The organism is Rhizorhabdus dicambivorans, from assembly GCF_002355275.1.
In the GTDB taxonomy this organism is placed as follows: Bacteria; Pseudomonadota; Alphaproteobacteria; order Sphingomonadales; family Sphingomonadaceae; genus Rhizorhabdus; species Rhizorhabdus dicambivorans.
Genome location: NZ_CP023449.1, coordinates 3,289,412 through 3,347,082 on the forward strand (window position 1 = coordinate 3,289,412; position 57,671 = coordinate 3,347,082).

46 protein-coding genes, 1 tRNA gene and 1 pseudogene (2 of these 48 running past the window's edge) are annotated in these 57,671 nt (G+C 65.3%); 16 read left to right on the top strand and 32 right to left on the bottom strand.

Annotation, left to right across the window (positions count from 1 at the left end):
• Nucleotides 1-158, bottom strand: partial view of a DUF5985 family protein gene (locus CMV14_RS15565; protein WP_066968364.1) — the 5' portion only. The gene continues 118 nt to the left of window position 1, outside the view; the window shows 158 of its 276 coding nt (coding positions 1-158); it begins with the start codon at nucleotides 156-158; its stop codon lies beyond the left edge, outside the window.
• A complete protein-coding gene (locus CMV14_RS15570) occupies nucleotides 158-529 on the bottom strand; it encodes a hypothetical protein (protein WP_066968366.1) in 372 nt (123 codons plus the stop codon). The genes CMV14_RS15565 and CMV14_RS15570 overlap by 1 nt, the downstream gene beginning before the upstream one ends.
• A gap of 322 nt (nucleotides 530-851) precedes the next feature.
• Between CMV14_RS15570 and CMV14_RS15575 the strand changes: the two genes are divergently transcribed.
• From CMV14_RS15575 to CMV14_RS15600, 6 genes are all read left to right on the top strand, one after another.
• Nucleotides 852-6,230 (top strand): HAMP domain-containing protein, encoded by a 5,379-nt coding sequence (locus tag CMV14_RS15575; RefSeq protein ID WP_066968368.1) that lies wholly within the window; start codon nucleotides 852-854, stop codon nucleotides 6,228-6,230.
• Nucleotides 6,227-8,296 carry a response regulator gene (locus CMV14_RS15580; RefSeq protein ID WP_066968430.1) on the top strand — a complete coding sequence of 690 codons (2,070 nt, stop codon included), beginning with the start codon at nucleotides 6,227-6,229 and terminating at the stop codon, nucleotides 8,294-8,296. The genes CMV14_RS15575 and CMV14_RS15580 overlap by 4 nt, the downstream gene beginning before the upstream one ends.
• Nucleotides 8,297-8,323: 27 nt before the next feature.
• A complete protein-coding gene (locus CMV14_RS15585) occupies nucleotides 8,324-9,013 on the top strand; it encodes an aspartate/glutamate racemase family protein (protein WP_066968370.1) in 690 nt (229 codons plus the stop codon).
• Nucleotides 9,014-9,094: 81 nt separating this feature from the next.
• Entirely contained in the window at nucleotides 9,095-11,221 is a 2,127-nt protein-coding gene (ligA, locus tag CMV14_RS15590) for an NAD-dependent DNA ligase LigA (protein ID WP_066968371.1), read from the top strand.
• Nucleotides 11,222-11,320: 99 nt separating this feature from the next.
• Nucleotides 11,321-11,953 carry a DedA family protein gene (locus CMV14_RS15595; RefSeq protein ID WP_066968373.1) on the top strand — a complete coding sequence of 211 codons (633 nt, stop codon included), beginning with the start codon at nucleotides 11,321-11,323 and terminating at the stop codon, nucleotides 11,951-11,953.
• Complete coding sequence (locus CMV14_RS15600) at nucleotides 11,950-13,107, top strand: aminotransferase (protein WP_066968375.1); 1,158 nt, start codon at nucleotides 11,950-11,952, stop codon at nucleotides 13,105-13,107. The genes CMV14_RS15595 and CMV14_RS15600 overlap by 4 nt, the downstream gene beginning before the upstream one ends.
• Before the next feature lie 163 nt (nucleotides 13,108-13,270).
• Here CMV14_RS15600 and CMV14_RS15605 read toward each other — a convergent pair whose 3' ends face one another.
• Entirely contained in the window at nucleotides 13,271-14,614 is a 1,344-nt protein-coding gene (locus CMV14_RS15605) for a DEAD/DEAH box helicase (protein WP_066968377.1), read from the bottom strand.
• A gap of 236 nt (nucleotides 14,615-14,850) precedes the next feature.
• Between CMV14_RS15605 and CMV14_RS15610 the strand changes: the two genes are divergently transcribed.
• Both CMV14_RS15610 and CMV14_RS15615 read left to right on the top strand, forming a co-directional pair.
• Nucleotides 14,851-16,191 carry a M20/M25/M40 family metallo-hydrolase gene (locus CMV14_RS15610; protein WP_066968378.1) on the top strand — a complete coding sequence of 447 codons (1,341 nt, stop codon included), beginning with the start codon at nucleotides 14,851-14,853 and terminating at the stop codon, nucleotides 16,189-16,191.
• Nucleotides 16,192-16,288: 97 nt separating this feature from the next.
• Entirely contained in the window at nucleotides 16,289-18,472 is a 2,184-nt protein-coding gene (locus CMV14_RS15615; RefSeq protein WP_083216077.1) for a tetratricopeptide repeat protein, read from the top strand.
• Nucleotides 18,473-18,523: 51 nt separating this feature from the next.
• Here CMV14_RS15615 and CMV14_RS15620 read toward each other — a convergent pair whose 3' ends face one another.
• The 6 genes and pseudogenes from CMV14_RS15620 to CMV14_RS15645 all read right to left on the bottom strand — a co-directional run bounded on the left by CMV14_RS15620 (nucleotide 18,524) and on the right by CMV14_RS15645 (nucleotide 27,803).
• On the bottom strand, nucleotides 18,524-19,195 hold the full coding sequence (locus CMV14_RS15620) for a glutathione S-transferase family protein (RefSeq protein WP_066968380.1): 672 nt from the start codon (nucleotides 19,193-19,195) through the stop codon (nucleotides 18,524-18,526).
• Nucleotides 19,196-19,356: 161 nt separating this feature from the next.
• A complete protein-coding gene (gene gltB / locus CMV14_RS15625) occupies nucleotides 19,357-23,886 on the bottom strand; it encodes a glutamate synthase large subunit (protein ID WP_096367762.1) in 4,530 nt (1,509 codons plus the stop codon).
• Nucleotides 23,887-23,898: 12 nt separating this feature from the next.
• The gene (locus tag CMV14_RS15630) at nucleotides 23,899-24,456 is read right to left on the bottom strand and encodes a DUF2059 domain-containing protein (RefSeq protein WP_066968382.1); all 558 of its coding nucleotides are present in this window, start codon (nucleotides 24,454-24,456) and stop codon (nucleotides 23,899-23,901) included.
• Entirely contained in the window at nucleotides 24,453-25,895 is a 1,443-nt protein-coding gene (locus CMV14_RS15635) for an NAD(P)-dependent oxidoreductase (protein WP_066968384.1), read from the bottom strand. Before CMV14_RS15635 ends, CMV14_RS15630 begins: the two co-directional genes overlap by 4 nt.
• A 162-nt stretch (nucleotides 25,896-26,057) precedes the next feature.
• Entirely contained in the window at nucleotides 26,058-26,858 is an 801-nt protein-coding gene (locus CMV14_RS15640; protein WP_066968386.1) for an undecaprenyl-diphosphate phosphatase, read from the bottom strand.
• 7 nt (nucleotides 26,859-26,865) lie between these two features.
• A pseudogene (locus tag CMV14_RS15645) lies at nucleotides 26,866-27,803 on the bottom strand (complex I NDUFA9 subunit family protein).
• Between the two features lie 103 nt (nucleotides 27,804-27,906).
• On the opposite strand from CMV14_RS15645, the gene CMV14_RS15650 reads away from it, so the two are divergent.
• The 3 genes from CMV14_RS15650 (at nucleotide 27,907) to CMV14_RS15660 (ending at nucleotide 29,789) form a co-directional block, all read left to right on the top strand.
• Nucleotides 27,907-27,993, top strand: a tRNA-Leu gene (locus tag CMV14_RS15650).
• 173 nt (nucleotides 27,994-28,166) lie between these two features.
• The gene (locus CMV14_RS15655) at nucleotides 28,167-29,390 is read left to right on the top strand and encodes a tyrosine-type recombinase/integrase (RefSeq protein WP_066968389.1); all 1,224 of its coding nucleotides are present in this window, start codon (nucleotides 28,167-28,169) and stop codon (nucleotides 29,388-29,390) included.
• Between the two features lie 33 nt (nucleotides 29,391-29,423).
• Nucleotides 29,424-29,789 (top strand): hypothetical protein, encoded by a 366-nt coding sequence (locus tag CMV14_RS15660; protein WP_066968391.1) that lies wholly within the window; start codon nucleotides 29,424-29,426, stop codon nucleotides 29,787-29,789.
• On the opposite strand, the gene CMV14_RS15665 is transcribed toward CMV14_RS15660, so the two are convergent.
• The 13 genes from CMV14_RS15665 to CMV14_RS15725 form a co-directional block, all read right to left on the bottom strand.
• Nucleotides 29,767-29,967, bottom strand: coding sequence for a helix-turn-helix domain-containing protein (locus tag CMV14_RS15665; RefSeq protein ID WP_066968393.1), 201 nt, complete (start codon nucleotides 29,965-29,967; stop codon nucleotides 29,767-29,769). The genes CMV14_RS15660 and CMV14_RS15665 overlap by 23 nt on opposite strands.
• Nucleotides 29,968-29,970: 3 nt before the next feature.
• Nucleotides 29,971-30,186 carry a DUF2274 domain-containing protein gene (locus CMV14_RS15670; RefSeq protein ID WP_066968395.1) on the bottom strand — a complete coding sequence of 72 codons (216 nt, stop codon included), beginning with the start codon at nucleotides 30,184-30,186 and terminating at the stop codon, nucleotides 29,971-29,973.
• 1 nt (nucleotide 30,187) lies between these two features.
• Entirely contained in the window at nucleotides 30,188-31,390 is a 1,203-nt protein-coding gene (locus tag CMV14_RS15675; protein WP_066968397.1) for a TraB/TrbI/VirB10 family type IV secretion system protein, read from the bottom strand.
• The gene (gene trbG / locus CMV14_RS15680) at nucleotides 31,387-32,310 is read right to left on the bottom strand and encodes a P-type conjugative transfer protein TrbG (protein WP_066968436.1); all 924 of its coding nucleotides are present in this window, start codon (nucleotides 32,308-32,310) and stop codon (nucleotides 31,387-31,389) included. The genes CMV14_RS15675 and trbG overlap by 4 nt, the downstream gene beginning before the upstream one ends.
• Before the next feature lie 2 nt (nucleotides 32,311-32,312).
• Complete coding sequence (trbF, locus tag CMV14_RS15685; protein WP_066968399.1) at nucleotides 32,313-33,122, bottom strand: conjugal transfer protein TrbF; 810 nt, start codon at nucleotides 33,120-33,122, stop codon at nucleotides 32,313-32,315.
• Complete coding sequence (trbL, locus tag CMV14_RS15690) at nucleotides 33,119-34,423, bottom strand: P-type conjugative transfer protein TrbL (protein WP_066968439.1); 1,305 nt, start codon at nucleotides 34,421-34,423, stop codon at nucleotides 33,119-33,121. Before trbL ends, trbF begins: the two co-directional genes overlap by 4 nt.
• Nucleotides 34,424-34,537: 114 nt before the next feature.
• The gene (gene trbJ, locus CMV14_RS15695) at nucleotides 34,538-35,284 is read right to left on the bottom strand and encodes a P-type conjugative transfer protein TrbJ (protein WP_066968401.1); all 747 of its coding nucleotides are present in this window, start codon (nucleotides 35,282-35,284) and stop codon (nucleotides 34,538-34,540) included.
• 11 nt (nucleotides 35,285-35,295) lie between these two features.
• On the bottom strand, nucleotides 35,296-37,728 hold the full coding sequence (gene trbE, locus CMV14_RS15700) for a conjugal transfer protein TrbE (RefSeq protein ID WP_066968403.1): 2,433 nt from the start codon (nucleotides 37,726-37,728) through the stop codon (nucleotides 35,296-35,298).
• Nucleotides 37,722-37,994, bottom strand: a complete 273-nt coding sequence (locus tag CMV14_RS15705; RefSeq protein WP_083216078.1) for a VirB3 family type IV secretion system protein — start codon at nucleotides 37,992-37,994, stop codon at nucleotides 37,722-37,724. Before CMV14_RS15705 ends, trbE begins: the two co-directional genes overlap by 7 nt.
• Nucleotides 37,991-38,326: a TrbC/VirB2 family type IV secretion system protein gene (locus CMV14_RS15710; RefSeq protein WP_066968404.1), complete on the bottom strand. Its 336-nt coding sequence runs from the start codon at nucleotides 38,324-38,326 to the stop codon at nucleotides 37,991-37,993. The genes CMV14_RS15705 and CMV14_RS15710 overlap by 4 nt, the downstream gene beginning before the upstream one ends.
• A gap of 2 nt (nucleotides 38,327-38,328) precedes the next feature.
• The gene (trbB, locus tag CMV14_RS15715) at nucleotides 38,329-39,318 is read right to left on the bottom strand and encodes a P-type conjugative transfer ATPase TrbB (protein ID WP_066968406.1); all 990 of its coding nucleotides are present in this window, start codon (nucleotides 39,316-39,318) and stop codon (nucleotides 38,329-38,331) included.
• Entirely contained in the window at nucleotides 39,315-39,731 is a 417-nt protein-coding gene (locus CMV14_RS15720) for a YlcI/YnfO family protein (protein WP_066968408.1), read from the bottom strand. Before CMV14_RS15720 ends, trbB begins: the two co-directional genes overlap by 4 nt.
• 2 nt (nucleotides 39,732-39,733) lie before the next feature.
• Nucleotides 39,734-41,770, bottom strand: a complete 2,037-nt coding sequence (locus CMV14_RS15725) for a conjugal transfer protein TraG (protein ID WP_066968410.1) — start codon at nucleotides 41,768-41,770, stop codon at nucleotides 39,734-39,736.
• A 301-nt stretch (nucleotides 41,771-42,071) separates the two neighbouring features.
• Between CMV14_RS15725 and dndB the strand changes: the two genes are divergently transcribed.
• Genes dndB through CMV14_RS15750 form a run of 5 tightly spaced genes read left to right on the top strand, consistent with a single transcriptional unit; the run spans nucleotide 42,072 to nucleotide 48,214 of the window.
• Complete coding sequence (gene dndB / locus CMV14_RS15730; RefSeq protein ID WP_066968412.1) at nucleotides 42,072-43,184, top strand: DNA sulfur modification protein DndB; 1,113 nt, start codon at nucleotides 42,072-42,074, stop codon at nucleotides 43,182-43,184.
• Nucleotides 43,184-44,668: a DNA phosphorothioation system sulfurtransferase DndC gene (dndC, locus tag CMV14_RS15735; RefSeq protein WP_066968414.1), complete on the top strand. Its 1,485-nt coding sequence runs from the start codon at nucleotides 43,184-43,186 to the stop codon at nucleotides 44,666-44,668. Before dndB ends, dndC begins: the two co-directional genes overlap by 1 nt.
• Nucleotides 44,665-46,677, top strand: coding sequence for a DNA sulfur modification protein DndD (gene dndD, locus CMV14_RS15740; protein WP_066968416.1), 2,013 nt, complete (start codon nucleotides 44,665-44,667; stop codon nucleotides 46,675-46,677). The genes dndC and dndD overlap by 4 nt, the downstream gene beginning before the upstream one ends.
• Nucleotides 46,658-47,032, top strand: coding sequence for a DNA sulfur modification protein DndE (gene dndE, locus CMV14_RS15745; protein ID WP_066968442.1), 375 nt, complete (start codon nucleotides 46,658-46,660; stop codon nucleotides 47,030-47,032). The genes dndD and dndE overlap by 20 nt, the downstream gene beginning before the upstream one ends.
• A 6-nt stretch (nucleotides 47,033-47,038) precedes the next feature.
• Entirely contained in the window at nucleotides 47,039-48,214 is a 1,176-nt protein-coding gene (locus CMV14_RS15750; RefSeq protein ID WP_066968418.1) for a cysteine desulfurase family protein, read from the top strand.
• Here the strand turns inward: CMV14_RS15750 and CMV14_RS15755 are convergent.
• From CMV14_RS15755 to CMV14_RS15795, 10 genes are all read right to left on the bottom strand, one after another.
• A complete protein-coding gene (locus CMV14_RS15755; protein ID WP_066968420.1) occupies nucleotides 48,204-50,054 on the bottom strand; it encodes a DUF262 domain-containing protein in 1,851 nt (616 codons plus the stop codon). The genes CMV14_RS15750 and CMV14_RS15755 overlap by 11 nt on opposite strands.
• Nucleotides 50,051-50,536: a hypothetical protein gene (locus CMV14_RS15760; protein ID WP_066968422.1), complete on the bottom strand. Its 486-nt coding sequence runs from the start codon at nucleotides 50,534-50,536 to the stop codon at nucleotides 50,051-50,053. Before CMV14_RS15760 ends, CMV14_RS15755 begins: the two co-directional genes overlap by 4 nt.
• 3 nt (nucleotides 50,537-50,539) lie before the next feature.
• On the bottom strand, nucleotides 50,540-52,477 hold the full coding sequence (locus CMV14_RS15765; protein ID WP_066968424.1) for an ATP-binding protein: 1,938 nt from the start codon (nucleotides 52,475-52,477) through the stop codon (nucleotides 50,540-50,542).
• Nucleotides 52,477-52,662 (bottom strand): hypothetical protein, encoded by a 186-nt coding sequence (locus CMV14_RS26500; protein WP_139114776.1) that lies wholly within the window; start codon nucleotides 52,660-52,662, stop codon nucleotides 52,477-52,479. Before CMV14_RS26500 ends, CMV14_RS15765 begins: the two co-directional genes overlap by 1 nt.
• Nucleotides 52,653-54,608 carry a DEAD/DEAH box helicase family protein gene (locus CMV14_RS15770; protein ID WP_066968426.1) on the bottom strand — a complete coding sequence of 652 codons (1,956 nt, stop codon included), beginning with the start codon at nucleotides 54,606-54,608 and terminating at the stop codon, nucleotides 52,653-52,655. The genes CMV14_RS26500 and CMV14_RS15770 overlap by 10 nt, the downstream gene beginning before the upstream one ends.
• Nucleotides 54,609-54,766: 158 nt before the next feature.
• Nucleotides 54,767-55,060, bottom strand: coding sequence for a DUF3363 domain-containing protein (locus tag CMV14_RS15775; protein ID WP_066968428.1), 294 nt, complete (start codon nucleotides 55,058-55,060; stop codon nucleotides 54,767-54,769).
• 348 nt (nucleotides 55,061-55,408) lie between these two features.
• A complete protein-coding gene (gene arsB / locus CMV14_RS15780; RefSeq protein ID WP_066970392.1) occupies nucleotides 55,409-56,473 on the bottom strand; it encodes an ACR3 family arsenite efflux transporter in 1,065 nt (354 codons plus the stop codon).
• Nucleotides 56,470-56,997, bottom strand: coding sequence for an arsenate reductase ArsC (locus CMV14_RS15785; RefSeq protein ID WP_096367739.1), 528 nt, complete (start codon nucleotides 56,995-56,997; stop codon nucleotides 56,470-56,472). The genes arsB and CMV14_RS15785 overlap by 4 nt, the downstream gene beginning before the upstream one ends.
• A complete protein-coding gene (locus tag CMV14_RS15790) occupies nucleotides 56,994-57,350 on the bottom strand; it encodes an ArsR/SmtB family transcription factor (protein ID WP_066970295.1) in 357 nt (118 codons plus the stop codon). Before CMV14_RS15790 ends, CMV14_RS15785 begins: the two co-directional genes overlap by 4 nt.
• Nucleotides 57,350-57,671, bottom strand: the 3' portion of a protein-coding gene (locus tag CMV14_RS15795) for an ArsI/CadI family heavy metal resistance metalloenzyme (RefSeq protein WP_066970291.1). 131 nt of this gene lie beyond the right edge of the window; only the last 322 of its 453 coding nucleotides appear in the window; its start codon lies off the right edge, out of view; the stop codon is at nucleotides 57,350-57,352. The genes CMV14_RS15790 and CMV14_RS15795 overlap by 1 nt, the downstream gene beginning before the upstream one ends.

Sequence of the window (57,671 nt, forward strand, 5' to 3'; positions counted from 1 at the left end):
AGCACCAGATTGTTGATCGCCAGAAGCGAGAAACAGGCGGCGCTCCAGAAGAGCAGCGGCGCGCGCGAGGACCGGTAGCTGCGTCCCAGCATGCCGGCGCAGACCACGCTGGCCGCGAAGCTGAGCAGATAGACGACCGTTGGAAAATGGGCGACCATCAGTCCTTCCTTATCCTGAACGCGTCGGCAAAGGCCGTCAGCCCCGTCGTCGCGCCCGTGATGATGATTCGGCGCACCTTGTCGGGGGACCGCACGTAGAAAGCCGTGGATGCGTCGACCAGCGCTTTCAGGTCGGCCGAGGCGGGGCGGAGGCAGGCCTGTCCCGCACCGTCGAGCAGCAGGACGCCGGCGATGGTGAGTTCATCGATCGCCCGGTCGACGATCAGATCGCTGGCGCGCAGCGCGGCGACCAGTTCGGCACGTTCCCAGCCACGATCGCCCTCGCGTGCCATCAGCGAGACAAGTTCCAGCGACCACACCGACCGGAAGGTCGAGCGGATGAACGCGGCAAGGTCTTGATCTGAAGGCATTATAAGGGTGAGCTTCTGTTGATCCCGATCCGGCTCCCCACAGCCCTGCGCCAGGGTGGCCCCTGCGCAACGCCCTGACAAGCCGGAATCTTCGCCTTCGTGCGGGACGGACCGAAATGGATTCGAGGCGGGGCACCGCCATGGCGTGCCAATCGCGGGGAGAGGTTCAGGCTGGAGGCTCTATATCGGCGCCGCAAAGCGGAGAAAAGCCTGTGAAAATTTCGCGAGACACTCTCGGTTTACCGTTGCTATACAACGCTTCGCGGGCCGGGGGGCCGAGCGAGTGCAACTCTAAACGGGGGGGAGAACAGGGAACCCCAGAGTGAACGCCCATACCCCCCATGACGGCCTCGACCGCCGTCAATTGGTGTCCGCCCTCCGCAGCCTTCGGCGCGGTGATTTTTCGGTGCGCCTGCCTGATGATTTCGCCGGTACCGATGGCGAGATCGCGCAGCTGTTCAACGAAGTCGTCGATATCAACCGCCAGATTACCGATGAGCTGGGGCGGCTCTCGATCGTGGTCGGCAAGGAAGGCAAGATCACCCAGCGTGCGCGGGTCAAATCGGCGACCGGCGGCTGGGAAAGCGCGATCCGTTCGATCAACGAGCTGATCGAGGACATGGTGCAGCCGACCGCCGAGGTGGCCCGCGTCATCGGCGCGGTGGCCAAGGGCGATCTTTCCCAGGCGATGGCGGTCGAGATCGACGGGCGCGCGCTGCGCGGCGAATTCCTGCGCATCGGCAAGGTGGTGAACACCATGGTCGAGCAGCTCGCCTCCTTCGCCTCCGAAGTGACGCGCGTGGCGCGCGAAGTGGGCACCGAGGGCAAGCTGGGCGGTCAGGCGGTGGTGAAGGGTGTCGCCGGCACCTGGAAGGACCTGACCGACAACGTCAACCTGATGGCCGCCAACCTGACCGGCCAGGTCCGCAACATCGCCGAGGTGACCACCGCCGTGGCCTCGGGCGACCTTTCCAAGAAGATCACCGTGGAGGTGAAGGGCGAGATCCTGGAGCTGAAGAACACCATCAACGTGATGGTCGACCAGCTCAATTCATTCGCGTCGGAAGTGACCCGCGTCGCCCGCGAGGTCGGCACCGAGGGCAAGCTGGGCGGACAGGCGCGGGTGGAAGGCGTCGCCGGCACCTGGAAGGACCTGACCGACAACGTCAACCTGATGGCGGACAACCTGACCGGTCAGGTCCGCAACATCGCCGAAGTGACGACGGCGGTGGCCTCGGGCGATCTTTCCAAGAAGATCACCGTCGACGTGAAGGGCGAGATCCTCGAGCTGAAGAACACCATCAACGTGATGGTCGACCAGCTCAACGGCTTCGCCTCCGAAGTGACCCGCGTCGCCCGCGAGGTGGGCACCGAGGGCAAGCTGGGCGGACAGGCGCAGGTGCGCGGCGTCGCCGGCACCTGGAAGGACCTGACCGACAACGTCAATCTGATGGCCGACAACCTCACTGGCCAGGTCCGCAACATCGCCGACGTCACCACCGCCGTGGCGCGCGGCGACCTTTCCAAGAAGATCACCGTCGATGTGAAGGGCGAGATCCTGGAGCTCAAGAACACCATCAACACGATGGTCGACCAGCTCAACGGCTTCGCCTCGGAAGTGACGCGCGTGGCGCGCGAGGTGGGTACCGAGGGCAAGCTGGGCGGACAGGCACAGGTGCCCGGCGTCGACGGCACCTGGAAGGACCTGACCGACAACGTCAACCTGATGGCCGACAACCTGACCGGCCAGGTCCGCAACATCGCCGAGGTGACCACCGCCGTGGCGCGCGGCGATCTTTCCAAGAAGATCACCGTCGACGTGAAGGGCGAAATCCTGGAGCTGAAGAACACCATCAACGTGATGGTCGACCAGCTCAACTCGTTCGCCTCCGAAGTGACGCGCGTCGCCCGCGAAGTCGGCTCGGAAGGCAAGCTGGGGGGGCAGGCGCAGGTGGAAGGCGTCGGCGGCACCTGGAAGGATCTGACCGACAACGTCAACCTGATGGCCGGCAACCTCACCGGCCAGGTCCGCAACATCGCCGAGGTGACCACCGCCGTGGCGCGCGGCGACCTTTCCAAGAAGATCACCGTCGACGTGAAGGGCGAAATCCTGGAGCTGAAGAACACCATCAACGTCATGGTCGACCAGCTCAATTCATTCGCGTCGGAAGTGACCCGCGTCGCCCGCGAAGTCGGCTCGGAAGGCAAGCTGGGTGGGCAGGCGCAGGTGGAAGGCGTCGGCGGCACCTGGAAGGACCTGACCGACAATGTGAACGCGATGGCGGCCAACCTGACCGGCCAGGTCCGCAACATTGCCGAGGTGACGACGGCCGTGGCGCTGGGCGACCTTTCCAAGAAGATCACCGTCGACGTGAAGGGCGAGATCCTCGAGCTGAAGAACACCATCAACACGATGGTCGACCAGCTCAACAGCTTCGCCTCCGAAGTGACCCGCGTCGCCCGCGAGGTCGGCACCGAGGGCAAGCTGGGCGGACAGGCGCAGGTGCGCGGCGTCGCCGGCACCTGGAAGGACCTGACCGACAACGTCAATCTGATGGCAGACAACCTCACTGGCCAGGTCCGCAACATCGCCGACGTCACCACCGCCGTGGCGCGCGGCGACCTTTCCAAGAAGATCACCGTCGACGTGAAGGGCGAGATCCTCGCCCTCAAGGACACGATCAACGTGATGGTCGACCAGCTCAACGGCTTCGCCTCGGAAGTGACCCGCGTCGCCCGCGAAGTGGGTACCGAGGGCAAGCTGGGCGGGCAGGCGCAGGTGCCCGGCGTGGGCGGCACCTGGAAGGACCTCACCGACAACGTCAACCTGATGGCGACCAACCTGACCAATCAGGTGCGCGGTATCGCCGACGTGGTGACCGCGGTGGCGCAGGGCAACCTCAAGCGCAAGCTGACCGTGGACGCCAAGGGCGAGATCGCGGCGCTGGCCGAGACGATCAACTTCATGATCGACACCCTCTCCACCTTCGGCGACCAGGTGACCAACATGGCCCGCGAGGTGGGCATCGAAGGCAAGCTGGGCGGCCAGGCGCGCGTGCCCGGCGCCGCCGGCCTGTGGCGCGACCTGACCGACAACGTCAACGCGATGGCGACCAACCTGACCAACCAAGTGCGATCGATCGCCGATGTGGCGACAGCGGTGACCAAGGGCGACCTTACCCGATCGGTCGCGGTGGAAGCGTCGGGCGAGATGGCCGCGCTGAAGGACAACATCAACGAGATGATCCGCAACCTCAAGGAACAGACCTTGAAGAACGCGGAACAGGATTGGCTCAAGACCAACTTGGCCCGCTTCTCGCGCATGCTGCAGGGCGAACGCGACCTGACCACCGTGTCCAATCTGATCATGTCGGAACTCGCGCCGCTGGTGAATGCGCAATATGGCGTCTTCTATGTCGCCAAGCGCGAGGCTGACGAAACCGTCCTGGAACTGGCGGCGAGCTATGGCGCGGAAAACCGCGAGGAGCTGAAGCGCGAATTCCAGCTGCGCGAAGGGCTGGTCGGCCAGGCCGCGGCCGACAAGCGGCCGATCCTGCTCAAGAACGCGCCTTCGGATTTCATCCGGATCGGATCGGGCCTGGGCCATGCCGCGCCGTCCAACGTCAACATCCTGCCCGCCCTGTTCGAGGATGACGTCAAGGCGGTGATCGAGCTGGCGTCGTTCAGCGATTTCAACGAGACCCACCAGACCTTCCTCGACCAGCTGATGGAGTCGGTCGGCATCGTGCTCAACACGATCGCCGCGACGATGCGCACCGAGGGCCTGCTCAAGCAGTCGCAGCTGCTGACACAGGAACTCCAGGCCCGCCAGACCGAATTGACCACCAAGCAGGAGGAACTGCACGCCACCAACGAGGAGCTGCAGGAGAAGGCGCAGCTGCTGGAAAATGAGAAGAAGCAGGTCGAGGCCAAGAATCTCGAGATCGACATGGCCCGCCGGGCGATCGAGGAGAAGGCCGAGCAGCTGGCCCTCACCTCCAAGTACAAGTCCGAATTCCTCGCCAACATGTCGCACGAGCTGCGCACGCCGCTCAACTCGCTGTTGATCCTGTCGAAGCTGCTGGCCGACAACCCGCAGGGCAACCTCAACGAGAAGCAGACCGAGTTCGCCCGCACCATCCACTCGGCCGGATCGGACCTGCTGAGCCTGATCAACGACATCCTCGACCTGTCGAAGATCGAATCGGGCACCGTCTCGATCGAGATCGGCGACATGCCGATGGGCAGCCTGAAGCTGCACATGGAGCGGACCTTCCGCCAGCTCGCAGCCGACAAGAATCTCGACTTCCGGGTCGAGTTCGACCAGGCCCTGCCCGCGTCGATCCGCACCGACGAGAAGCGGCTCCAGCAGATCGTGCTCAACCTGCTGTCCAACGCCTTCAAGTTCACCGCCCATGGCAGCGTCACCCTGGCGGTGCGCAACGCCAAGGCGGGCTGGAGCAGCAGCAACCCCGTTCTGCGCAACGCCGACGGGGTGATCGAGATCGCCGTGACCGATACCGGCATCGGCATCCCGAAGGACAAGCAGAAGCTGATCTTCGAGGCGTTCCAGCAGGCCGACGGCACCACCAGCCGCAAATATGGGGGCACCGGCCTGGGCCTGTCGATCAGCCGCGAGATCGCCCGGCTGCTGGGTGGCGAGCTGCAGGTCCGCTCAAACCCCGGCGAGGGATCGACCTTCACCCTGTTCGTGCCGACCCATACCGTTGCCCCGGCCACCACCGGAGAGGGCACGCCCGCCCGCTACGACAATAGCGGCGCCAATGTGCCCAGCGCGCTCCCCGCGCCGATGGAGGTGACCGACGATCGCGAGGCACTGGGCGACGCGCCGTTCGTCCTGATCGTGGAGGACGATCCGACCTTCGCCTCGATCCTGCTCGATGTCGCGCATGAGGCGGGGCTTAAGGGCGTTGTCTCGACCGCGGGCGCCGGCACGCTTGCCACCGCGCGCAAGATGCAGCCGCACGCGATCACCCTCGACCTCGGCCTCTCTGACATCGACGGCTTCGTCCTGCTCGATCTGCTCAAGCATGATCCGCAGACGATGGACATCCCGATCCACGTCATATCGGGTGCCGACCGGCTGGCATCCGCCCATTCGCTGGGCGCGGCGGGCGTGACTGAGAAGCCCGCCTCCCCCGACGCCCTGAAATCGGTGTTCGAAGGGCTGCTGGCCCGGATCGACAGCGAGCCGGCACGGCCGCCGCTGACCTTGATCGAGGGCAGCGATCCTGCCCCGACCCTGCGGCCGGTGCCAGAACTGGCTGGTGCCAGGATCCTGATCGTCGACGACGATATCCGCAACATCTACTCGCTGACCAGCGTGCTGGAGAGCTACGACGTCCAGGTGCTCCACGCCGAGCGCGGCGCCGACGGCATCCTGATCCTCGAACAGACCCCCGGCATCGATATCGCCCTGATCGACATCATGATGCCGGAGATGGACGGCTATGAGACGATGCAGCAGATCCGCGAGCGACCGCAGCTCGCCGAACTGCCGCTGATCGCGGTGACGGCCAAGGCGATGAAGGGCGACCGGCAGAAATGCCTCGATGCCGGCGCGTCGGACTATATCGCCAAGCCGGTGGACATCGAGCTGATGCTGGCACTGCTCCGGGTATGGATCGCGAGATCCCGGGCCTCGTCCGCCGGCGCGCTCGAACATTCGGCGGCCGAATGAGCCCGGCCCGCAACGACCGGCCCGTGCCGAAACTGCCCGGCCTCACCCCCGCCCCGGCCGACGAGCGCGCCCGCATCCTGATCGTCGATGACGACGAGCGGAACCTGCTGGCCCTGCGCACGGTGCTGGAGGAGGTCGCCGACGTCGTCCTTGCCAGATCGGGCGAGGAGGCGCTGCGCCACCTGCTCAAGGGCGAGTTCGCGGTGATCCTGCTGGACGTCTTCATGCCCCAGATGGACGGCTATGAGGCCGCCCAGATCATCCGCCAGCGCGAGCAGACCAAGCGCATCCCGATCATCTTCCTGTCGGCGGTGAACAAGGAGACCGAGCATCTGATCCGCGGCTATTCGATGGGCGCGGTCGACTATGTGTTCAAGCCGGTGGAACCGATCGTGCTGCGATCGAAGGTCGGCGTGTTCGTCGATCTCTACCAGATGCGTCGCGAGATCCAGCGCAAGGCGGCGGCCGAGCAACAGTTGCTGGATGAGAATCTGCGCGCCAATGCCGAACTGCTGCGCACCGAGCAGGAGCTCCGGCTGGCCGAACAGCGCCAGCTGGCCATCATCGAATCGCTGCCGATCATCCTCTATCTGGAAGCCCCCGACGCCGCGCCGCGCATTCCCAAATTCGTCAGCGGCAATTTTCAGCATGTGACCGGCTATGATGTGGAGGAACTGCGCCGCCAGCCGACCCTGTGGCAGGACCGGCTCCATCCCGACGATCGCGAGCGGGTCGACCAGGCCTATCGCGACCGGGCGAGCGACGGCAGCTTCGCGGTCGAATATCGCTGGCGCGCCGCCAATGGCGAATATCGCCACTTCCTGGATCAGGCGGTGCTGCTGCGCGATGCCGATGGCGCGCCGGTGGAGTTCGCAGGAACATTGCTGGACGTCACCGACCGCAAGGAGCTGGAACTGCAACTGCTGCAAAGCCGGAAGATGGATGCGATCGGCAAGCTCACCGGCGGCATCGCGCATGATTTCAACAACCTGCTCGCCGCCATATTGGGTGGGCTGCGGCTGATCGAGCGGCGCATCTCGCTGGACGAGGACCAGAGCAGGATCATCGGCATGACCAAGCATGCCGCCGAACAGGGCGCCGAACTGGTCGCGCGGCTGCTGTCCTTCGCGCGGCGGCAGAAGCTGGAACCCGCGCCGATCCAGGCCGACGTGCTCGCCGCGTCGGTCCGCGATCTGCTCGCCCATACGCTGGGCGGCATCGTCGAACTCAAATGGAACAGCGCCAAGGCGGTCTGGTCTGCCTTCGCCGACCAGACCCAGCTGGAGCTGGCGCTGATGAACCTGATCATCAATGCCCGCGACGCGATGCCGCAGGGCGGCACGATCAGCGTCAGCGCCCGCAACGACCGGATCATCCACGATCCGGGCGGGATCGCGCCGGGCGACTATGTGGTGTTCGAGGTCGCCGACGAGGGCGGCGGCATCTCGCCCGAACTGCTTGAACGGGTGATGGAGCCTTTCTTCACCACCAAGCCGGTCGGCAAGGGCACCGGCCTCGGCCTGTCGATGGTCTATGGCTTCGCGCAGCAATCGGGCGGCACCATCCGCATCGACAGCCGGGTGGGCGAAGGCACCCGAGTACAGATTTGGCTGCCCCGCGCCCGCGCCGCCGCGCGCGCCGCCGCGCCCAAGACCGACGCCACGACCGCAGCCATGGCTCCGGGAGAGCGCTTTTCGATCCTGCTCGTCGACGACCATGAGGGCGTGCGCGCGACCACGGCGGCGATGCTGAGCGACGCAGGCCATGCGGTGACCACGGCCGGAGACGGCCGCGAGGCGCTCGATCTGCTCGACGGCGAACTGGCGATCGACCTGTTGCTGACCGACTATGCTATGCCGCAGGTCTCCGGCAGCGAACTGGTCCGCCGTGCGCGGGGTGGCCGGCCCGACCTGCCGGCGGTCATGATCACGGGCAATGCGGAAGCGGTGGACAGCGCCGATCTCGCCTTCGGCGTCCTGACCCTGGCCAAGCCGTTCACCCCAGACCAGCTCGATCAGGCGATCCGCGCCGCGGTGGCGCGGCCGGCGGAAACACGGGTGGCCTGAACGCGATCACCGGGGCATCATGCCGGCATGAGGACCATCGGCCTGATCGGCGGTATGAGCTGGGAAAGCTCGGCCGAATATTATCGGATCATCAACCGCGAGGCGCAGCGGCGGCTGGGCGGCGTCCATTCGGCGCGCAGCCTGATGCTGTCGGTCGATTTCGGCGAGATCGAGAAACTCCAGCATGACGGCGACTGGGAAAGCCTGACCGCCGAGATGATCGAGGCGGCCCGAGCGCTCGAACGGGGCGGTGCGGATTTCATCGTTCTGTGCACCAACACGATGCACCGCATGGCGGACGAGATGGCGGCGAGCGTCGCCATCCCCCTGCTCCACATCGTCGATCCCACCGCCGCGGCGCTGAAGTCGGCGGGCGTGGCCCGGGTCGGCCTGCTCGGTACCGCCTTTACGATGGAGCAGGATTTCTACAGGGGCCGACTGGCGGGCCATGGCCTGCAGGTGCTGGTGCCCGAGGCCGGCGACCGCGCGACCGTCCATCGGATCATCTATGAGGAACTGGTGAAGGGCGAGGTTCGCGAACCCTCCCGTACCGCCTATCGCGAGATCATCGCCCGGCTCATCGAGGCGGGAGCGGAGACGATCATACTCGGCTGCACCGAGATCATGCTGCTGGTGCGGGAGGAGGATAGCGCCGTGCCGCTATTCGACACGACCACCCTGCATGCGCTGGCGGCGGTGGATAAAGCCTTGGCCTGACGATCGGCCGCATGACCTTTTGCGATTGAGGGCTGCCGGCTTGTCTCGACGATGCAGGCCCGTCGGCGCTAAACAACGCCCATGACCACCGAATCCGAAGCCGCCGAACGGCTCGCCTTCCTCGCCGCCGAGATCGCGCGGCACAATGCGCTCTATCATGGCGAGGATGCGCCCGAGATTTCGGACGCCGACTATGACGCGCTGATGCGCGAGAACAATGCGCTGGAGGCGGAATATCCGCACCTGATCCGCGCGGATTCGCCGTCGAAGCTGGTTGGCGCCACGCCCTCGGGGCATCTCGCCAAGGTCGCTCATGCGCAGCCGATGCTCAGCCTCGACAATGCCTTTGCCGACGAGGACGTGACCGAGTTCGTGGAGCGGGTGCGCCGCTATCTGAAGCTGGGCGACGGCGAACCGGTGGCGCTCACCGCCGAACCCAAGATCGATGGGCTGTCCTGCTCGCTGCGCTACGAACATGGTGTGCTGGTGCTGGCGGCGACCCGCGGCGACGGCACGACCGGCGAGGACGTCACCGCTAATGTCCGCACGATCGACGACATTCCGCAGCGGCTGAAGGGTGCCGATCTGCTCAGCGAACCGCCCGCCGTGTTCGAGATTCGGGGCGAGGTCTATATGGCGAAGGCGGATTTCGCCGCGCTCAACGCCCGGCTGCTCGCCGAAGCGGAGGACCCGGCCAAGGCGCGCCAGTTCGCCAATCCGCGCAACGCCGCCGCTGGGTCGCTGCGCCAGAAGGATCCCTCGGTGACGGCTTCACGCCCCTTGCGTTTTCTGGCGCATGGCTGGGGCGAAGTCTCCGCCCTCCCCGCCGACACCCAGAAAGGCGTGATCGACGCCATTGCAGCCTGGGGCGTCCCGGTCTCAGACGATTTCGTCCGCATGGATGGCGCGGAACAGGCGCTCTCCCATTATCGCGCGATCGAGGCGAAGCGTGCCGACCTGCCCTTCGATATCGACGGTGTCGTCTACAAGGTCGACCGGCTCGACTGGCAGAAGCGGCTCGGCTTCGTCGCCCGCGCGCCGCGCTGGGCGATCGCGCACAAATTCCCGGCCGAAAAGGCCCAGACCCTGCTCAACGACATCGACATCCAGGTCGGCCGCACCGGCAAGCTGACCCCGGTGGCGCGGCTGGAGCCGGTGACGGTGGGCGGCGTCGTCGTCACCAATGCGACGCTCCATAATGCCGACGAGATCGGCCGCCTCAACGTGTGGCCGGGGGACCGGGTGGTCGTCCAGCGCGCCGGGGACGTCATCCCGCAGATCGTCGAGAATCTGTCGCGCGACGAAGCGCGCGGGCCATGGCCCTTTCCCGAGACCTGCCCCGAATGCGGATCGGCGGCCGAGCGGGAACCCGGCGAGGTCGATTATCGCTGCACCGGCGGGCTGATCTGCCCCGCCCAGCGGGTCGAGCGGCTGCGCCATTTCGTTTCGCGCCACGCACTCGACATCGAGGGGCTGGGCATCACCAATATCGAGAATTTCTTCAGGGACCAGCTCGTTCAGTCTCCGGCCGACATTTTCAAACTGACGAAGGAAACCCTGCTAAGTCGTGAACGTTGGGCCGAAATTTCAGCCAACAATCTGATTGCCGCGATCGATGCCAAACGCAATCCGCCGCTCGACCGCTTCCTGTTCGCGCTGGGCATCCGCCATGTCGGCGAGGTGACCGCACGCGATCTGGCCCGCCGCTATCGCAGCTGGGACGCGCTCAAGACGGTGATCGATCGCGCGATCGAAGCGCGCGACGCGGCGGTGCAGGCGGTGGGGGAACCCGACGACAAATATGCGGTCCGCATTGCCAAGGAACTGGCGGCGATCATCGAGACGCCAGGCGTAGGCCCCGAAGTGGCGCTGGCGCTGATCGACTTCTTCGCCGAGCCGCACAATCAGGAGGCGGTGGCCGATCTGCTGTCGCAGCTCCAGCCCGCCGACGTGATCCACGAGACGCGGGCTTCGGCGGTGAGCGGCAAGACAGTGGTGTTCACCGGCACGCTTGAGACGATGTCGCGCGACGAGGCGAAGGCCCAGGCCGAGGCGCTCGGCGCCAAGGTGGCAGGATCGGTGTCGGCCAAGACCGACCTGGTCGTCGCGGGGCCGGGCGCGGGATCGAAACTGAAGAAGGCGAGCGACCTGGGTGTCGAGGTGACCGACGAGGCGGGCTGGGGCGCGATCGTGGCGGCGGCGGGGTGACTTTCCCCTCCCGCAGGCGGGAGGGGATCAAGGGGTCGGAAGTCCACCCCCGGCCCCTCCCGCTTGCGGGAGGGGAGAAGCGAAGCTATCCCCCAGCCCATGTTCCACGCCATCATCGCCGCGCTCGCCAGCTTCATCATCGCGGTGATCAGCTGGGGCGGCTACACCGGCATCGTCATCCTGATGGCGATCGAAAGCGCCTGCATCCCGCTGCCGTCCGAGATCATCATGCCCTTCTCGGGCTATCTCGTCTCCACCGGGCAGTTCGACCTCTACATGGCGGCGACGGCCGGAGCGATCGGCTGCAATGTCGGGTCGATCTTCGCCTATGAACTGGGCAAGCGCGGCGGGCGCGCCGTCGTAGACCGCTGGGGCCGCTATTTCCTGATGAGCCACAGCGACCTCGATCGCGCCGAACGCTTCTTCGCGCGGTGGGGCGACCTGACCGTGCTGATCTGCCGGCTGCTGCCCGCGATCCGGTCGTTCATCGCCTTCCCGGCCGGGGTCGCGCGGATGCCGCTGTTCCGCTTCCACCTCTACACCTTTATCGGCTCCTGGCCCTGGTGTTTCGGCCTCGCCTGGGTGGGCATGAAGCTGGGCGACCAGTGGCGCACCGATGCGCGGCTGAGCGGGATCCTCCACAAGCTCGATTTCGTCATCGTCGGACTGATCCTGGCGAGCGGCATCTGGTTCGTCTGGCACCGCCTCAAGAAACCCGCGTCGAAGGCATGAACCCGATCTACGCCGCGCTGCCGACGACGATCTTCGAGAAGATGTCGGCGATCGCGCGTGAGACGGGCGCGATCAACCTGGGCCAGGGCTTTCCCGACGCGCCGGGCCCTGAGGATGTCCGCCGCGCCGCCGCCGACGCGCTGATCGAGCGATCGAACCAGTACCCGCCGATGCTCGGCATCCCCGAACTGCGCCAGGCGGTCGCCGCCCATTATGGCGCGCATCACGGCCTGAGCCTCGACTGGCAGACCGAGGTGGTCGCCACATCGGGCGCGACCGAGGCGATCTCGGCGGCGATCCTCGGCCTCGTCTCCCCGGGCGACGAGGTGGTGCTGATCCAGCCCCTCTACGACGCCTATATGCCGATGGTGCGCCGGGCGGGCGGCGTGCCGAAGCTGATCGGGCTGGAGCCGCCGCACTGGACGCTCAGCGCCGACGCGCTCGATGCGGCGATAACACCGGCGACCAAGCTGTTGATATTCAACAATCCTGCCAATCCCACCGGCAAGATGTACGACCGCGCGACCCTGGAGATGATCGCCAAACGCTGCATCCGCCACGACCTTGTCGCCATCTGCGACGAAGTGTGGGAGCATGTTGTCTTCGACGGGGACCATGTGCCGCTGATCGCCATACCCGGCATGCGCGATCGCACCGTCAAGATCGGATCGGCGGGCAAGATCTTCGCGCTGACCGGGTGGAAGGTCGGCTGGATGGTCGCGGGCGAGATGCTGGCGAAGCAGGTCGGCAAGGCCCATCAGTTCATGACCTTCACCACCCCGCCCAATCTGCAATGGGCGGTCGCCCAGGGCCTCGCCAAGCCACAAGGCTGGTTCGAGGCGATGCGCGCGGGCTTCGCCCGGTCCCGTGACAGGCTGGTCGCGGGGCTGGAAGCGGCGGGCTATGCCGTGCTGCCCAGCCAGGCGACGTGGTTCGTCTCGGTCGATCTGGCTGCCTCGGGCATCGCGCTAGACGATGTGACGTTCGCCGACCGGATGGCGCTGGAAGGCGGGGTGGTGACGATCCCGGTCTCGGCCTTCTTCGAGGAGCGACCGGTCACCAACATCCTGCGGCTCTGCTATTGCAAGGAGGACGCGGTGCTCGACGAGGCGATCGCGCGGCTCAAGGCGATGCGGGAGAAGCTGGCGATCTGAAATCCTCCCTATCGCGCAGCGATAGGGAGGGGGACCATGCGCAGCATGGTGGAGGGGTTTCCGACCTCTCCGCCAGCGACAGCTTCGACCTATTACCCCTCCACCATTCGCTACGCGAACGGTCCCCCTCCCCGCCCTTCGGGCAGGGAGGATCTGGAAGGCGTTACCGTCCGCCGAACTTCCTCACCGCCCCCTTGTGCGCGCCGGGCGCGCCCTTGGGGCGGCTGAAGCGGCGTTTGGGCGGGCCTTCGCCGGCACCGTCGCGGGCGTTGCGTCCACCACCATCATGGCGACGGCCGTTCTGGCCGTTGCGCTGCTGGCGGAGCTCCTCGGCGGTCGGCGCGGCGGGCTTCGGCATCTTCGCCTTCTCGCTGACGAAGTTCTCCGGCAGCGGCTGGACCTCCAGCTTGACCCGGGTCAGCTTCTCGATCGCCTTCAGATAGGGCCGCTCGTCATCGGCCACGAAGGCGATGGCGATGCCCGCGGCACCCGCGCGGGCGGTGCGGCCGATGCGGTGGACATATTGCTCGGCGACATTGGGCAGCTCGAAATTGAAAACATGGCTGACCCCGCCGACATCAATGCCGCGCGCGGCGATGTCGGTGGCGACGAGGATCTTCACCTCGCCCTGGCGGAACAGGCCCAGCGCGCGCTCACGCTGCGGCTGGCTCTTGTTGCCGTGGATCGCTTCGGCCGCGATGCCGGCGGCACGCAGATGCTTCACGACGCGGTCGGCGCCATGCTTGGTGCGGGTGAACACCAGCGCACGGTCGATCGGCTCGGAGCGGATGCGCATGATCAGCAGCGCCTGCTTCTCCTGCGGGTTGCAGAAGGTAGCGAACTGCTCGACCCGCTCGGCGGTGGTCGACTGCGGCGCGACCGACACCTTGACCGGGTTGGTCAGGAAACGGTCGCCCAGATCGGCGATCGCCTTGGGCATGGTGGCCGAGAAGAACAGCGACTGGCGCTTTTTCGGCAGCAGTTGGTCAATCCGCTTGAGTGCGTGGATGAAGCCGAGATCGAGCATCTGGTCCGCCTCGTCGAGGACGAACAGCTCGACGAACTTCAGGCTCAGCGCGCGCTGGTCGATCAGGTCGAGCAGGCGGCCGGGCGTCGCGACGAGCACGTCGACACCGCGCTGGAGCTGGCGGATCTGCCGGTTGATCGGCACGCCGCCGAACACGGTGGCGACGCTCAGACGAAGGAACTTGCCATATTGGACGAAGCTCTCGGCGATCTGGCTGGCCAGCTCGCGGGTCGGCGCCAGGATCAGCATCCGGCAGCCCTGCGGCGGCGTATGCTTGAGGTTTTCGGAAAGATAATGGAGCGACGGCAGCGCGAAGGCCGCGGTCTTGCCGGTGCCGGTCTGGGCGATGCCGCACAGGTCTCGGCCTTCGAGCAGCGGCGGGATGGCCTGCTGTTGGATCGGCGTGGGGATGTCATAGCCCTTGGCGGCCAGCGCGCGCTGGAGCGGCTCGATCAGGCCGAGTTCGGAAAATTTGGTCACAAATGCACTTTCAGTGGTGCGGGCGCACGGACGGCGTCCATGCGACAGCGGGTTCACATGACGACCCGCGTGAATTGGGAAGCCTCAGCTTGGATGCGTTCCTGAGGGCCAGAGCCGGCCTGATCGTTGGACAGATCAGGAGATCACGCTGCTCATGGCCAAATGCTGCAGAACAGCATCGACGCGGAGCGGCATATGATCCATTACGGACGCGATTGCAAGCCGAGGTGCGACCAATGTCGAAAAACTGGCGGAAACTCGTAGCCTGTGTCCTCTGCGCAACGGCGCCTCTGCCCGCCCTCGCCGCCCTCGACAAGGCCGAAAGCCGGATGGTGCAGGTGATCGATGCCGAACGTGGGCGGACGATCGGGCTGCTGGAGGCACTGGTCAACGTCAATTCGGGATCGCGCAACCTGCCCGGCGTGGCCAAGGTCGGGCAGATGATGCGGGCGGAGCTGGAACCGCTGGGCTTCACGGTGCGCTGGGTCCCGATGGAGAAGACCGGCCGGGCGGGCCATATCGTCGCGGTGCACAAGGGCGACGGGCGCGGCAAGCGCCTGTTGCTGATCGGCCATCTCGATACCGTCTTCGAACCCGACAGCCCGTTCCAGGCCTGGACACTCAAGGGCAAGGACGCCGAGGGGCGGGACTGGGCCGAAGGTCCCGGCGCGGGCGACGACAAGGGCGGCATGGCGGTGATCGTCGCGGCGCTCCGGGCAATGAAGGCGGCGGGCACGCTCGGCCGCGCCGATATCGAGATCGTGCTGACCGGCGACGAGGAGGATTCGGGCGACCCGATCGAACTGGCCCGCGCCGACCTGATCGCGGCCGGCAAACGCGCCGACATCGCGCTCGATTTCGAAGGGCTGGCGCGCGAGGATGGCCGAGACATGGGATCGATCGCGCGGCGCTCATCGAACAGCTGGACCGTCCGGGCGAGCGGCAATACCGGCCATTCGAGCGGCATCTTCGGCGAGAAGGCCGGCTATGGCGCAATCTATGAGCTGGCGCGGATCATCGACCGCTTCCGCCGCGAATTGCCCGAGACCAACCTGACCTACAATGTCGGCCTGATCGCGGGCGGCGCCACTCAGACGACCGACCCCGACGGCATCCGCATGTCGGCGACCGGCAAGACCAACATCATCCCGCCCGTCGCCGTAGCGCGCGGCGACATGCGCACCCTGTCCGACGAGCAGACCGCGCGGGTGCGGCAGAAGATGGCCGCGATCGTCGCCGATCATCTGCCGGGGACGAACGCCGAAATCGCCTTCGACAAGGGCGGCTACCCGGCAATGGCGCCGACCCAGGGCAACAGGGCGATCCTCGACCGGCTCAACGCGGTCAACCGCGACCTCGGCCTGCCCGAAATGCCCCCGCTCGACCCGCTCAAGCGCGGCGCGGGCGATATCAGCTTCGTCGCGAGGGACGTCGATTCCTATGTCGGCATGGGCAGCTATTCGACCGGCGACCATGCGCCCGGCGAGAGGGTGGACCTGACATCGATCCCCCTGCAGGCAAAACGCGCGGCGATCCTGATGACGCGGCTGAGCGGGGAGCGGCGCGCGCCTGAATGACGGGCGCCTGCCCTCTCCAATAAAGGATTAACCATGATCGTTTAGCAGGGCGGACATTCCCGGCGCCTCGGCGCGGCCAAAGGAAAGTCCGATCCGCATGAAGATGTCCGTCGACCAGGCGCTTCGCAAGGCACGCAGCCTCTCTTCCGAGGAAGCCGAGTTGCTCTATCGCGAGATGCTCGCGCGCTTTCCGGCGAACAAGCGGCTCCAGCACGAGCTTCGCGAACTGTCCCGCCCGGCGATCCAGAACGCGCCCGGCGCCGATCTGGAGGCCATCCTCGCCCTCTATCGGCAGGGCCGTGGCGCGGAGGCGGCCGATCGGGCGGCAGTGACGCTGGCCCTTTTCCCTCATTGCGAGATACTGGCCAATATCAGCGGCGCGATCATGGCGTCGCTCGGCCGCCACGATGAAGCCATCCGCCTGTACGACAAGGCGATCGAGCTCGCGCCCGATTTCTTCGAAGCCTATAATAACCGGGGCATCGCGCTGAACGATCATGGCCGTTCAGAGGAAGCGCTGCAGAGCTTCGACATGGCGATCAGGCTGCATGCCGACAATCTGGAAGCCTATCTGAACCGGAGCATCGCGCTTCGGCGTCTGCGGCGCCTGGACGAGGCCCTGGCGAGCGCCGACAGATCCGTGAAGCTGGGCCCGAAATGCGCCGAAGCCTATAATGCGCGCGGCAACACGCTGCTGGATCTGGGTCGGGTGGACGATGCCCTGGCGGAATTCGACATGGCAATCGGGCTGAAGCCGGGCCTGGCGGAAGCCCATGTCAACCGTGCCAATGCATTGACCATGCTCAAGCGCCCCGACGAGGCGCTGGCAAGCTATGAGCGCGCCATCGCGATGGCACCGGCCCAGATCAACGCCCATAATAATCGTGGCAGCCTGCTTCGCCGCATGAAGCGGCTGAACGAGGCCCTGGCAAGCCACCGGCGGGCGCTGGATATCGCGCCGGCATCGGCGCTCGCCCAAGCTGAGGCCCGTAATCTGCAGGCGCATATGTGCCTGTGGGAGGATGAGGAAGCGAAAGGCGGCCCCTCGCCTCTTGGAACAGGCACCGATGCCTTCCAGCCCTTCTACATGCTGGGCTTCGAGGACAGCCTCGAACGCCAGCTGCTGTGCGCGCGAAACTGGGCGGCAGCGAAATATGGCCCCGGCCGAACCCTGGCCCCGCGCCGTCGCGCGGCGGGCGCCCCGATCCGGGTCGGCTATTTCTCCACCGATTTCCATAACCATGCGACCATCCACTGCATGGCCCGGCTGTTCGAACTGCACGATCCCAGCCGCTTCGAAATCCACATCTTCTCCTACGGCCCCGACATCGAGGACGAGATGCGCAAGCGCCTGACCGATGCAGTCGCCCGCTTCCACCCCGTCGCCCATCTGTCGGACGAGGACATCGCCCGACTGGCGCGGACCCAGGGGATCGACATCGCCGTGGACCTGAAGGGCCATACCCAGGATGCCCGGCTCGGCATCTTTGCGCGGCGCGCAGCGCCGGTCCAGGTCGGCTTCCTCGGCTTTCCCGGCACCAGCGGTTCCGACTTCATCGATTATGTTATCGCGGACGAGACCGTCATACCGCCCGAGCGGCAGCACTTCTTCTCGGAGAAGATCGCCTATCTTCCCAACAGCTATTACCCGACCGACGATCGCTGCGCGGTTTCGGATCGCCGTTTCTCGCGGGCGGAGCTGGGCCTGCCGGAGGACGGCTTCGTCTTCTGCAGCTTCAACAACAATTACAAGATCACGCCCGACGCCTTCGATATCTGGATGCGCCTGCTGGCCCGGGTCGAGGGCAGCGTGCTGTGGCTGCTGCAGGACAATGACTGGGCGGCCGACAATCTTCGCCGGGAGGCGCAGGCGCGCGGCATCTCGCCCGACCGGCTGGTTTTCGCCGAACGCATGTCGGCCGCCGATCACATGGCCCGACATGTCCATGCCGACCTGTTCCTCGACACGTTCAAGGTGAACGCCCACACCACGGCCACGGATGCGCTGTGGATGGGCGTCCCCGTGCTGACAAAGCTGGGCGAGAGTTTCGTGGCCCGCGTGGCCGGAAGCCTGCTGCACGCGCTCGACATGCCCGAACTGGTCACTCCGTCGGCCGCCGCCTATGAGCAGCGCGCGCTGGAGATCGCCACCGATCCGGCCGCACTGGCGACGCTCAAGGTCAAGCTGGCCGACAGGCGGATGAGCAGCCCGCTGTTCGACAGCGCTGGCTACACCCGCGATGTCGAGGCCCTTTACGAGCGGCTCGTGGCTGGCGCGTGAGAAGCTGATCCACGGTTTCGGCGGGAGCCCATAGCGCTGCCGCCATCAGGCTTAGAAATCGGGCTTCTCATAATGTTCGGGCGGGCCGACCAGCTCCATCCGCTCGGACAGGATCACCCGCAGCGAGCGGCGGGACTTCATGCCCGAATACCATTGCCGGGTCTCGTCATGGCCGCGCCAGTCGATCCCGCCGAGATAGTCGGCGACCGAGATATGCGCGGCGCAGGCGAGGTCGGCGAGGCTGATCAGCTGGCCGCCGATCCAGCGACGACTGCCGACCAGATAGTCGATATAGTCGAGATGGTCGTTGACCGCCTTCATCGCCTGACGGAGCACGCCGGCATCGGGCGGGGCGCGGTGGACGATGCGCTTGAGCGCGCGCTCATAGAGCAGCGGACCGACCACGTCAGAATAGAATTTCTCGTCGAAATAGGCGACCAGCCGGCGTATCTCGGCGCGCGCGGCGGCGTTGCCCGGGATCATCGGCACCGGCTCGACCGTCTCCTCGATATATTCGGAGATGGCGCAGCTGTGGATCAGCGTGGTCCCCGTCGCCGGATCGACCATCACCGGAGTCTGCCCGACCGGATTCAGATCGAGGAACTCGTCCCGCCGCAGCCACGGCGATTCGCGGACGAGATCATAGGCGATGCCCTTCTCCTCCATCTGGAGCCGGACCTTGCGGGAAAAGGGACAGAGCGGGAATTGGTAAAGCTGCCACATGGGGTGGCCAACCTAGTCGGATGGAACAATTCTGTCAGCAGGCTTTTCCCCCTCCCTTTAAAGGGAGGGGGCCAGGGGGCGGGTGAGATGTGGGTAAGTCAACTTCGCCATTCGGCGAAGCACCCACCCCTCGATCCCCTCCCTTTAAAGGGAGGGGAAGTTCACTCCGCCGCCACCACCTCATGCTCCGCGTCGCTCAGCGGATAGTCGAGCCGGTTGACCATCTCCTTCGGGCAGACCTGCCAGATGCGCATCCGCCAGCGGTCCCAGTCGTCGAGGACGCTATGGGCCCATTTGCTGTCGGTGCGCTCGGCATGCTCGGCGATCAGCGCCTTGCAGCGCATCTCCCAGCGGAGCGAGGCGAAGCGCTGCCAGAGGATGCTTTCCGGATTGGCGTTGCGCTCGAAATCGCCATGCTCGTCCAGCACGAAGGCCATGCCGCCGGTCATCCCCGCACCGAAGTTCGGGCCGACCCGGCCGAGGATCACCGCGATGCCGCCGGTCATATATTCGCAGCCGTTCGCGCCGCAGCCCTCGACCACCACCGTCGCGCCCGAGTTGCGGACCGCGAAGCGCTCGCCCGCCTGCCCTGCCGCGAACAGCTTGCCTGCCGTCGCGCCGTAGAGGACGGTGTTGCCGATGATCGTGTTCGACTTGGTCTCCAGCGGCGAGGAGACCATCGGCCGTACCGCGATGATCGCACCCGACAGCCCCTTGCCGACATAGTCGTTGGCGTCGCCGAACACCTCCAGCGTGATGCCCTTCACCGCGAAAGCGCCGAGCGACTGGCCCGCCGATCCCCGCAGCCGGATATGGACATGGCCGTCAGCGAGCGATGACATGCCGAAGCGCTGGGTGATTTCCGCCGAGAAGCGCGTGCCGACCGCGCGGTGCGTGTTGCGCACCGTGTAGGTGAGCTGCATCTTCTCGCGCCGCTCGAACACCGCCCTTGCGTCCTCGATCATCTGCGCATCGAGGCTGTCGGGCACTTCGTTGCGGAAGGTCGGGATGTCGAAGCGGCGCTTGTCGGCCGGCGCATCGACCTTGGCCAGCACCGGATTGAGATCGAGATCGTCGAGATGCTCGGCCCCGCGGCTCACCTGACGGAGCAGCTCGGTGCGGCCGATGATGTCGTCGAGCGAACGCACGCCGAGCTTGGCGAGTATCTCACGCACCTCCTCGGCGATGAAGGTCATCAGGTTGATCACCTTCTCGGGCGTGCCGACGAACTTCTTCCGCAGCGCCTCGTCTTGGGTGCAGACGCCGACCGGGCAGGTGTTCGAATGGCACTGCCGCACCATGATGCAGCCCATCGCCACCAGTGAGAGCGTGCCGATGCCGAATTCCTCGGCGCCCAGGATCGCGGCGATGACGATGTCACGCCCGGTCTTGAGGCCGCCATCGGTGCGCAGCTTGACGCGGTGGCGCAGGCCATTGAGCGTCAGCACCTGATTGGTCTCGCTGAGCCCCATCTCCCAGGGCGTGCCGGCATATTTGACCGATGTCTGCGGCGAGGCGCCGGTGCCGCCGACATGGCCGGCGACCAGGATCACGTCGGCATGCGCCTTGGCGACGCCGGCTGCGACGGTACCGATCCCAGCCGAACTGACCAGCTTCACGCAAACCCGCGCGCGCGGGTTGATCTGCTTCAGATCGTAGATCAGCTGCGCCAGATCCTCGATCGAGTAGATGTCGTGATGCGGCGGCGGCGAGATCAGCATCACGCCGGGCGTGGAGTGCCGCAGCCTGGCGATCATCTCGGTCACCTTGAAGCCGGGCAGCTGGCCGCCCTCACCGGGCTTGGCGCCCTGCGCGACCTTGATCTCCAGTTCCTCGGCGGCACCGAGATATTCGGCGGTGACGCCGAAGCGGCCCGATGCGACCTGCTTGATAACCGAATTGGCGTTATCGCCATTCGCATAGGGCGTGTAGCGGCTCTTGTCCTCGCCGCCCTCTCCTGACACCGCCTTGGCGCCGATCCGGTTCATCGCGATCGCCAGCGTCTCGTGCGCCTCGGGGCTGAGTGCCCCCAGCGACATGCCCGGCGTCACGAAGCGCTTGCGTATTTCGGTGATCGGCTCGACGGAGTCGATCGGGATGCCCTCGCGCGCCCAGTTGAACTCGAGCAGATCGCGCAGATAGACCGGCGGCAGATCGCGCACCCCGCGCGAGAATTGCAGATAGGTCGAATAGCTGTCGGTCGAGCAGGATGTCTGCAACAGGTGCATGAGCTGCGCTGAATAGGCATGCACCTCCCCGCCCGCCCGCTGCTTGTAGAAGCCGCCGACCGGCAGCGCGACGACGACATCGTCGAACGCCGCTTCGTGCCGCAGGATCAGATTGTGCTGGAGCGAGTTATAGCCCTCGCCCGAAATCTTGGCCGGCATGCCGGGGAAGAAATCATTGACCAGCGCGCGGCTGAGCCCGACCGCCTCAAAATTATAGCCGCCGCGATAGCTGGAGATCACCGCGATCCCCATCTTCGACATAATCTTGAGCAGGCCGTCATCGATCGCCTTGCGGTGGCGCTTCAGGCATTCGGCCAGGCTACGATCGCCGAAAAGGCCGCGCGCATGGCGATCGGCGATCGCCGCCTCCGCCAGATAGGCGTTCACCGTGGTCGCGCCGACCCCGATCAGCACCGCATAATAATGGGTGTCGAGGCATTCGGACGACCGCACATTGACCGAGGCATAGGAGCGCAGCCCCTTGCGGACGAGATGGGTGTGGACCGCCGCCGCCGCCAGTACCATCGCGATGCCGACCCGATCGGTGCCGATATGCTCGTCGGTCAGGAACAGCTCGGCCTTGCCCTCGCGCACGGCGGTTTCGGCCTCGGCGCGGACGCGCGCGATCGCCTGTCGCAGCGCATCGGGGCCGGCGTTGACGTCGAACGTGCAGTCGATCTCCGCCGCCTGGGCACCGAAATGATCCTTCAGCGCATGCCAGTCGCGGCAGTGGAGCACCGGGCTTTCGAGCACCAGCACATCGGCCTGCTGCCCCTCATTGTCGAGGATGTTGGCGAGGTTGCCGAAGCGCGTCTTGAGGCTCATCACCCGCGTTTCGCGCAGGGAATCGATCGGCGGGTTGGTGACCTGGCTGAAATTCTGCCGGAAGAAATGGCTGATCAGCCGGGGCTTGTCCGAAATCACCGCCAGCGGCGTGTCGTCGCCCATCGAGCCAACCGCCTCCTTGGCGTCGTCGACCTGCGGGCTGAGGATCAGCTCCATGTCCTCCAGCGTCTGGCCCGCCGCGACCTGGCGGCGCAGCAGTTCGGCGCGCGGCCAGCGCGGGACCATGTCGCCATCGGGCATCGGCAGGTCGGCCTGGACCATGAAGTTCTTCACCCAGTCGCCATAGGGCTTCTCGGCGGCGATCAGGTCCTTGATCTCGGCATCGGCATAGAGCCGGCCTTCTTCCAGATCGATCGCGATCATCTGCCCGGGGCCCATGCGCCCCTTGGCGATGATCGTGCTTTCAGGGACGACGACCATCCCCGTCTCGGACCCGACGATCAGCAGATTGTCGGCGGTGCGGGTGGTGCGCAGCGGCCTCAGCGCGTTGCGGTCGACGCCCGCGATCGCCCAGCGGCCATCGGTCATCGCCAGCGCGGCGGGGCCGTCCCACGGCTCCATCACCGATCCGAAATAACTGTACATCGCCCGGCGAGCATCGGGCATGTCGGGCACGTTCTGCCACGCCTCCGGCACCAGCATCAGCTTGGCGGTGGGCGCATCGCGGCCCGAACGGCAGATCGTCTCGAACACCGCGTCGAGCGCGGCGGTGTCCGAAGCCCCCGCCGGGATCAGCGGCTTGATCTCATCCGAGTGCTCGCCGAAGGCGAGCGACGCCATCTTGATCTCGTGGCTCTTCATCCAGTTCTTGTTGCCGCGGATCGTGTTGATCTCGCCATTGTGGGCGAGCGTGCGGAACGGCTGCGCCAGCCACCATTGCGGGAAGGTGTTGGTCGAATAGCGCTGGTGGAAGATCGCGACCCGGCTGACGAAGCGCTCGTCCTTCAGGTCCGGATAGAACACCGACAACTCCTCGGCGAGGAACAGCCCCTTGTAGACGATCGATCGCGCCGACAGCGAGCAGATGTAGAAACCCTGGATCTGCGCCTCGATCACCTTGCGCTCGATACGCCTGCGGATCAGGTAGAGGTTCTTCTCGAACTCCTCCAGGCTCATCGCGTCGGGCATCGGCCCGGCGATCATGATCTGCTCGATCTCGGGGCGGGTCTGAAGCGCCTTCTCGCCGATCACCGAGACATCGACCGGCACCTGCCGCCAGCCATAGATGCTGTAGCCGAAATCGATGATCTCGCTTTCGACGATGGTACGGCAGGTCTCCTGCGCGTTGAGATCGGTGCGCGGCAGGAACACCATGCCGACCGCCAGCCGGTTCGGCTGGGGCCGGTGCCCCGAATGCTCGATCGCGTCATCGAAGAAGCGGATCGGCAGATCGACATGAATGCCGGCGCCGTCGCCGGTCTTGCCGTCGGCATCGACCGCGCCGCGATGCCACACCGCCTTCAGCGCGTCGATCGCCGCCGACACGACACGCCGCGACGGCTTACCGTCGGTCGCCGCGACGAGGCCGACGCCGCAGGCATCGCCCTCATATTCGGGCCGGTACATGCCCTCGCGGGCAAGGCGTTCATGTTCGGGAGTGAGGAACTCGGTCATCATTCGCTCCGAAAATCAGGTACCGGCAGGGACCGCGAGGTTAGCGGCGCGCATACGGTCTATGATGCGAGGCATGGCGCCAGCCACCGCCGCTCGCCCGGCCTGTTGGCCATAAGCGAACATTTCCCGCGTGATGGCCGGAGTCTCGCTTGTCATCTTCAGGCCCACAGGCGACTCGTAAAATGCGATGATCGCCTCAAGCTCGTCTGCTGAGAAATGCGCCAAATAGACTGAACGTGCATGAGCGACGAGGTCGGGCGTCAGGCCAGCGAATATCGACAGAAACTGTTCTCGCAAGATCGCTTCAATTTCCTGCTCTTTACCAACATTCGCCCTGACCAGCGCCGGCAGCAAGGCATCGATGATCTGAGGCCCCAAGGCGTTCATTTGATTTGCGACACCGGTTACTGACAGAAGCTTGTCGACAGCCGCGGCAGCGCGGGGGTCAGCCGGCTTGATATCAGCCGGTGCCGAAGCCACGGGCGATTTTGCCGCATCGGCAAGGCCCGCCGACACGGAATGGGCCGCTGCGAGCCACGCAATAGCTGCAATGATCAGTATCGGCCGCATCATGCCGCCACCTTCTCGGCCTTCGCCTTCGCCTTGAGATAAAGATGCATCCGCTCCGCCACGTCGCGGCCGTCGCGGATCGCCCACACGACGAGGCTGGCGCCGCGGACGATGTCGCCCGCCGCGAAGACGCCATCGACCGAGGTCTGCATCGTCTTGTGATCGACCCTCAGCGTGCCCCAGCGCGTCACCGACAATTCGGGCGAGCCGAAGGCCCCCGGCAAGTCCTCCGGATCGAAGCCCAGCGCCTTGATCACCAGATCGGCCTCCAGCCGGAACTCGCTGCCGGGATCGGGCTCGGGCGTACGGCGGCCAGAGACATCGGGCTCGCCGAGCCGCATCCTGATCGCGCGGACGCCCGACACCGCCTCCGTGCCATCGAAGCCCTCGGGCGCGGAGAGCCAGACGAACTCGACGCCCTCCTCCTCGGCATTCTTCGTCTCGCGCTGCGAACCCGGCATGTTGGCACGGTCGCGGCGGTACAGGCACTTCACCGAGGCCGCTCCCTGCCGGATCGCGGTGCGGACGCAGTCCATCGCGGTGTCGCCGCCGCCGATGACGACGACATGCTTGCCCTTCGCGTCGAGCCCGCCCTGGTCGAACGCCGGCACGGCATCGCCAAAGCCCTTGCGGTTGGAAGCGGTGAGATAGTCGATCGCTTCGACGATGCCGGGCGCGCCGACACCCGGCGCCTTGATCGCGCGCGGCTTGTACACCCCGGTCGCGATCAGCAGCGCATCATGCTTCTGGCGCAGTTCGGCGAGCGAAGCGTCACGGCCCACCTCGAACCCCTGGTGGAAGACGATGCCGGCATCGGCCAGCCGCTGGACGCGGCGCATGACGATCGGCTTCTCCAGCTTGAAGCCGGGGATGCCATAGGTGAGCAGGCCGCCGGCGCGATCGTGCCGGTCGTAGACATGCACGCCATAGCCGCGCGCCCGCATCAGTTCGGCGACGGTCAGCCCCGCGGGACCGGCGCCGATCACGCCGACCGACTGGCCCTTCGCCGGGCCGACCTGGACCGGCTCGACCCAGCCGCGCTCCCAGGCGGTGTCGGTGATATATTTCTCGACCGAGCCGATCGTCACCGCGCCATGGCCGGAGAATTCGATAACGCAATTGCCTTCGCACAGCCGATCCTGCGGGCAGATGCGGCCGCAGATCTCGGGCATGGTCGAAGTGGCGTTGGACAACTCATAGGCCTCGCGAAGCCGCCCCTCGGTGGTCAGCCGCAGCCAGTCCGGAATGTGGTTGTGCAAAGGGCAGTGCGTGGAACAATAGGGCACCCCGCATTGGGAGCAGCGCGACGCTTGTTCCCCGGCCTTGGCATCGGCGTAGAGCGGCGCGATCTCGCCGAAATCGGCGACACGCGATTCCGCGGCGCGCTTCGGCGGAAAAGCCTGCCCGACATTCACGAATTTCAACATCGGCTCTTCAGCCATGACGATTTGCCCTCCGGTCCGAAGGCGCAAATCTCATAAATGCCAGCTCAAGTCACGCGCGTTTCGTGCAATGAGTCAGTAATTATGACCTAATTTCTGTGGAAATCGACGCGGCGGCTGAATATCTGTACATCTTTTGAAGATTATAAGTCCGTATCGGACCTATCTAAAAAGCAACCATATCAAGGCGATGGAGCCCACAATGATCCGATACCAGGCAAAGGGCGCGAAGCCGTGGCGGGTGACGACGTTCAGGAACCAGCGGATCACGGCGATGGCCACCAGGAAGGACACGACGAAGCCGATTACGATCGCCATCGTCTGCGAATCGTTCAGTTCATGCCGGGCCTTCCACAGCGCAAGCGTGGTTGCTCCCAGCATGGTGGGGATGGCCAGGAAGAAGCTGTATTCGGCCGCGGTGCGCCGCTCGACGCCGAGGGTCAGCGCGCCCATGATGGTCGCACCCGAGCGGCTGACCCCGGGGATCATCGACAGGCACTGGATGAAGCCGATGCCCAGCGTGGTCTTGAGCGACATGCCCTCGACACTGTCGCAGGTCGGGTGCTTCACCATTTTCTCGATCGCCAGAATGGCGATGCCGCCCAGGATCAGCGCAACCGCGACGACGATCGGCGCGTTGAGCATCGCCTTGATCGCGCCATAGGCCAAGGCGCCGATCACCGCCGAGGGCAGGAAGCCCACGGCCACATTGCGGGTGAAGCGGATCGCCCCCGGATCGCGGCGGCCGAGCCCGGCCAGCACCGCCGCGAAACGCTGCCGATAAAGCACCACCACCGCCAGGATCGCGCCGAGCTGGATGACGATGTCGAAGGTCTCGGTGCCCTGCGGCACCTGCATCACCTCCCCGGCGAGGATGAGGTGCCCGGTCGAGGAGACAGGCAGGAACTCCGTCAGCCCCTCGACGATGCCGAGGAGGACGATCGACAGCAGCGACATTTCCATGCTGGGTTCAGGCCGCGGTCTTGGTCTGCGGCGCGAAACGGCCGTGCGGGCGATAGCGGACCAGCCAGGCGGGGGCGACCGCCTCCATCGGCGTCGGCTTGATCCCGAACGCCTCCAGCCCGCTGGCGCCGGGCGAAACGACATTATCGGCCTGGAGCATCAGCCACTGGTCACGGGTGATCGGCGCGCCGGGCAGCGCGCCCGCGACCGTCGCCAATATGCCGCCGATCGCATCAGGCACCGGGATGAAGGTGGGATTATGGCCGGTTGCGTCGGCTAGCCGTTGGTTGAGGCCGGCCATCGTCACCACCTCGGGGCCGCCCAGTTCATAGGTTTTGCCGGCATGCGCATTCGGATCGAGCGCCGCCGCCGCGATCGCCCTGGCGACATCGGCGACCCAGACCGGCTGGAACTTCACATCGCCGCGCAGCACCGGCACGAATGGCATGGCGAGCATCCCGGCGAAGCGGTTGAGGAAGCCGTCCTCCTGCCCGAAGACGATCGAGGGACGGATGATCGTGGCGTCCGGAAAAGCCGCGCGCACCGCCGCCTCCCCTTCCCCCTTCGACCGGCCATAGGCCGAGGCGGATTCGGGATCGGCGCCGATCGCCGAGACATGGACGAGCGCTCCCGCCCCCGCCGCCTTCGCGGCAGCGGCGACATTGGCCGCGCCCCGGCGATGGATCGCGTCGAAATCGCCCTTGAGGATTCCGACCAGGTTGATCACCGAATCGGCGCCGGCGACCGCATGTTCGACACTGGCGACATGGGTGACGCTGGCGGGCAGGAACTGGGTCTGCCCGAGGCCGCCGAGCGGCTTCAGGAACCAGGCGTCGGACGGATCACGCTCGGCAATGCGGACCCGGGCACCCGCCTTGAGCAGTTCCTGCGCCACATAACGGCCCAGAAATCCCCCCCGCCGAAGATCGTGACAAGACGGCCCATTTCCCAGATTCCCTCGATGAGTGATTTTCTCCGCATTGCCCTGCACGGAAGCTGTTGACAAGGCACGATCCTCACCGCTATCCGCCCGGCCTCCGAACCTGATGCCCAGGTGGTGGAATTGGTAGACGCGCTGGCTTCAGGTGCCAGTGGCCGCAAGGCCGTGGAGGTTCGAGTCCTCTCCTGGGCACCAATGGCCTTTCCGGCAACGTCCGGAAACGTCCACCAAGCGGCTGGTTTTCCAGCATTTTTTCAGAGAGAATCGCCGAATGGAATCCGGGTTCATCCACCCGGAACCATCGGCATACCATCAACTTTGATGGTGTTTTTGATGGTTCCGGCGAGCCCTTTGGAGCTGGCACCATCATGGCACTGAATCACATCCAGATCACCAACGCTAAGCGTCGGGACAAGGCCTACAAACTGGCCGATTCTGACGGGCTGTATCTTTTCATCCAGCCGAACGGCGCGAAGCTTTGGCGCATGAACTACCGGCACCTCGGCCGGCAGAAGACGCTCTATTTCGGCGCCTGGCCCGAAGTGGGGATCGCGGCGGCACGCCAGCAGCGTGACAAGGCGCGGGAACAGATCGCAGCCGGTCTCGACCCCGCCGCCGAGAAGCGGATCGAAACCCTCGCGCGCAAGGTTGCCGCCGACAACACCTTCAAGACCATCGCCGAGGAATGGGTAGCCAAGAACGAACGGGAGGGGCGCGCGCCGATCACGCTCGACAAGATTCGCTGGCTGCTCGGCATGACCTACCCAATGATCGGCACTCTACCGATCTCCAAGATCACGCCGCAGGAGGTCCTTGCCGTCCTGCGCAAGGTGGAAGCGACCGGCCGCTACGAGAGCGCCCGGCGGATGCGCAGCGTGCTCAGCCGGGTGTTCCGATACGGTATCGCGACCGCACGAGCCGATCGCGATGTCGCGGCCGACCTGCGCGGCGCCCTCATCACGCCGAAGGTCCAACACCTAGCGGCGATCACGACGCCGAAGGAGGCTGGCGGGCTCCTTCGCGCAATCGAAGGATATACCGGTCACGAGATCACCGCCATCGCGCTTCGGCTGTCACCGCATCTGTTCGTGCGACCGGGCGAACTGCGCAGTGCTGAATGGACGGAGTTCGATACGCAGGGAGCAGTTTGGTCGCTCTCGGCAGAGAAGATGAAGATGCGGCGGCCGCATCGGGTGCCGCTCTCGCGTCAGGTGCTCGATATGCTCGAAGAGCTCCACGCTTTGACGGGCGATGGGCGATTTCTCTTTCCGTCTTTCCGCTCGCCAAAGCAGTGCATGTCGGAAAACACCGTCAACGCGGCGCTTCGACGGCTCGGCTACAGCCAGGAAGAAATGACGGCGCATGGCTTCCGAGCGATGGCCGCGACCCTGCTCAACGAGATGGGGATCTGGAATCCAGACGCCATCGAGAAGCAGCTCGCTCACCTCGATACCTCAATGGTCCGCCGCGCCTACACCCGTGGCGAGTATTGGGATGAGCGCGTCAAGATGATGCAGCATTGGTCGGACTATCTGGAGCAGCTACGAGACGGCGCAAAAATTCTTCGTCCGCACTTCGGCGTCCGACGTTAGCTCGCTAGCGACCGGGGCAGTTGCGAGGATACCATGACGAGCGATCTCGACCGATATGAAGCCGCGAAGAAGGCGTTGGACGGATTGATAGCCGAGATCGCTCAGACGTCCGTGCGCGCCGCGCACGACATCGGCGTTGAATTTGACGTCGATGATCCTCGGGTTGCCAGGTGGCTCATGCTGACCACATTTGAAGGCATGTTCATGTCGTCCGCGAAGACCACGTCGCGGGATTTGCTGGCGATGGCTGAGAAAGCTTCGGAAGGCGAAAGCAGGCGCACGCCTCGCAGGAAAAAGAAAGGCGAGCGGCAGCGACCGCTTGTGACATGGGATCATCTTGTCGCTTGGGCGGATGCCGACGTGGCGGAAAAGCCATTTATCCGCCCGTCAGCGCCTTGAGGCTTTTGTATGGGATCAAGGTCGATCGGCCGACCTTGACGGTTTCAAGATCGCCAGACTGGATAAGCTCGTAAAGGCGCGAACGGCTGATACCGGTGAGTTGAACCGCAGTCGATATTCGGACTGAAAGAGGCTCGATGACGACGGCGTCAGACTGCCGCTCTGTGAGGCGGGTCATATCTCACCCCCGTCCTCTATTGCGCGTGAAGCTTCGGTCGCTGTCCAAAAAAGCGGCGAGCATCGCTGGGATCAGTTCGACCACCGGCTCGTCGCGGCCATAGGTACTGGCGTAGAGCGCTGCGTATTCGGTGAGTGCTAGATGCAAATCCGGCATGACCGAGATGTTGAGCTTCACCGGATTGCGATCCGGAAGCTGGGGCAGCTTGAGGTCAGCCATTTCAACGCTCCTTCTCGCGCCAAGGCGCGAGGATGAGATCTTTGTGGACGACAAGCCGGACCGTTGCGCCGGGCCGGATCGCGATCGTCGGCTGGATATTGAGATTGCGCGAGGTAAGCTGATCGCCGGCGCGCGACACATTCTGCTGCGTCGACTCCCGGATCGCCTGGACGAGGTCGCTCTCGCCAGACACCGTCAGCTGCGATCCCACCCCGAGCAATGTGGACAGCGCCACACCCTTGAGCAGTGCCCAGGTGTGAAAATCGACCTTGTCCTGAAGGCCAGCGTAGCCCGACGCGTCGGTCGCCGGCACGTTGTCGATCCGGAGCGAACTGCCGTCCGGAAACATGATCCGCTGCCAGACGACCAGCGCGCGCTTCTGACCAAAAGCCACGACGCTGTCGTAGCTGCCGATCAGCCGCGAGCCTTGCGGAATGAGCAGTATGCGGCCGGTCGGGCTGTCGAACACCGGACTTGTCACCTGCGCGGTAACGAGGCCGGGCAAGTCGGACCGAAGACCCGTGATCAGGCTCGCCGAGATCACGCTGCCCGCCGACAGGAGATACGGCGAAGGTGCAGCGGTCAGTGCGTGCGGATTGACATCACCACTTTGATCGAGTGTGCCAACGAACTGAGCCTTCCGACCCTGCGCGTTCGGATCACGATCCGGATCGAGTGTCGGGCTGGCAGCGCCTGTCGGAGCCGGGGCCGGAACGGCCGCTGCATCGGTCTCCGCCGTTGGCGGCGGTGCCGAACGTCCCTGCACGAGCACACCCGATTCTCGCGCGGCTTTCAGTTCTGCGAGCCGACGTTCGGGCTCCTGCGCTGCCGCTTGGCCGGCGGCATCGACGCTCGAACCGGTCTCCGCAGCCATCTGACGCTGGTGCTCGAGGATCGGGCGACCGAGGTCTCCCGGCAGCGGCGGGCCGAGCTTCGGAACATCGCCATAGGTCGACGGCAGGCCGTTCAGCGAGTCTGTCGATGGCCGATTGCTCGGCTCGGACAGTTCCTGCCGATCGGCCACCGTGCCGAACACGCGCGGCTTTAGCGCGACCCAGGCGACCGCCATCAGGCTGATAGAACCCAACGCAGCAATGGCGACGATGACGCCCCGGCGAAAGCGGATGGCGCGCGCCGGTCTTGCCCGGATCGCCAGTGTCTCCGGATCCACTTTCGGGGCGGGCGCAATAACAGCCTCGGTCATGCGCGCTTGCCCTTCCGGGCCGGATGGCCGTCGACAACGCGGTCAATGCGAACGATCTGCTGCTTTTTCGTGCCAAGCCGCAACTCGGCGGCGTCGAAGATCCGGTCGACGACATAGTAGCGACCACGGACGCGATAGTTGACCAACTCGGCTTCCCCGGTCGGGCCGACGACGAAAAGTGGCGGAGCCTCGCCAACCGCAATGCTGGCGGGGAACTCGATGAAGGTCTGCCGCCCGTCGTCGAACGCGCGGAGCGGCCGCCATGCCGGCTGGTCACCACTGACCGCGTAGTTGAAACGCAGGTTGTCGACCGTGAGCCCTTCCGAGACCGGCGCCGCTGCGGCAGCCTGTTCGGCGGCCCGTCGCAGGGCGATCAGCTGGTCGGCCGGATAGGTCCAGGACAGCGCGGCCATCGCGGTGCGCGACGTCGCGGTGAGCTGGAGGTGATAGCTGCGCCGATCGGTCGTGATGACGAGGTTCGTCGCAAGCCCCGAGGCGAACGGCTTCGCCAATATGTGCGTCCGCTTGTCTGCACCGGCCCCGCTCGTCGTGTCGCCGATGACCCAGCGCACCGTGTCGCCGGCTGCGACCGCTATGAGATTCTCTCCCGGCTGAAGGGCAATATCGGTAACGGCGCCGGGCGCCGTGTAGACCTGGTAGATCGTGCCGTCGGAGAAGGGATAGACCTGCACGGCATTCACGAAAGCCTGCGCCGTCGGTTGCTGCGTCGCTGCGCGATTGGCGGTTGCCACTCGCGCCACCGCCGGACTGACTGGCTTTCGGACCCGTGCATGACGGACGGAGGGTTTCGGGGCGGATTGCTTGTCGGCGGCGGCAGGCGCTGCCGGCGACGGTGCCGCGGTATTCTGGGCGGCGGCGGAGGTGGCGCAAAGGGCCAATGCCGATACGGCAAGGATCATCTTCATGGACGGGTCTCCGTGCTGGGCTGCGCGGGCGCAGCGAGGTTGGGATCGAGCGGCGATCCGAGCGGCAGGGCGGGCACCGTCGGCGTCGAGATCAGCGGCGCTGATGGGCGCGGCTGCGATGGCGGATCGAGCTCGCGGCTCCAGTCGACCGCATCGACATAGACGCCGAGCGGATTCCTGCGGAGCGTGTCGGCATCCCTCGGCGGCTTCATCGCCACCGTGAGGATTGCGGTCCAACGGGATGTGCCGGCTTCCGCGCCACGCTCATAAGCCGTTTCGGCCCATTTGACCTGGAACGAGCGATCGGATGCCCGCACCACGCTGGTGACCTGCACTGACACCGTCTTCTCGCCGATGCTGGCGAAAGGGTCGGCGCCACGCGCATAGTCCCCAAGGAACTGGGCGCCCCGCTTGGTGGTGAAATCATAGGCTTCGAGCCAGTTCTGGCGCGTCAGGACCGGATCGAGCGACCGCCCCCGGACATGAGCGATGAAGTGCGAAAGGTGCCATGCGATCTGCGGGTCGGTCGGATGATAACCGGCCTCGGCTTCGGAGACGGCGTGCGCCTCACCGAGCCGGTCGACCTCGACAACGTAAGGCGTCACCCGGCTCTGCGTCGATTGCCAGACGACGCCGGCGGAGAGGCCCCCGGTCAGTGCCAGGCAACCGAAGGCCATCAGCCGCCAGTTTCGTGCCTGCACTCGTGCGGAGCCGATGCGTTCATCCCAGACCTGGCCGGCGCGCTGATAGGGCGTCTCGGGCTCCGGGGTTCGTCCATAGCGCTGGAGGGCGCGCTTGAAGATCATGAGTCGTCCCTTTCCTTGATATCGGGGGTTGCGGAGGCGCCGCCGCGATCGCCCTGCTGGAGGGTGTGCAGGGCAATCTGGCGGTGGTGACGGGCCGTCTGCTGATTGCGCATGGCGCGTGCCCAGCCGGGGGCGCCGTCGTCGGTCGCAGACTGCGACGCGCCATCGCCGGCCGTGCGGTTGAGCGCGTTCCACGCGGCGGCGCGACCTTGCGACGCCGCCTCGCGAAGACCGAAGGCGTTGGAGACTCGATCGCGTGCGGCATTACCGGCTGCGCGCGCCACGCCGCTCATTCCGGCGCCCATCGTCGGTGCTGCGGCGGTTTCCTTGCCAAGCGTATAGGCGGCCGAGGCGGCCGATCCCATCGAAGTGCCGGCGCGGACCGCGCCGAGAGCAGCGCCGCCCAGGGCGCGCGCGCCTGCCACGGTCGCGCCGCCGGCAAGCATGGTGATGCCCGCCGCACCGACGGTGGTACCAAGCGCGGCCCCGGCCCCGAGCTGCGGCGCGCCGGAGACCAGGCCGGACGCGATGCCGGGACCGAAGATGCCCAGGCCGAAGATCGTCAGGCTGGCGAGTGTCAGGCTCATGGCCTGCGCGATGTCTGGTTCCTGCCCCTGCAAGGCGCTGGTGAACTCGGTGAAGAAGTTCGAGCCGATGCCGACGATGACGGCGAGCACCATGACCTTGATGCCGGACGACACGACATTGCCGAGCACGCGCTCGGCAAGGAAGCTGGTCCGGTTCCAGAGCGCGAACGGCACGAGGATGAAGCCGGCCAGCGAGGTCAGCTTGAACTCGATAATTGTCACGAACATCTGCACCGCAAGGATGAAGAAGGTGATGATCACGATCGCCCAGGCGAAAAGCAGCACGGCGATCGTCAGGAAATTGTCGAAGAAGGTCGTGAACCCCATCAACTGCGACACCTGCTGGAGCAGCGGCCACGCGGCCGAGAAGCCGGTGCCGGCAAGTCGCCCGGGCTTGAGAAGATCGGCGGCGGTCAACGTGCCACCACCGGCGGTGAGACCTGCCTGCGCGAACGACCGGAAGATGATGTCGCCGAGCGTCGAGAAGCTGTTCAGGATGAACGCGAACGTGCCAATGTAGAGGATCTTCTTGAGGAAGCGGCCGATGACGTTGTCCTCGCCGCCCATCGCCCAGAACAGCCCGGCAAGCGTGATGTCGATGCCGATCAGGGTGACGGTCAGGAAGCGGACGTCGCCGCCGAGCAGCCCGAAGCCGGCATCGATATAGGTGATGAACGCCTGCATGAAGCGATCGATGACATTGAGATCATTCACGTCGGACAAGTCCTGCAAGAGGTGGGATGCCGCGGGGCGAGACCGGGGGAGCGAAGCCCCGCCCCGCGGCGGACGGCGGCGGGAGGCGGACCGCCACCGCCCCGACCGGCGCGCCTACTGGGGGGTGTAGGAGGTGCCGGAACCGAGAAACTTCTTGGTCGCCGCCTGCGCATCGATCTGCGCCTGCGCCTGCCGCGCGCGCTCGATCGTCTCGGCGCGATACTGGGCGGCCATCATGTTCTGGATCTGGAACTGCTGCTTGGCGCTGAGCGCGAGCAGCTGGTTGGTGGCCTGCTGCGCTTGCAAGGATCCTTCGGCACCTTGGCTTTTCGCGACCAGCGAAGACAAGGTCTGGGCATCGGCCGCGACGTTTTCGGCGACCTGCGCCTGCACAGTCATCGTGTGCTGGTAGGCGGTCATGGCGGTATCGAGGCGAGAGCGCGCAGCAACGACCTGATCGTTCATCCGCAATGCCTGGCCGAAGCTCTGCGGGAAGAGCTGGTGGAACTGCTGGTCGAGACCGGAGACCTGGAGCCGGATGCCCTGGGCTTGCCCCATCAGGCGATCGACCTGCTGCAGCGCCTGGGTCAGCGCCTGCAGCTCGGGGAAATCGATCGTCGCCAGGTTCTTCGCCTGGTTGATCAGGCTCTGCGCCTGATTCTGGAGCGACTGGATCTGGTTGTTGATCTGGGTCAGCGTGCGGGCCGCGGTGAGCAGGTTCTGGCTGTAGTTGCTGGGATCGAACACGGTCAGCTGCGCATGGGCCGGCGTGGTCGTCAGGCTCAGGCCGACGGCGAGCGAACCGATGGCGCTCATGCCGAGCGCGCTCGCGATCAGGTATTTGCGGGTGAGGAAACGCATCACTTTACTCCTTATGCTTGGGGAGCGGGGAAATCGGGAAGAAGGTCGGCGGCCCAGCCGAGGCCGGCACCGACGAGGAAGCGCGCGGCGAAATCCACCTGACCGCCCTCGGCGATCATCGCGTCGATCCGCGCCTGGGTGGCCGGATCGGAGGCGCCGCAAAGCGTGAGCGCGACCGGCCCAAGCCCCAGCTCGAACAGCCGGTTGCCGCGCGCCGATTGCAGATAATATTGCCGCTTCGGCGTCGCGCGGCTGACAAGCTCGATCTGGCGGACGTTCAGCCCGAACCGCTCATAGGCCTCGCGACTCTGCGGCTCGATCGCACGGTCATTGGGCAGCAATATGCGCTGCGGGCAGCTCTCGATGATGGCGGGCGCGATGCTGCTCGAGGCAATGTCAGCAAGACTCTGGGTCGCGAACAGCACCGCGACGTTCTTCTTGCGCAGCACCTTCAGCCATTCGCGGATGCGCGCGGCAAACAGCGGATGATCGAGGAAGATCCAGGCCTCGTCCAGGATCAACAGTGTCGGCCGGCCGTTGAACCGCTCCTCCAGTCGGTGGAAGAGGTAAGTCAGCACCGGCGCGACCACGCCGGTCTGACCCATCAGCGCTTCGGTCTCGAAGCACTGGACATCGGCGAAGGCGAGATGCTGTTCGGCCGCGTCGAGCAGCCGCCCATAGGGGCCGTCGAGCGTGTAGGCGCCGAGCGCGGTCCGCAGCGCATTCGACTGGAGCAGCAGAGTGAGGCCGGTCAGTGTCCGTTCCTCGGGAGGAGCCGAAGCAAGGCTGCCGAGCGCGGACCAGACCGCGTCCTTGACCTCGGGCGTAACGATCACTCGCTCGTGCGCTAGCAGCGCGGCGATCCATTCTGCGGCCCAGCTCCGCTCGGTGGCATCGTCGATCCGCCGCAGGGGCTGAAACGCCAGCGTTTCGCCGGCATCGGCCCCCAATCCGAGCGCGTGATGCGCGCCTCCCATCGCCAGCACCGCGGCGCGTGCGGAGAATCCCTTGTCGAAGATGTAGACCTGCGAGTCCGCGTATCGCCGGAACTGAAGCGCAATCAGCGCGAGCAGGACGGACTTGCCGGCGCCAGTCGGCCCGACCACGAGCATGTGTCCGACGTCGCCGACATGGGTCGAAAGGCGGAACGGCGTCGAACCCGCCGTGCTGGCGTGGAGCAACGGTGGTCCGTCGAGATGCGCGTTCCGCGCTGGTCCTGCCCAGACCGACGACAGCGGCATGACGTGCGCGAGGTTCAGCGTGTGGACGAGCGGCTGCCGGACATTGGCATAGACTTGGCCGGGCAGCGACGACAGCCATGCCTCGACCGCGTTCACGCCCTCGCGGATCGTCGTGAACCCGAGCCCGTTGACGATCCGCTCGACCTGCCGGACCTTGTCCTCGACCCGGCCGCGATCGGCGTCGGTCACCGTTATCGTCGTGGTCAGATAGCCGAATGCGACATGATCGCCGCCGAGGACCTGGAGCGCGAGATCGGCGTCGACCACCTTGTTGTCGGCGTCGGTATCGAGCAGCTGCGAGGGCTGGTTGTACATGATCTCGCGCAGCAGCGCGGTGATCGACTTGCGCTTGTTGAACCACTGCCGCCGCAGCCGGGTCAGCGCCTTGGTCGCATCGCTCTTGTCGAGCGCGATGAAGCGCGTGACCCAGCGATAGGCGAAATCCTGATGGTTGAGCGCGTCGAGGATTCCCGGCCGGCTCATGCTCGGAAATCCGAGAACGGTCAGCGTGCGGATATGCGTGTCGCCAAGCCGCGGCTCGAGACCGCCCGTCAGCGGGGTGTCGGTGAGCAGCGCGTCGAGATAGATCGGCGTCTCCGGGACGGCGACACGATGCTGGCGGCACGAAACGGTGCCGTGCAGGAACGTCAATGTCTCTGCGTCGTCGAGCGCTCGTACCTCGGGCATGAAGCTGCCAAGGAGATCGAGCGCGCGATCGCTCTCGACAATGAAGCTGGCGAGCGCGCCATGCCAGTCACGGCCTTTGTCAGCTTCGGGGCGTTCGACCAGCGATCTGCCCGCCGCCTCGGCGCTGTCCGGCGTCGGAAGCCAAGTCAGGGTCAGATAGTAGCGGCTCTCGTAATGCTCGCCCTCGGCAAGGAAGTTGGCGCGCCGCTCCTGATCGACCAGCCATGATGCCGGGTCGGGAAAGGCGCTGTCGGGATAGGCGGACGCTTCTCGCCGCTCCGCTTCGAAGAACAGCGCCCAGCCGGTGCCGAAACGCTTGAGCACGTTGTTGGCCCGCGCGCAGGCGGAGATCAGCTCGGCTTCGGTCGCGGATTCGAGATCGGGTCCGCGAAACCGGAGCGTGCGCTGGAAGCTGCCATCCTTGTTGAGGACGACGCCCGGCGCGATCAGTGCCGCCCAGGGAAGATGGTCCGCCAGCCGGTCCGACCGGTGGCGATATTCGGAAAGGTTCAGCACGCGAGATAGCCCCTCTGGCGAAGATGACGGATGAGGACGGGCGCGAAGTCCGGGTCGCGGCGCGCGGCGAACACGGCGATGCTGTGTCCGACAGCCCAGAGCACCAGGCCGGCGATCCATTGCTGGAGCCCGAGCCCGATCGCGGCGGCGACCGTGCCGTTGACGATCGCCAGTCCGCGCGGTGCGCCGCCGAGCAGGATCGGCGACCCGAGGCTCCCGTGGATGGGAGCCTCGAATCCTTCCAGATGTTGGCCGGCGCCGATCACGCGATCAGCGCCCCGCCGCCGAAGCTGAAGAAGCTGAGGAAGAAGCTTGACGCCGCGAACGCGATTGACAGGCCGAACACGATCTGGATCAGTCGGCGGAATCCTCCGCTGCTCTCGCCGAACGCCAGCGTCAGGCCGGTCACGATGATGACGATCACGGCGACGATCTTGGCGACCGGTCCCTGCACCGATTCCAGCACCTGCTGGAGCGGCTGCTCCCAGGGCATTCCCGACCCCGCCGCCTCGGCGGAATTGCTGATGGCGAGGGTCAGGCCGATGGCGACACCGACGAGAAAGGTGGAACTGCGGGACGGAATCTTGGCAAGCTGCATTGTCATTCTCCTTGGGGGTTGGCGGGGTTGAGGAGATCGGCGAGCGCGTAGCTGCCGGTGTCCGGGTCGAGCCCGGCGACGCGCGCGATGCTGGCAATCCGGCGCTGGAGACCGCGGCCGGAGATGAAGACGATGATGTCGATCGCCTCGGCGATCAGTCGGCGCGGCACGGTGACCACCGCCTCCTGGACGAGGCCCTCGATGCGGTAGAGCGCCGACATGGCGCTGTTGGCGTGGACGGTGGCGATGCCGCCCGGGTGCCCGGTGTTCCAGGCCTTGAGCATGTCGAGCGCCTCGGGGCCGCGCACCTCACCGACGATGATGCGGTCGGGACGTAGTCGCAAAGTCGAGCGGACGAGGTCGGCCATCGTCACGATGCCGGGCCGCGTGCGGAGAGCCACCGTATCAGCGGCCGGGCTTTGGAGTTCGCGCGTGTCCTCGATCAGGATGACGCGCTCGTCGACCCAGGCCATTTCAGCGAGCAGGGCGTTGGCGAGGGTTGTCTTGCCCGAGCTCGTGCCGCCGGCGACGAGGATGTTGTAGCGCTGCGTGACGCAGGCCTTCAGCCGATCGGCAGCCGCCTGCGCCATGATGCCGTCGGTCACATAGTCGTCGAGGCTGTAGAGGCGCTCGGCGGGCTTGCGGATCGAGAAGCAGGGCGCGGTCGAGACGGGTGGAAGCACGCCTTCGAACCGCTCGCCTGCACGACCCTCGATATGCGGTGGCAGCTCAGCCGATACGATCGGCGCATCACCATGCACCTCGGCGCGCGCATGCGAAGCGACAAGGCGGATGATCCGCTCGACCTGGGTCGCATCCATGCGGACAGTCGTCTCGGTGCGGCCTTCGCCGAGCCGGTCAAGCCGCAGCGCTCCGTCTGGATTGACCATGATCTCGATGACGCGAGGATCGGCGAGGGCCTCGGCGATCGCGGGTCCCATTGCCGTGCGCAGCATCGCCCGCCGGCGCTCCGCGGAAACGCCGGCGGTCACTGGCCGGACTCCGCGACAGCGCCGAAGCTGTCGACGATTGTCCGGCGTCCGGCAGCGATCTGCCTGCCAACCTGGGCGATGAAGGCCTCGAACCGCTTGGCGGCGATGGCACGGCCGGCGGAATCGTTCTCGGCGAGGGGCGCCTGGATCGCGAGCTCGTACCGGACGAACAGCGCCAGCGTCTCGAGCTGGATATGCCCGTCCCGCTCGAGCCTTCCGATCGCGGAGGTCATTCGGTCGAGCCGGAGGGCGAACCTGTCCTCCAACTCGGAGGCACCGCGCCGGTTGAGCCACGCCGTGACGGCGTCGGTCAGGATCGCCGACTTGGACGCACCCGGCTTCGCCGCGAGCGCTTCGAGACGGTCACTGACCGGCTTGGGCAGGAACAGCTGATGGCGGATCTTCTCGACCATGGTCAGAGATCCAGCTGCAGGTCGCCGGGCCGATGATCGGCGGCATCGATTGCATAGACTGTGCGGGCCGTGCCCAGCGCTCGCGCCTGATCCATCGCGCGCTGGTCGGCCGCGACATCGTCATCGTCGGCACCGAGACCGAGCGGATCGGCAGCAGTCGGATCTGGCGTCAGCGGACAATCAAGTTCCTGGCTCGGATGGCGCGCCTGTTCGAGCCCACCGCCGACGTCATCGCCATCCTCGTCGCCTGCGGCACCAAGACGCGCATCAGTTCCACGGACAATGCCGGCCCAGTCATCCGGTCGCGACGCCGGTCGATCAACATAGTCGCCGGCCGTGTGCGGTGGTGGAGGCAGTACGCGTGCCTTGAATATACCGTCTTCGAAATAGCGCAGCTTGGTCGCACGGATCGGCGGCGTGCCGGCGACAAGGACCAGTTCCTCGGTCGCGGGGAGCTGCATCACCTCGCCCGGAGTCAGAAGCGCGCGAGCGGTCTCCTGCCGGCTAACCATGACGTGCGCGAGCCAGGGCGCGAGGCGATGTCCGGCATAGTTGCGCATGGCACGCTGCTCGGTCGCCGTGCCCAGCGCATCGGAAATGCGCTTGGCTGTCCGCTCGTCATTGGTCGCAAAGGCGATGCGGACGTGGCAGTTGTCGAGGATGGCGTTGTGCTCGCCATAGGCTTTTTCGATCTGATTGAGGCTCTGCGCGATCAGGAACGCGCGCACGCCATAGCCGGCGAGAAACGCGAGGCTGGTCTCGAAGAAATCGAGGCGACCGAGCGCCGGAAACTCGTCGAGCATCATCAGCAGCTTGTGCCGGGCAGCCGCGTTGTTGCCGTGCTCGGCGTGCAGGTGCTCGGTGAGCCGGCGGCCGATCTGGTTTAGGACAAGACGGATCAGCGGCTTAGTGCGACTGATGTCCGACGGCGGCACTACCAGGTAGAGCGAAACCGGCGATTTGCCCTCGACGAGATCGGCGATCCGCCAGTCGCAGCGCGAAGTGACCATCGCGACCGTTGGATCGCGGTAGAGGCCAAGGAACGACATGGCCGTCGACAGCACGCCGGAGCGTTCATTCTCGGACTTGTTGAGCACTTCCCGCGCCGCTGATGCGACGACCGGATGGACGATCGGCGCGTCTGTCGTGCCGAGATGGTTGGTGGTCATCATCCGCTTCAGCGTCGCCGTGAAGGGCCGTTGCGGATCGGACAGGAAGGACGCGACGCGGGTGAGCGTCTTGTCCTCCTCGGCGTAGAGGATGTGGAGGATTGCGCCGACGAGCAGCGAGTGGCTGGTCTTCTCCCAGTGATTGCGGCGTTCGAGCGCGCCTTCGGGATCGACCAGGATGTCGGCGATGTTCTGGACGTCGCGCACCTCGTCGGTGCCGCGGCGAACCTCGAGCAGCGGATTGTATCGCGCCGAGCGGGCATCGGTCGGATTGAAGAGCAGGCAGTGGGAGAAGCGCTGACGCCAGCCCGCGGTCAGCTGCCAATTCTCGCCCTTGATGTCGTGGATGACCGCTGAGCCCGACCAGCCGAGCAGGGTGGGCACGACCAGGCCAACACCTTTGCCGCTCCGGGTCGGCGCGAACGCCATGATGTGTTCCGGACCGTCATGCCGGAGATAACGCGGACCGGTCCGTCCGAGAAAAACGCCGGCTTCCTTCAGGAGACCGGCCGCGCGGATGTCTTTGGCGGTTGCCCAGCGTGCAGACCCGTAGGTGGTGACGTTGCGCCGCTGCCGGGCACGCCACAGCGACCCGAAGATCGCAGCGGCGCATCCGATCAGGCCGCTCGCGGCAGCGATCGCGCCCGCTTCTTCGAAAATCGTCGGAGCGTAGGCCTCAAACGAGAACCACCAGCCGAATAAGGCCCACGGCAGATAGATCGGACGGCCGAATGCGCTGAACCATGGCCGGCCAAGCTCGGGTTGGTAGGCAAGCTCGGCTGCGGCCCATTGCGTCGCGAACCACACGCCCGCCAGCACAATGGCGAACACTACGACAATCTGTCCGATGAGCAATTTAGTTGGGGTCATGCGGGCCTCCGCCCGCAACAGAATCAGTTTGCGCGGGCTTGGGCGCTAACTTCGGGGATCGCACTGCGCTTCGTCAGAGCCTCTCTGGGGCCGCCACGTACCGATTGGCGGACTCGCCGTTTTCGCTGTGGATCCTTAGTCCGATTTGAGGCTCAGGCCCTCTCATCCCGGTTGCTCCGCCGCACGGATCAGGCCATAATGTGGAAGTTATCTATCGACATGGAATAAACTTCCATCGGTTCAGAATTGACTTCCAAACCGTATCAAGCCACTGTCCCGTTCTCGTCGAGGGAATGCGGACATGGATGGGGACAGCTTAGAATTTACGGCCATCCGCGGTGTCCAAGCCGGCAGCGCCTATTATGTGATCATGGTGCCGCTGAAGGTCGTACCGCGCCTGTTCAAATTCGACGACGAAGCGATGCCGGCGGATCTGCGCGCGCAGCGCGTCCTCAACAAGGCCAGGGTGCCGGCGATCGCGAGCTACATCGCGAACAACGCCAACGAATATATCCTCTCCTCGTTGTGTGCGTCGATCGACGGCGAAATCGAGTTCGTGCCCGCTGCGGCCGAAGGCCCGCTGCGAAAGGTGGGTCAGCTCAGGATCGATCTGGGCGCCACCATCCTGATCAATGACGGTCAGCATCGGCGCGCGGCGATCGAGGAGGCAATCCGCGAGCGGCCATCGCTCGGAAACGAGACGATTTCGGTCGTCGTGTTCGCGGATCGCGGTCTCAAGCGGTCGCAGCAGATGTTCGCCGACTTGAACATCCATGCGGTGAAGCCGACCCGCTCGATTAAGCTGCTCTACAATCATCGCGATGCGCTCGCGGCGCTGTCGCGCGATGTGGTCGCGGCGATCCCGCTGTTCCGCGACTTCACCTGCTATGACAGTACGAGCATATCCAACCGATCGACGAAATTCTTCACGCTGAGCAGCATTCATCAGGCGACGATCGAACTGATCGGCAAGGGACGCTCGGGAAAAGTCGACGAGCAGGACAAACCGCTGGCGATCGAATATTGGACCGAGGTGATCGCGAACATGCCGGATTGGCAAAGGGTCGCAAAGCGCGAGGTATCGACCTACGAACTCAGGCGCGATTGCATCCACGCTCATGGCGTCGCGGTCCAGGCGATCGGCAAGGCGGGATCGCAGCTGATCGTCTCGCATCCCAAGGATTGGAAGAAGCGGCTCGCACGCCTGAAGGATATCGATTGGTCGCGCGCAAATCGGACCCTTTGGGACAACCGGGCGCTTGTCGCGGGCAAGGTCAACATCTCCAAGAACAATGTGACGCTCGTGACCAATCTCATCGTCCGCACGCTCGGTATGGCGCTCACTCCCGAAGCGCAGCGCGTCGAGGACCTCTATGCGCCGGCCGAGATGCCCAAGCTCCGGGCGGCAAGCTGATGGCCAAGGTTTCCGCACTCGACGGCACCGGCTTAGCCGACCGCTACCGCGAAATCCGCGAAGTCTATCTGTCGGACAATCGGCCCTGGGTGGTCGGCTATTCGGGCGGTAAGGATTCGACCTGCGCGCTCCAGATGCTGTGGACCGCGCTACTGGAGTTGCCGGTCGAACAGCGCCAGAAGCCGATCTATGTGATCAGCTCGGATACGCTGGTCGAGACGCCGGTGATCGTGCGCTATATCGACGTGACTCTGGAACGGATCGCGCGCGCCGCTGCCGAACAGGGCCTGCCGATCAAGACCGAGAAGGTCACCCCCAATGTCGACCGCAGCTTTTGGGTCAACATGATCGGGCGTGGCTACCCTGCGCCGTCGCGGCGGTTCCGATGGTGTACGGAGCGGCTCAAGATCGAGCCCGCAAATGATTTCATTCGCGGCCGTGTCGCTGAGTTCGGTGAAGTGGTGATGGTGCTCGGGGTTCGCACTTCCGAGAGCGCGACCCGCGCGCAGGTGATGTCGTTTCACAAGATCAAGGGATCGGCGCTGTCGCGCCATTCCTCGCTGCTCAACGCCTTTGTATATGCGCCGATCGAGCCCTTCTCGACCGACGACGTGTGGACATACCTGCTCCAGCATCCCTCGCCCTGGGGCAACGACAACCGCGATTTGGTCGCGATGTACCGCAATGCCCAGGCCGGCGAATGCCCGCTCGTGGTCGACACGACGACGCCGAGCTGCGGCAATTCTCGGTTCGGCTGCTGGGTCTGCACGGTGGTCGAGCGCGACCGCTCGATGGAAGCGATGATCGATTCGGGCGAGGACTGGCTCGAACCCCTGCTCGATTTCCGCGACATGCTTGCGGAAACCCAACTTCCCGAGAAGAAGAAGCTCTATCGCGAGTTCCGGCGGCGCAGTGGTCAGGTCGCTTTCATCAAGGGCACCGACACGCCCGTGCCCGGCCCCTATACGCTTGATTTCTGCAAGACGCTTCTCAAGCGTCTGCTCGAAACCCAGCTCAAGGTCCAGCGCGAGGCTCCCCCAGGCGACGACACTCTGCTTGTGCATGACGCTGAATTGCATGAGATCCGCCGCATATGGCGCGCCGAACGCGGCGATTGGGCGGACTCAGTGCCGCTGATCGTGCGCGAGACGTTGGGCCGTGATCTCGATTGGGTGATCGAGGACAGCATCGCCTTCACCGCCGACGACGGCCGCCTGCTCGACGAACTCTGCCGCGACCGCGACGTGCCGACCGAGCTGGTCATCAAGCTGCTCGATGTCGAGCGCGCGGCGCACGGTCTCAAGCGACGCCACGCCGTACACACGCGGATCGAGGATCTGTTCCGGCAGGAGTGGCGCGATCTCGACGCGGTTCTGGAAGAGCGGCTTGCCGGCCGCCAGGCTGACGAGGTCGAAGGTGATGAGGAACTGGAGGCGCTGGCGATGCAGCCGGCGCTCGATTTCGACAAGGATGTATCGGCGTGATCCTCCGTAACGTCACGCTCCAGGACTTCGGCGTCTACGCCGGCACGACCACACTCGACCTCATCCCCAGGCGCAAGGACGGCCACACCGCTCCTGTCATCCTGATTGGGGGCAAGAATGGCGTCGGCAAGACGACCCTGCTCGAAGCGGTCCGACTCGCGCTCTATGGGCGCCGCGCGCTCGGCGCGCGCGTGGCCCAGGCCGATTACGATGCCTTTCTGCGCGATCGGGTGAACCGGGCATCGGGCAGCGAGGGTGCGGCGGTGTCGCTCGAGTTCGACTATGCCGAGGCCGGCACCATTCACCGCTACAGGATTCGGCGCGAATGGGCGACGCGGGGGCGCAGCGTGGTCGAGACGCTCGATCTCCTGAAGGACGGCGAAATGATCACCTCGGTGCCGCGTGAGGAGTGGCACAGCTTCCTCCAGGAACTGATTCCGCCGGGCGTGTCGCAGCTTTTCTTCTTCGATGGCGAGAAGATCAGCGAGATTGCCGAGGGCCGCGACGACGACGAGCAACTGGGCACCGCCATTCGCAGCCTGCTTGGCATCGATCTCGTCGGCCGGCTGCGGGTCGACCTCGGACTCTATATCGCCCGCCATCAGAAGGATGATGACAGCGCTACGGCGACATGGCTCGAAGCGGTCAATCGCGATATCCAAGTCGCCGAGCGGCGCGCGGCGGTGCTGGGTGATGATGTCGCGGAACTCGTCTCGCAGCGCGATTCTCAGGCGCGTGCCGCCGAGCAGGTGCGACGGCAATTCGTCGCTGAAGGCGGCGACGCGGCCGTGCAGCGCGACAAGATCGAAGCCGAACGCGGCGAGGTGCGCCGTGCGATGGGGCACGCTGAGCATGAGTTGCGCGACACCGCCAACAAACTGCTGCCGTTCGCGATGGCGCCCAAGCTCACCGCCGCGTTTCGCGATGCGCTGGCGGGTGCCGGTGCCGGCTATGATGCCGGCGCGACCGCACTGCTGCTGGATGCGATCGTGGAATGGCGCGCCGAGGGTGTGCCCGCGCGCGACGCCAAATGGAGCACGGCCCATTGGGCCGATTTGGAGGGATTCCTGCGCGCGCGGACCCGCGCGCCGGACGCCACGGCCGATTGTCCGGCCATCCGTGAGGTCGGCGACGGCACGACGGCAATCGCACGTCTTGACGAGGTCGAATCGATAGTCCGGCCACGCGTGGCCGATCTCCTGTCCGAAATGGACCGGCTCTCCGTCCGCGACGGCGCGCTCCAGGCCGCGCTAGGCCGAGCCGATAGTGCTTCGGCGGGACTGCTGTTGGACGAGCTACAACTGACCGAACGCCGGCTTGGCGCCACCGAGGCAGTGCTGGCCGCGCGCCAGGAGGAATGGAAGCTCATTAAGGGTCAGCTGGTGACGCTGGAGCGTGAGCAGAAACGACTGCTGAGCGAACAGGCAGGGTCCGAGAAGGCGCAGATGCGTTCCGCGCTGGCCGCCCGCGCCGCCCAGGCGCTGGCCGACTATGAGGAGCGGCTCCTGACCCACAAACTGGGTCAGCTCAAGAGCGAGTTCGTGCGCTGCTTCAATCATCTTGCACGCAAGGAGAATCTGGTTGCCGACGTCGAGATCGACCCGACCAGCTTTGCCATCACGCTGATCGATCGCGCCGGCAACTCCATGCCGAAGGCGTCGCTGTCGGCCGGCGAGAAGCAGATCTACGCGATCGCGATGCTTTGGGCGCTGGCGCGCACAAGCGGCCGGCCGCTGCCGATGATCATCGACACGCCGCTTGCGCGGCTCGATTCCGAACACCGTGCCAAGCTGGTGGAGCGCTATTTCCCGCGCGCCTCGCATCAGGTGATCCTACTGTCGACCGACACCGAAATCGACGAAGGGCTGCTCGCGAAGCTCAAGCCGAGCATCTCGCACAGCTACCGACTCGATTTCGATCAGGTCGACGGCCGGACCGACGTGACGCCCGGCTATTTTGGCACCGATAGCCATGCAGCGGAGGGCCGCCGTGCATTACAGCAAGCTTAGAATCTCGGGCGACGCGACCAGCAAGCTGCGCTCGTTGCGCCAGCGCACCGGGCTGACCCCCAATCTGCTGTGCCGAATCGCGCTGATGACCTCGCTCGAGGAGGGTCCGCTCGGCGGTGCCTATCCGCCTGACGAGGAGGGATCCGAGTTCAACGCCTACACGCTGACCGGCGAATATGGTGCGTTGTTCGCGGCGTTGCTGCGCTGGGTCGAGGAAGGGGCAACCTCAGCCGACGCACTCGAAAATGACGAGCTGCTCGCGCGGCTACGCGGGCATATCCATCGCGGTGTCGGGACATTGTCGGTCAGGGCCAAGTCGCCCGCCGATGTTCTGCGTCTCGTTCCGACGGCGTGAGACGGCGTGGCGGGCGGGATCTATCTCGACCATAATGCGACTACGCCGGTTGATCCGCGCGTACGCGCGGCGATGCTCCCTTATCTCGAAGAATTGTTCGGCAACGCGTCGAGCGTCGAGCACGCGCATGGTCATGCCGCCGGCCAAGCTGTCGATCAGGCGCGCCAACAGATCGCCGACGCAATCGGCGCTCGGCCGAACGAGATCTTGTTCACGAGCGGATGCACCGAAGCCAACAATATTGCCCTGCTCGGCGCCGCCCGCTCTCATCCGGACAAGCGCCATATCGTCACCAGCGCGATCGAGCATCCCGCCGTGCTGGAGCCGTGCCGGGCGCTCGAACGCGATGGCTGGCGCGTCACCGTGCTGGGTGTCGACGAAGCGGGCCGGGTCGATCTGGCGGAACTCGCGGCGTCGCTCTGCGACGAGACCGCTCTGGTCTCGATCATGGCGGCGAACAACGAGGTGGGCACGCGCCAGCCGATCGCCGAGATTGGCGCGATTTGCGCGCAGCGCGACATCTTGTTCCATTGTGATGCCGCACAGATCGGCGCCTATGGGCTGCTCGACGTCGAGCGCGACCATGTCCATCTGGCGAGCCTGTCGGCGCATAAGGCCTATGGTCCCAAGGGGATCGGCGCGCTCTATATCCGGTCCCGTCGGCCCCGCGTGCGCCTGGCCCCGATTCAGTTCGGCGGCGGCCAAGAACGCGGCCTCAGACCCGGCACGCTCAATACGCCTGCGATTGTCGGCATGGGCGAGGCGATGGCGCTAGCCGCGCGCCAGGGGCGCAAAGATGCCGAGCGCCTGAGCGGAATGGTGGCGCGGATGCGCGCGCGGTTCGAAGCCGGAATCGCCGGTGTGTTGTTCAATGGCGATCCCGAGCGGCGGATCGCCAATAATCTTTCGATGTCAATTCCTGGGGTCGAGCCCCTAGCGCTGATCCGGCGCCTCCGCGAGGAGATCAGTTTCTCAGCCTCCTCGGCCTGTGCCACCGAGAAGATCGAGACATCGCCAGTCCTGGTCGCAATGTTCGGCGATACGGCGCGGGCGCGCGGCGCCTTCCGGATATCGCCGGGCCGGTTCACCACTGCGGAAGACATGGATCGTGCGAGCGAGTTGATCATCGCGGAGAGCAACCGGTTGGCGGGCTCGCCGACGGCGGTCACTGCTACGGTCTGAAGACTTTAAGCCCCATTTCGACCAGTCGCTCCTGGCGGCGCAACAGCACGTCGACGGTCCATCCCGCCTCGTCGGCGATCTGCCGATTGAGCAGACTATGAGATGGCGCGAGATAGCGCTTTTTGTCTGCGAAGCTTTTGTCGCCGGCGGCGTCATTGTCTTCCGGTCCCAGAATGGTGAGATTGCCAAGACTGTCGAGATACGGCTCAAGCGCTTGGTCTGGCTGGGCTGCATGCTCTGGGTAGATGTGCTCGATCGTGCTGTTTTCGAAATCGACCACCCGCGTCCTGTCGCGGCAATCGGGCCGACCTTGGGCGCCATCGTCGAACCAGCGGACATAATGTTCGAGCGTTGTCAGGAAATACTTGAGCGGCTTGCGGCTTTCCGATCGGGGGTAGTGCAGCGCCTCGAGGCGCTGTTTGAACACCTCGTCCGGCGCGAGGCGAGCGACGAGGTCGGATAGATCCTGAATTAGCGCACCGGGCCGATAATCGTCGGGCGCACGTCGGATATCTACGGCGTGGCGATTGTAAATCGCGATTGCCTCAAGTGGCGGACCGTCGACCATGATGCTGTACCGGAAGCAAAAGCGTTCGAGCGCCTGTACGATATCCGAAAAGCGCTGGGGCGTGAGCGTGCTTGCCGCGATAAGCAGCGGCAGACAATCAACCTGGCGCAGATGCACAACGAGCAGGCGGAGCCGGTCCTTGTCCCATGCGCGAATCGCTTGATGCGCCGGCAATGGCCATTCACCGCCCATGATGTCGCTGAGAATGCTGAAATCGTGCCGTAGCGATGCAACCGAGCGCGCTACTTCATCGCCTTGTTCCCGGGTCAGCGCGGCCTCGGCAGCAAGCGGCGGAAAGAGGTTGCGCGTGAGATCGGCCAACAGAGTCGAGCGGCCCGGCCAATCCCCCACTTGCGAAGCGTAGACCCATTGCAGGCCTTTGCGGACTTCGAGCTCGCGGCCGCTCAGAATGTCGTCCCAATCCTTTTCGACCGCCTCCATGACGTTCGCGGGCGCAACCGGCTCAATCGCCTCTAACGTGCTCGCGCGTAAGAGTTCGCCTTCGGTGAGGCTGAGGCCGCGGTCGTTCAACACCTGGAACAGCATGTACGCGTCTTTGCGCTCATTTGCCGCCATGTGGATGACGGTCCAGTCCTGCTCGACGACCTGCATGATGATCTCAAGCGCGGCGGCTTTATCGGTCGCATCGGCGATCGCATTCACAATCGAACCAAGATGCTGCCCGATCATTCCGAACGCGGCTGCGAGGAGCGTGTGGGATTTACGGGTCGCGGGCGGATTGGCGCCGCGCAATAGCGCATCGAAAAAGGGCTGGTCCGGTAGCGACATGCGAATGCGTGGGACCGGCACCACGGTCATGTTTATCGTGTCGCGGAACGCCTCGTAGCGGTCGGCTATGATGCCGGCTTTGGTGGTGAGGAAGGTCTGGAGCGGCTCATTGCCTGCGGCCTTGGCCTCGATTGCGAGCTGGAGCATTGCCTGCTTGAGCTGGACCATCAGCATCATGAAAGTCGCGAGGCGCTGTTGGCCGTCAATCAACTCGTTATTCTGGCGCGTGCTGTTGGCGACGGGGGCTGCCGCAGTGACGATGCTCCCGAAGAAATGGTGGCGTCGCTTCTTTCCTTCTCGCCCGGCGCGACACAGGTCCAGATCTTTCAGGAACGACACAACCTGACTGTCGTCCCAAGCATAGTTGCGCTGATATTTCGGGATTTCGAACGTGCCGCGGTTGGAAAGCATGTCGCCGACGCTGACCTGACCTGAATGGATCTGCATCGAGGCTTGGTCGCGGCCATGGTCTTCGTCGCTCATGATTGCGCCCAGATGCGGTGGTAGCCCACCAGGAAGTCCTCAAGATTGTCGCATTCGGTCATCGCAGCTTTGAGCCGGTCGAAGCCCGACACGGCATAGCGATTGAGGAGATCGTCGCCATCGACGCTAAGGCGCGAGGGCGACGAGAGATCGAGCAGGTGCACCATCTGCCGTTCGATGTCGTCGCGATCGTCGGGCTGAATCTCGAGGCGACGGATCTCGGCATCGACTAGAAGGCCGGCGATCAGCTCGGCTTGGCCCTTGTAGGGTTCGGGATAGCCGATGATGAAATTTGCCGCCTCAAGGCGACTGACGTCGCCGAGTTTCGCCTGATCGAGCCCGAGCAGCATGCAGCAATAAAAGGCATCGAACAGCAGGAAGCGTGCCGACGTATCGCGCTTCGAAGTCTGGGACCGCGCGAATGCGCGAGGCCCCTCGAAGCCGAAGAAGTTGCGGGCATTTGCGGGGAGAGTGAAGCTCATCGATCAGCCCTCCTTCGCGTGGAAGGCTTTGAAGGCGGTGAGACCCTCGGCGATGTCGACGGATCCGCCGCCCTTGGGGGTTACGGTCAGAAAACAGACGTCGGCACTCGGTCGATCGTAAAAGGCCTCGGCGAACCCCTCGCGTTCAGTCGAGATCACGAACATGACCATCTGGTTGAAAAAGTCCGGGATCAGCGCTCCGACCTCGCGCCGATTGGCCGCGTCCAAGGAGACGGCGGGGCTGTCGACGATGAACGGAAGGCGGTAAGGCGCCTCTGCCAGCAGCGAGGTTAAAAAGGCATAGGCGATGGCTAGCTTCTGGCCTTCGCTGGCCCCGCCCTTGACGCCGAGCCCAGCGGTCCTGAGTTCGAGGCTGCCGCCGATCCGACCGACCTCAATTTTTTCGGTGGCGAAAATACGGGCTAGTTTGTCGTTCGTCGAAAGCCGCACGCGCTCGCGCAGGATGTCGAGTGCCTGACGGCTGGTCGCGAGCACGATCGCCTTCAGCTTTTCGCCCTGGAGCGCGAAGGTCCGTGTCCGTGTCGCCGTCTGAAGCCGATTGTCGCGCGCCTTGAGCTCGATCTCGCAAAGCGGCTGATTGGTCTCCCAGGAGAGGCGCAGAGCACGCTGCCGGCTTGGATCCTTGGTGGTGAGACGCTCGAGCGTGCCCGAGAGCGCCGTGATCTCATCGGACAGGCCGGCGACGTCCTCGCGCAGTTTCCGCAGCACTTCGTCGCCCTCTGCGATCTTCTCGGAGGCGAGGCGATCGCGTTCCGCCTTGATGCGGCGGCGCTCGTCGAGCTGCGCCTGGAGCGACGCCACCGTGGTCGACAGCTCGTCGGGGTCGCCTTGGCTCTCGCGAAGCGCGAGCTTCATCTGATTGATTACCGAAATCTGGTCCTGCGCGAGATAGCGCTGAGCGCCGCTCACGATCTCGTCGCGCTCGTCATGACCGATCGGCCTGCCACAAACGCACCGCTCCTGCTGGGCGAGTTCGCTGAAAAACTCGCGCGAGATCGTTTCGGGCAGCTTCAATTCATAGAGCTTGCCGCCAAGATTCTGGAGCCGGGCGAGCAGGGTTGGATGAACATAGGCGGGCCGTCGCAGCGCCTCCAACGCCTGGTGACTGAGATCAACGGCGTTCGCGTCGACCTCCTGCTGCTTTTCGTCCAGCGCCTCGATTTGGGCGCGCAGACCGGCATCCTCGGACATGCGCTCTTGAATATCGGCCTGCAGCCGCGCGCGCTCTTGCTCGAGTTCCACCAGTCGGGCCGACGTGGACTTCTGCTGCTGTTCCAGCCGCGCGTTGGTGCTCCGCGCTTCGTCAAAGGCATTCTTGAGCTGGTTGATGCCCTTGCGTTCTTTTGCGGTTGTGATCGCGGCGGCGCGGCGCTGCTCGAGATCGATCAGGCTGTCGACGCGCTTGGTGACCGATTCGAGCGTATCCAAACCGTACAATGCCCGAATTGCACCGGCGGCGGACGACTTCGTGAGATCGATGATGTCGGTCGCCAGTTCGCCGTTGAAGACGAAGAGCTCGGTCAGCGCTGGTTTGAGCAACGTCCGAAGGTCAGCCGGCAGGTTGCGGCCTTCCTCCCGGCCCCCGCCGCGTTCTTTTTCCTGCACCGTCCATGGGGTTGCGCTGCCGTCCCGGAAATCCAGCTCGAGCTGGAGGCGATAGGGCTGTCTGTCGACTAGCAGGCGCGCCTCGAAGAAGCCTGTCTCGACATGATCGTCGGCACGCAGCTCACGCACGGTCTTGGCAGGCAGGTCGACGCCATTGAGCGTTGCGCGCAAAAGCTCCATCGTCGTCGTCTTGCCGGTGCCGTTCGGCATCTGGATGAGCGTCCAGCGACTGGGGTTATCGCCGAGGTCGATATCGACATCGCGCAGGCCGCCGCGGAGATTCTTGGCTTTCCAGCCGGTCAGACGAACATCCATCAGTCGTCAACCTCAAGGCTGACGCTGAGCAGCTCCATCACCCGGCGAACATCGGCGTCCTGGTAGTTCCCACCGAGGACCAGCTCGACCAAGTTGCGATACCGGCGCTGAAACGTGTCCGACTGATCGGGATGCCCGGCCAGCACGGCGTCCATCGCCTCTGAAATGGCCGGATCTAACTGCACCCGCTCGTTCCTTCCCTCGACGCGCCGCTGCTCGGCGTATGATCGTGGCGAAGCGACGATAGCGCAAGAAACCAGCTTTCACGCTCCTCGTCGGCGCCGAGTTCACCGGTCGGATCATCGACATCGTCGGGCTTGTGCTCGACGAAGTCGACGACGCGGGCGCGTTTGTCGGGGTTGGCGGGATCGACACGCAGGCACCGGCCCAGCCGCTGCACGGTTTCGAGCCGGGCGCGTGCGGAGGCGAACAGCACGATGTTGTTGACCGACTGGATGTCGATGCCCTCGGAGATGCGGTGACAAGTCAGCAGACACTCGAGCTGCCCCTTGGCGAAGCGCCGCAAATTGTCGCGATCGTCATCCTGATAATAGGTGTGGAAGTCACTGCGCATGCGCATCAGGATCGGCTGGATCAATGCGCCATATTCGGCCGTCTCGACGAAGATAATGCACCGATCGAGGACCGAGGGGTTGGCTTCGACATAGGCCTCGAACGGCGCGACCTTCTCCCGGCTCAGCTTTCGGACCCGAGCAATGTCGCGGTAGAGCGCCTCGATCGGTGCCGCCTCACCGGCGCGGGCCTTGGCGTGATAGCGCTTGATCGCCTGGCGCACCGCAGCCTTATCGTCGTCCGACAGGGCATAAGGCAGGGGCACATAGTCGAACTCGCACAAAATGCCGCGTTGGATCGCCTCCTCGAGCCCGAAGCGGAAGATGACCGGTCCGATCTCTTCTTCGATGAAGCGGTTGCCGTCGGCATCGTAGATCCGCTCGGGGGTGGCGCTGAGCCCGAGACGGTAGGCGAAACACTGCAATTTTCCGGTCAACGCCGCGACCAGCGCCGGCGAGCCCATGCCATGAACTTCGTCGCAGATCAGCAGGGCTTTGGCGAAAACTGCCGGATCAAGGCGCGGCAGCACCTCGGCGAGATTGGTCCGGGCGGTCAGCAGCACCGCGCCGCGCGGTGAATTCAAGAATGCCTGAGCCTCGCGATGCTGCTCATAGGCGCGATAGACCGGAATGCCGCTATGCTTGACCAGCTCCTTGTACCATTGGTCGAGCAGGTCGGTGCCATAGGCTGAAACGATAGTCGTTTCGACGAGATCGCGCTCGCCGAGTTCGTTGAGGATGGAAAGCGCAGTCCGCGTCTTGCCGGTGCCGGTCGCCATTTCGAGAATGCCGCGACGTTCCTTGAGGAAGGTGGCAGAGGCTTCCTTCTGGTGAATCCAGCGGTCGCTCTGCGGCTCATGTTTAGGCGGCGCATAGGGGCGCGGCAGGCGGGTCGTGAAGGCGATCAGGTTGCGCTTGACCGCATCGGGGAGCGGATAGACCCGCAAATTGAGGTCACCGTTCGACCAGAGCAGGTCGAAGCGCGCGGACTCGGCGGTCACCCGGCTCGCTTCGCGCCGATCGATCCACGAATAATAGATGCTGATCGATTCATAGTTGCGGAACGCCTGAGCGCTGTCGTTGGGCGAACCGTGGAACGCGACTGCGTCGCCTTCGCTATCGCGCAAAATGCCAAATTTGTCATGGAAATCGCCATCAAGATCGGCCGTGGGAATGGCAATCCGGAAATCGAGCAGCCCGTCAGCGATCATCCAGGCTAGCGCGGAGAGCGTGTCGGTCGCCAGATCCTGCTCGAGATCCGAGATAGCGCGGTCGAGCGCGTCCTTGAGTTTTGGATCGGCGCGCGCGTCAGCGCCTTGCGAAAGAGCCACGCAGTCGTCGCGATCGAGCATCGGACTGGCGATGATCCGCGCCCGGCCGCCGTTCGCCGCGAGGCCTGCCAAGCCCGATGCGGCCAGTCGCAGCCAGTGCGAGGTAAAGAAGCCGACGCCGCGGTCATAGACAATCGACTGCTTGAGCGCGGGCACGTAAAAGCAATCCAGCAGCTTGCTGGTCGAGGTGGCGAGATGCGGATCGGTGGGAAGCTGGCGTAAACTCACGCCGGTCCCGGGTCTGTCACAAACATGCTTGGCCGTCTTACCCCCGTCCATTCGGGCTTCGCTGCCTGATTCGGCGCCCGGCAAGACAATTTCGCTTGGACCCGAGAGTAGCGGCCAACCGCTGGAGACGCTACCCTGCCAGCGATACCAGCGCACAATCACGAAATCTCCGGACCGGCTCGTCCGCGCCCGAAGCGCCAACTGACACCGTCTGCGCGCATGATCCCTGATGCCGATTTGCCGAGCTGATTTTCGAGCACGGGGCGCCAGGGCACGAGCGTGAATTCCTTCGCGTTCTCGACAAGCGCAAACCGCCCGCTCGCGAGGTCGATCCGGCGCACTAATCGACCGTCGATCCTGTCGCCCGGCCGCGCCTCCACAAAAGGCTTGCCGACCTCGGCGATATATCCTGACAGTCCAGCCAAAAACGGCGGTTGGAAGGTGAAATCCATCGGTGCCTCCAGCACTGCCCAAAACCCCATGGCCTCCCCCGAGGCGGGGGTGGGCGGCGAGAGCGACCGGAGAGGCCCGCCGAAGCGGCGGGCTGCACCCGCAGGGGCGAAATGCAATGGAGCAGTCCGGCGCAGCCGGACTTGCAGCGCGCCGTGGCGGGCCTAGAAGGGAGCGCCGACCACTCCCGCCTTGAGGGAGGCCCGACGAACAGCGCCGCCGCGCCAGCGGCGACCGCTGGGTGCGGGCGAAGCCCGTGCCGATCGCCTATGCGACTGGGCGGCCGATCCCGAGAGAGAGCGGCCGCCCAGGTCTTCTATCGTTGATGATCGCGAACGCGCCGCGCAGGATTATGCAGGCAACGACCGCTCATACCAGGGCCGCGTCTTCTTCACGAGCGCGACGACCGAGAGCATCACCGGCACCTCGACCAGCACGCCGACGACGGTGGCGAGCGCCGCGCCCGATCCGATGCCGAACAGGCTGATCGCCGCGGCGACGGCGAGTTCGAAGAAGTTGGACGCGCCGATCAGCGCGGCGGGCGCGGCGACGCACCAGGCGACGCCGAAGCGGCGGCTCAGCCAATAAGCGAGCCCGGCATTGAAATAGACCTGGATGAGGATCGGCACGGCGATGAGCGCGATGACCAGCGGATGCGCGATGATCGCCTCGCCCTGGAAACCGAACAACAGCACCAGCGTGGTGAGCAGCGCGATCAGCGATACGGGGCCGAGCGCTGCCAGCAGGCGATCGAGCGCCGGCTGTCCGCCAGAGGCCAGCAGCGCGCGACGGACAAGCTGCGCGGCGATTACCGGCACGACGATGTAGAGCAGCACCGAGATGAGCAAAGTGTCCCACGGCACCGTGATCGACGCGACCCCGAGCAGCAGCGCGACGATCGGCGCGAAGGCGAACACCATGATGACGTCGTTCAAGGCGACCTGGCTCAGCGTGTAATTAGGCTCGCCCTCGCACAGGTTGGACCAGACGAACACCATCGCCGTGCAAGGCGCGGCGGCGAGCAGGATGAGGCCGGCAATATAGGAGCCGATCTCGGCCTCGGGCAGCCAGGGGCGGAACAGATAGCCGAGGAAGAAGGTGCCGAGCAGCGCCATCGAGAAGGGCTTCACCGCCCAGTTGATGAAAAGCGTGACACCGACGCCCTTCCAGTGCCGCCTGACTGATCCCAGCGCGCCCAGGTCGATCTTGAGCAGCATCGGCACGATCATCAGCCATATCAGCACCGCGACGACGATGTTGACGTTCGCGATCTCGGCCGCGGCGACGCGCGCGAACAAGCCGGGCAGCGCATAGCCGAGCGCGATGCCGACGACGATGCAGGCCGCGACCCAGAGGCTGAGATAGCGTTCGAAGGTGCCGATCGCGGGCTTCGCCGCCGCGGCGGCATCGCTCACGCGGCGTCCCCGCGCCGGTTGCTCGCGCCTTCGCCCTGACCGATCTCGCGGACATGTGCCCTCAATGCCATCACGTCGAGCTGGTCGAACGGCAGCGCCATGAACAGCTTGATGCGGTTCTCGAGATAGCGCAGCGCTGTCACGAAGGCGCGCTCGCGCTCGATGTCGTTGCCCTCGACATGGCTCGGATCTTCGATGCCCCAATGGGCGGTCATCGGATGGCCGGGCCAGACCGGACACGTCTCGCCCGCCGCATCGTCGCAAACGGTGAACACGAAATCCATCACCGGCGCGTCCGGCACGGAGAACTCTTCCCAGCTCTTCGAGTGAAGGCCTTCGGTCGGGTAACCGATGCGCTCCAGCAGCCTCAGCGCGTCGGGGTTGACCGCGCCCTTGGGGAAGCTGCCTGCGGAATAGCCGCGGAACCGGCCTTCGCCGAGCTTGTTCAGTGCGCTCTCGGCGAGGATCGAGCGGGCCGAGTTACCCGTGCAGAGGAACAGGACATTGAAAACACGGTCGGTCATTGAACGGCTCCGGGTTGGCAGCAGGCGGCCCTGGTGACCACGTCGGCGAGCGGAGCACAGATCTCCGGGGCGCCGCCGCAGCAATCCTCCATCAGGAAGCCGAGCAGGTCGGTCATGCGGGCATAATCAGCGGTGTAGATGATCGACCGGCCCTCGCGCCGCGACGACACGAGCCCGGCGTGGCCGAGGATGTTGAGGTTGCCCGAGAGCGTCTGCGGGACATGGCCCGTCGCGCGCGCGATATCGCCCGAGGCCATGCCCTCGGCGCCGGCGCGGACCAGCAGGCGAAAGACCTCGAGGCGGCCCGGATGCGCGAGCGCCGAGAGCGAGGCGACGGCAGCGTTCGCGTCCATCAGCAGCACGCCTGCTTTGGCGCGGGCGCATCGGCGGGGCCGCAGCAGGCCGCGGCGGGCTCGGGCAGCACCTCGTCCTCGCCGTAGCTGGTCGCCTCACCGAAGGTGAAGAAGGTCTCCCAGCGCACGCCGGCGGGATCGCGGACCCAGCTCTTGTCCGACTGCGCGTAGCAGCAGGTGGTCGCTTCCTGATCGAACGTCTCCGCCCCGGCGGCCTTGAGGCGACCGGCGAGCGCGCCGAGCTCATCGGCGCTGTCGACCTGGATGCCGATATGGTCGATGCCGGCCGCGCGCGCGCGCTCGGAGATCGCGAAGTTGACC

Coding starts and splice junctions, on each gene's coding strand:
- CMV14_RS15570 (WP_066968366.1), bottom strand. CDS start 529: ATGCCTTCAGATCAAGACCTTGCCGCGTTCATCCGCTCGACCTTCCGG.
- CMV14_RS15580 (WP_066968430.1), top strand. CDS start 6,227: ATGAGCCCGGCCCGCAACGACCGGCCCGTGCCGAAACTGCCCGGCCTC.
- CMV14_RS15585 (WP_066968370.1), top strand. CDS start 8,324: ATGAGGACCATCGGCCTGATCGGCGGTATGAGCTGGGAAAGCTCGGCC.
- ligA (WP_066968371.1), top strand. CDS start 9,095: ATGACCACCGAATCCGAAGCCGCCGAACGGCTCGCCTTCCTCGCCGCC.
- CMV14_RS15595 (WP_066968373.1), top strand. CDS start 11,321: ATGTTCCACGCCATCATCGCCGCGCTCGCCAGCTTCATCATCGCGGTG.
- CMV14_RS15600 (WP_066968375.1), top strand. CDS start 11,950: ATGAACCCGATCTACGCCGCGCTGCCGACGACGATCTTCGAGAAGATG.
- CMV14_RS15610 (WP_066968378.1), top strand. CDS start 14,851: ATGTCGAAAAACTGGCGGAAACTCGTAGCCTGTGTCCTCTGCGCAACG.
- CMV14_RS15615 (WP_083216077.1), top strand. CDS start 16,289: ATGAAGATGTCCGTCGACCAGGCGCTTCGCAAGGCACGCAGCCTCTCT.
- CMV14_RS15620 (WP_066968380.1), bottom strand. CDS start 19,195: ATGTGGCAGCTTTACCAATTCCCGCTCTGTCCCTTTTCCCGCAAGGTC.
- gltB (WP_096367762.1), bottom strand. CDS start 23,886: ATGATGACCGAGTTCCTCACTCCCGAACATGAACGCCTTGCCCGCGAG.
- CMV14_RS15630 (WP_066968382.1), bottom strand. CDS start 24,456: ATGATGCGGCCGATACTGATCATTGCAGCTATTGCGTGGCTCGCAGCG.
- CMV14_RS15635 (WP_066968384.1), bottom strand. CDS start 25,895: ATGGCTGAAGAGCCGATGTTGAAATTCGTGAATGTCGGGCAGGCTTTT.
- CMV14_RS15640 (WP_066968386.1), bottom strand. CDS start 26,858: ATGGAAATGTCGCTGCTGTCGATCGTCCTCCTCGGCATCGTCGAGGGG.
- CMV14_RS15655 (WP_066968389.1), top strand. CDS start 28,167: ATGGCACTGAATCACATCCAGATCACCAACGCTAAGCGTCGGGACAAG.
- CMV14_RS15660 (WP_066968391.1), top strand. CDS start 29,424: ATGACGAGCGATCTCGACCGATATGAAGCCGCGAAGAAGGCGTTGGAC.
- CMV14_RS15665 (WP_066968393.1), bottom strand. CDS start 29,967: ATGACCCGCCTCACAGAGCGGCAGTCTGACGCCGTCGTCATCGAGCCT.
- CMV14_RS15670 (WP_066968395.1), bottom strand. CDS start 30,186: ATGGCTGACCTCAAGCTGCCCCAGCTTCCGGATCGCAATCCGGTGAAG.
- CMV14_RS15675 (WP_066968397.1), bottom strand. CDS start 31,390: ATGACCGAGGCTGTTATTGCGCCCGCCCCGAAAGTGGATCCGGAGACA.
- trbG (WP_066968436.1), bottom strand. CDS start 32,310: ATGATCCTTGCCGTATCGGCATTGGCCCTTTGCGCCACCTCCGCCGCC.
- trbF (WP_066968399.1), bottom strand. CDS start 33,122: ATGATCTTCAAGCGCGCCCTCCAGCGCTATGGACGAACCCCGGAGCCC.
- trbJ (WP_066968401.1), bottom strand. CDS start 35,284: ATGCGTTTCCTCACCCGCAAATACCTGATCGCGAGCGCGCTCGGCATG.
- CMV14_RS15710 (WP_066968404.1), bottom strand. CDS start 38,326: ATGCAGCTTGCCAAGATTCCGTCCCGCAGTTCCACCTTTCTCGTCGGT.
- CMV14_RS15720 (WP_066968408.1), bottom strand. CDS start 39,731: ATGGTCGAGAAGATCCGCCATCAGCTGTTCCTGCCCAAGCCGGTCAGT.
- CMV14_RS15725 (WP_066968410.1), bottom strand. CDS start 41,770: ATGACCCCAACTAAATTGCTCATCGGACAGATTGTCGTAGTGTTCGCC.
- dndB (WP_066968412.1), top strand. CDS start 42,072: ATGGATGGGGACAGCTTAGAATTTACGGCCATCCGCGGTGTCCAAGCC.
- dndC (WP_066968414.1), top strand. CDS start 43,184: ATGGCCAAGGTTTCCGCACTCGACGGCACCGGCTTAGCCGACCGCTAC.
- CMV14_RS15755 (WP_066968420.1), bottom strand. CDS start 50,054: ATGAGCGACGAAGACCATGGCCGCGACCAAGCCTCGATGCAGATCCAT.
- CMV14_RS15760 (WP_066968422.1), bottom strand. CDS start 50,536: ATGAGCTTCACTCTCCCCGCAAATGCCCGCAACTTCTTCGGCTTCGAG.
- CMV14_RS15765 (WP_066968424.1), bottom strand. CDS start 52,477: ATGGATGTTCGTCTGACCGGCTGGAAAGCCAAGAATCTCCGCGGCGGC.
- CMV14_RS15775 (WP_066968428.1), bottom strand. CDS start 55,060: ATGGATTTCACCTTCCAACCGCCGTTTTTGGCTGGACTGTCAGGATAT.
- CMV14_RS15785 (WP_096367739.1), bottom strand. CDS start 56,997: ATGACCGACCGTGTTTTCAATGTCCTGTTCCTCTGCACGGGTAACTCG.
- CMV14_RS15790 (WP_066970295.1), bottom strand. CDS start 57,350: ATGGACGCGAACGCTGCCGTCGCCTCGCTCTCGGCGCTCGCGCATCCG.